The organism is uncultured Tissierella sp., from assembly GCF_902479755.1.
In the GTDB taxonomy this organism is placed as follows: domain Bacteria; phylum Bacillota; class Clostridia; order Tissierellales; family Tissierellaceae; genus Tissierella; species Tissierella carlieri.
In genome coordinates, this window is record NZ_CABSQO010000008.1 from 1 (window position 1) to 57,671 (window position 57,671).

Here is a 57,671-nt window from a genome sequence, read left to right on the forward strand (position 1 = left end):
TTCGTGAAGGTGGAAGAACAGTAGGATCTGGAGTTGTAACTAAAGTTCTTGAATAATTTTTTAAGTTTAAAATATAAGCAGGGACCCAAGATTTTATGGGCCCCTGCTAAATATCTAAAGATGTATAAAAAAACTTAAAAAAACTTAAGTTTATTTTAAAAAAAAGCTTGAGTTTTTATTGAGTTTATTATAAAATGTAGTAGTGTTCAATTTTAGACATTGCGATGATGCAAAAGGTGGCTGTTGAAAACAGGGAATTTTTGCTGAGAATGTCCGATTTGAAATCGGGCGACTGGAGTTGCAGTTATTTGTTTAAAAAAAATAACAACACACCCGGAGGTGTGTATCGGCAACGCCAAGTCGCATGTAAAAAACAGCATGCGATAAAAGGAGGGAATTAAATGTCAAACAATGGTAAACAAAAAATAAGAATTAGGTTAAAGGCTTATGATCATGAACTTCTAGATGCATCAGCTCAAAGAATAGTTGAAACTGCTAAGAGAACAGGTGCTACTGTGTCAGGTCCAGTACCACTACCAACAGAAAAAGAAATAATCACAATATTAAGAGCAGTTCATAAGTATAAAGATTCTAGAGAGCAGTTCGAACAAAGAACTCATAAGAGACTAATCGATATCTTAAATCCAAATCAAAAGACTGTGGATTCACTTATGAAGTTGAATTTACCTGCTGGAGTAGATATTGAGATTAGATCATAAGATATTTATATGATTACCTATGGTAATCCGCTGTAATATAATAGGAGGTGTAGTGATGAAAAACATGATAGGAAGAAAAATTGGGATGACTCAAATTTTCAAAGAAGATGGATCTGTAGTTCCTGTAACAGTTATTGAAGCTGGTCCATTAGTTGTAGTTCAAAAGAAAACTGTTGAAACAGATGGATATAATGCAATCCAAGTTGGATTCCAAGATATAAAGGAACAAAAAATTAATAAACCTAAAAAAGGTCACTTTAATAAAGGTAATGTAACATATAAGAAATATTTAAAAGAATTTAAAGTAGAGAATCCAGATGCATATGAAATAGGCCAAGAAATAAAGGCAGATGTATTTGCAGAAGGTGACTTAATTGATGTTATTGGTATTTCAAAAGGTAAAGGAACGCAAGGCGTTATAAAGAGACATGGATTTGGTAGAGGTAGAGAATCACATGGTTCTAAGTTCCATAGGGCACCAGGTGGTATGTCTGCAGGTACTTACCCAGGAAGAGTGTTTAAGGGTCACAGAATGATGGGTAGAATGGGAAATGAAAGAGTAACTGTACAAAACCTTGAAGTAGTTAGAATAGATGCTGATAAGAATCTAATCCTTATAAAAGGCTCAGTTCCTGGACCTAAGAAAGGGATAGTAACTATAAAAGAAACGGTTAAAAAGTAATAATTAAGGCGGAAAGGAGGATGCAAAATGCCTAAGGTAAATGTTTACAACATGTTAGGAGAACAAGTAGGAGAAATTGAATTAGATGAGAATATATTTGGTATTGAAGTAAACCAACATGTAGTTTATGAGGTTGTAAAAAATCAACTTGCTAATAAAAGACAAGGAACACAATCTGCTAAAACTAGAGCAGAAGTAAGAGGCGGTGGAAGAAAACCTTGGAGACAAAAGGGTACAGGTAGAGCTCGTCAAGGAAGCATTAGGGCGCCACATTTCTCAGGTGGTGGAGTTACATTTGCACCAAAACCAAGAGACTACAGCTATAGTGTACCTAAGAAAGTTAGAAGACTTGCAATGAAATCCGCATTGACTTCAAAGGTTTTAAGCAATGAAATAATTGTAATAGATGAAATAAACTTTGATGCTCCAAAAACTAAAGACATGGCTAATTTCTTAACGAAAATAAATGCAGATAAGAAAGCTTTAATAGTTATGGGAGAAAAAAATGAAAATGTTATAAAATCAGCAAATAACATTCCAAATGTGCAAACTGCTCTTGTTAATACATTAAATGTTTATGATATATTAAAATATAATTCATTTATTATAACTAAAGATGCAGTAAGAAAAGTGGAGGAGGTGTATGCATAATGCGTAATCCACACGATATTATCATCAGACCAATAATAACTGAGAGAAGTATGGAGGATATGGCAGACGGCAAATATACTTTTGTTGTTGATAAAAAAACAAACAAGTCAGAAGTTAAAAAGGCTGTAGAGACTATATTTGGCGTGAAAGTTGAAAAGGTTAGCACAATGAATATGCTTGGTAAAATTAAGAGACAAGGGATTCATTCAGGTAAAAGACCGGATTGGAAAAAAGCCATAGTAAAATTAACGGAAGATTCTAAGAGAATAGAATTCTTCGAAGGAATGGAATAGAAATTTCATAGAAGGAGGGAAAACGATGAGCGTTAGAAAATTTAAAGCAACTTCCCCTGCACTTAGACAAATGACAGTTTCTACATTTGAAGAAATAACTAAAAAAGAGCCTGAAAAGTCACTATTAGTTAATTTAAATAGAAGTGGTGGAAGAAACTCTCAAGGTAGAATCACTATTCGCCATAGGGGTGGTGGAGCTAAGAGAAAATATAGAATAATAGATTTTAAAAGAGATAAAGACGGTATACCAGGTCGTGTCGCTGCTATTGAATATGATCCAAATAGAACAGCTAATATAGCACTTATAAACTATGTTGATGGTGAGAAAAGATATATTCTTGCGCCTCATAACTTAAAAGTTGGAGATATAATAGAATCTGGTGAAAATGCAGATATTAAAATTGGCAACGCATTGGAATTAAAAGATATTCCAGTAGGTACAAATGTTCATAATGTTGAATTAAAGCCTGGAAAAGGTGGTCAGCTTGTTAGATCAGCTGGTGCATCAGCGCAACTAATGGCAAAAGAAGGAGATTTTGCACAACTTAGACTTCCTTCAGGAGAATTTAGATTAGTTAGAATTAATTGCCGTGCAACAATTGGTCAAGTAGGAAACATATCTCATGAACTTATTACAATAGGTAAGGCTGGTAGATCTAGACATATGGGTATCAGACCAACTGTTAGGGGTAGTGCAATGAACCCTGTAGACCATCCACATGGCGGTGGAGAAGGTAGAGCACCTATAGGTATGCCTGCACCATTGACTCCATGGGGTAAACCTGCAATGGGATTAAAGACTAGAAAGAAAAATAAGAAATCAGACAAATATATTGTGAGAAGAAGAACTAAGTAGGTAAATATCTGAAAGGAGGAGTAATCATGGGTAGATCTCTTAAAAAAGGACCCTTTTGTGATGACCATCTTCTTAAAAAAATAGAAGATTTAAATAAAAGCAATGAAAAGAAAGTTATTAAAACATGGTCACGCCGTTCAACTATATTTCCAGAAATGGTTGGTCATACAATAGCTGTGCATGATGGAAGAAAACACGTTCCTATATATATTACAGAAGACATGGTAGGTCACAAACTAGGTGAGTTTGTTCCAACAAGAACATTTAGATCTCATGTTGATAAAAACGAAAGGTCATCTGGTGTAAGATAAAGAAGAAGGAGGGAAATATAGTGGAAGCTAGAGCTATAGCCAAATATGTACGAATTTCGCCACTAAAGGTAAATTTCATATGTAAAGAAATTAGAGGCAAACAAGTAGATGAAGCTTTATCAATCTTAAGATTTACACCTAAAAAAGGTGCAAAAGTTCTTGAAAAGGTTTTAACATCTGCAATTGCTAATGCTGAAAATAACTTCAATATGGATAGAGATAATCTTTTTGTAGCTGATGCCTATGCAAATGATGGTCCACATATGAAAAGATTTAGACCTAAAGCAAGAGGTAGCGCTTATCCAATATTAAAAAGAAGTAGTCATATAGGAGTAACTGTAAAAGAAAGAGACTAGAAAAGGAGGGATAGTTAATGGGTCAAAAAGTTAACCCACATGGTTTAAGGGTCGGAATAATTAAAGATTGGGATTCAAAATGGTACGCTGATAAAAAGACTTTTAATGAATATTTAGTGGAAGACAATAAGATACGTGAATTTGTTAAGAAAAAACTATTCATCTCTGGCGTTTCTAAAATTGAAATTGAAAGAGCTGCTAATAGAATCAAACTTACAGTATTCACAGCTAAACCAGGGATGGTTATAGGTAAAGGTGGTTCTGGAGTAGAGGAACTAAGATTAGATATTGAGAAGATGACTAAAAAGTCTGTAGTTGTAAATGTTGAAGAAATTAAAATTCCAGAGTTAGATGCTCAATTAGTTGCCGAGAATATTGCTTCTCAGCTTGAAAGAAGAGTTTCATTCAGAAGAGCAATGAAACAAGCAATCCAAAGAACTATGAGATCTGGTGGAAAAGGAATTAAAACTTCAGTATCAGGAAGACTTGGTGGAGCAGATATGGCCAGAACTGAAGGGTATAGTGAAGGAACAATACCTCTACAAACACTAAGAGCTGACATAGATTATGGATTTGCTGAAGCAGATACTACTTATGGTAAGCTTGGAGTAAAAGTATGGTTATATAAAGGTGAAGTTCTTCCTACTAAAAAGGTAGAAAAATTAGAGAAAACTGTAGAAGAATAGAATAAATCCGTAGGAAGGAGGAAAATAAGATGTTAATGCCTAAAAGAGTAAAGTATCGTAGAGTTCATAGAGGAAGAATGAAAGGTAAGGCTACTCGTGGAAACACAGTTACTTATGGAGAATTTGGTTTACAAGCGTTAGAGCCAACTTGGATTACTTCCAATCAAATAGAGGCTGCAAGAAGAGCTATGACAAGATATGTTAAAAGAGGCGGTAATGTTTGGATTAAAGTATTCCCAGACAAACCAGTAACAGAAAAACCTGCTGAAACACGTATGGGTTCTGGAAAAGGTTCACCAGAGTATTGGGTAGCAGTAGTTAAACCAGGTAGAATCTTATTTGAAATGGGTGGAGTATCCGAAGAAGATGCTAGAGAAGCGATGAGACTAGCTGCACATAAATTGTCAATAAAGACAAAATTCGTTACTCGTGAGGAAACGCAAGAAAAGGGTGGTGAAGCTAATGAAGATTAAGGAAGTACGCCAATTATCAGAAGTAGAATTAAATACTAAGCTATCAGAACTAAAAGCTGAACTATTCAACTTAAGATTTCAATTGGCTACTGGTCAATTAGATAATCCATTACGAATAAAAGCAGTTAGAAAAGATATAGCTCGTGTTAAAACAATAGTTAGAGAACGAGAATTAGGTATAGGAAAGGAGGTTTAATCTTAGATGGAAAGAGGAAATCGTAAGGTTAGAATAGGCAATGTTGTAAGTGACAAGATGGATAAAACCGTAGTTGTTGCTGTTGAAACTTTCGTAACACATCCTTTATACAAGAAACAAGTAAAACAAACCACTAAGTTTAAAGCTCATGATGAGAATAATGAGTGTGGAGTTGGCGATATCGTTAAAATAATGGAAACCAGACCACTTAGTAAGGATAAAAGATGGAGAGTAGTAAATATAGTAGAAAAGGCTAAATAGTCCTTTTAACTTAGAAGGGAGGTATTCGAATGATTCAAACGGAAAGCCGTATGAGAATAGCTGATAATTCAGGTGCTAAAGAAGTATTAGTTATTAGAGTATTAGGTGGAACAAATAAGAAATATGCTAGAGTTGGAGACATAGTAATTTGTACTGTTAAAACAGCAACACCTGGTGGAGTTGTTAAAAAAGGTGAAGTAGTAAAAGCAGTTGTTGTAAGAACAAAACATGGTGTTAGAAGAAACGATGGATCTTACATTAAATTTGACGACAATGCTGCTGTTATTATAAAAGATGACAAGAACCCAATAGGTACTCGTATATTCGGACCTGTTACTAGGGAGCTTAGAAGAGGAAATTTTATGAAAATAATATCCTTGGCACCGGAAGTACTATAGGAGGAGGTGTAAAGCATGCATGTAAAGAGTGGAGATACAGTAGTTGTTATTGCTGGAAAAGATAAAGGGAAAAAAGGAAAAGTATTAAGAGTACTCCCTAAAGAAAACAAAGTAATAGTTGAAGGCATAAACATGCTTACAAAACATAAAAAAGCACAAGGACCTACATCCCCAGGCGGAATAGTTAAAATGGAAGGCACAATAAATGCATCAAATGTTATGTATTATTGTGAAAAAGATAAAACTGGAGTAAGAGTTGGTCATAATTTACAAGCGGACGGTAGTAAAGCAAGAGTATGTAAAAAATGTGGAGAAGTTCTAGATAAATAGTCTAATGTAGAGAGGAGGTAATAGGAATGGCTTCCAGATTAAAAGAAAAGTATGCAAATGAAGTAATAAATGCACTAATGGAAAAGTTTCAATATGCAAATATAATGGAAGTACCAAAACTTGAAAAAGTAGTAATCAACATGGGTATTGGAGAAGCAAGAGATAACCCAAAACTACTTGAATCAGCAGTAAAAGAGTTAGAAATTATTGCTGGGCAAAAACCTGTTATAACAAAAGCTAAAAAATCAATAGCGAATTTTAAGCTACGTGAAGGAATGAATGTAGGTACTAAGGTTACTCTAAGAGGAGACAGAATGTACCACTTTTTAGATAAATTAATGAATATTGCATTACCAAGAGTTAGAGACTTTAGAGGAGTAAGTGATACTTCTTTTGATGGTAGAGGAAACTATGCATTAGGAATTAAAGAACAGTTGATATTCCCTGAAATTGAATATGATAAAGTTGAAGCTATTAGAGGATTAGATATTATAATCGTAACTACAGCAAAAACTGATGAAGAGGCAAAAGAGTTCTTAGCACTAATGGGTATGCCCTTTAAAAAGTAAAGAAGGAGGGAATTTTTTTTGGCAAAGAAATCTATGGTTGTTAAACAACAAAGAAAGCAAAAGTTCAGCACTAGAGAATATAACAGATGTAAAATATGTGGAAGACCTCATGCTTATTTAAGAAAATATGGAGTATGCCGTATTTGTTTTAGAGAATTAGCGTATAAAGGTCAAATACCTGGAGTTAGAAAAGCAAGCTGGTAACAACAAGCTTATGAAAGGAGGTAGCTAAATTATGATGACAGACCCAATCGCAGATATGTTAACGAGAATAAGAAATGGGAACAATGCGAAGCATGATTCTGTTGATATTCCTGCTTCAAACATAAAAAAACAATTAGCTCAAATCCTATTAGATGAAGGATTTATAAAAGGCTATGATGTAATAGATGATGGGAAACAAGGGATTATAAGAGTAGATTTAAAATATGGTAAACATAATGAAAAAGTTATATCTGGAATTAAGAGAATTTCAAAGCCAGGTCTTAGAGTATATGTAAAATCTGATGAAGTTCCAAGAGTATTAGGTGGTCTTGGGATAGCAATACTATCCACTTCTAGTGGTATTATGACAGATAAGGTTGCTAGAAAAGAAGGCGTAGGCGGAGAAGTTATTTGTTATGTATGGTAATAAATAGCTAAATTACATGAAGGAGGTGCACTCATGTCAAGAATAGGGTTAAAACCAATTAACATCCCAAGTGGCGTGGAGATTAAAATAAATGATGACAACTTAATTGAAGTAAAGGGTCCTAAAGGACAATTATCAGAGAAGATTAGTCCAGATATGGAAATAAAGATAGAAGATGGTGTGCTAACAGTAGCTAGACCAACTGAAAATAAAAAACATAGATCTTTACATGGTTTATCAAGAACTTTAATTTCAAACATGATAGTAGGAGTTACTGAAGGATACTCAAAAACTTTAGAAATTGAAGGTACTGGATATAGAGCTGCAAAACAAGGAAATAAACTAGTACTAACATTAGGATATTCACATCCAGTAGAACTAGAAGACCCTAAAGGAATTGAAGTAGAAGTACCTGCAGCAAATAAAATCGTTGTTAAAGGTATCGATAAACAACAAGTAGGTAACTATGCAGCAAATATAAGAGCATTCAGAAAGCCAGAGCCTTATAAAGGTAAAGGAATTAAATATGCAGGTGAGATAATAAGACGTAAGGTTGGTAAGACTGGTAAGTAGAAGGGAGTGAAAAACATTGCTAAAAAAGATAAATAAAAATGAAAATAGAAAAGCAAGACATTTAAGAGTAAGAAAAAAAATCAATGGGACTCCTGCTAGACCAAGACTTAATATCTATAGGAGTGGAAACCATATATATGCTCAAATAATTGATGACTTAGCAGGCCATACATTAGTTTCAGCTTCCACATTAGATAAATCTGCAAACCTTACTTCTACAAGTAACAAAGAAGCTGCTAAATATGTTGGAGAAACTATTGCTAAAAAAGCAATAGAAAAAGGAATCGAGGAAGTAGTGTTTGATAGAGGTGGATATATTTATCACGGAAGAATAAAGGAACTTGCTGAATCAGCAAGAGAAGCTGGACTTAAGTTCTAATAGAAGGAGGGGAATTAATGGAACGCTCATATAAAGATGGAAGTGAATTAGAATTAAAAGAAAGAGTTGTTAGCATCAACCGTGTTACTAAAGTTGTAAAAGGTGGTAGAAACTTTAGATTCAGTGCTTTAGTTGTAGTAGGTGATGAGAACGGTAATGTTGGAGTAGGAATGGCTAAGGCATTAGAAGTACCAGAGGCTATTAGAAAAGCTATCCAAGATGCTAAAAAACATATAGTATCAGTTCCTCTTGTTGGAACTACAATACCACATGAAGTTATTGGAGAATTTGGTGCAGGAAGAGTATTATTAAAGCCATCTAAAGAAGGTACAGGAGTTATTGCTGGTGGAGCAGTTCGTGCTGTATGTGAATTAGCTGGTATAAGAGATATAAGAACAAAATGTTTAGGAACAAACAATCCGAGAAATGTTGTTAATGCTACAATAGAAGCTCTAAGAGGACTTAAGAGAGCAGAAGATGTTGCAAAATTAAGAGGAAAAACTGTAGAAGAAATATTAGGCTAGGGGGGATTTTAGAATGGCTATGATCAAAATTAAGTTAGTTAAAAGCCCTATTGGCAAACCAGAGACTCATAAGAAAACAATAGAGGCTCTTGGATTTAAAAAGATTGGTCAAGTAGTGGAAAAGAATGATACCCCTCAAATTAGAGGTATGATACATCAAGTAAACTACATGGTTGAAGTACTAGATTAGATTTAAGGAGGTGTAACTATGAAACTAAATGATTTAAGACCAAATGCTGGCGGAGGAAGCAAACCTAAGAAGAGACTAGGTAGAGGTATCGGTTCTGGTCTTGGTAAAACATCTGGTAAGGGTCATAAAGGTCAAAATGCAAGATCAGGTGGTGGAGTTAGACCAGGATTTGAAGGTGGCCAAATGCCATTATTTAGAAGAATTCCAAAGCGTGGCTTTACTAATATATTTGCTAAAGAATATGCCACAGTAAATATTGAAGAACTAAATAGATTTCCAGAAAACACAGTTGTTACCCCAGAGCTTTTATTTAACGAAGGAATAGTTAAAAGAGGAAAAGCTAAGGATGGAGTTAAGATACTTGGAGACGGAGAGATTAGCATCAAGCTTACTGTTCAGGCACAAAAATTTAGTAAAACTGCCGCTGAGAAGATTGAGGCTGCAGGAGGAAAGGTAGAGGTGATATAAATGCTTTCAACCTTAAGGAATGCCTGGAGAATACCTGAGATTAGAAAGAAAATTATATTCACATTATTAATGCTATTAGTTTTTAGATTAGGTTCTAGTATACCAGTGCCATATATGAATAAGGACATAATCGGAAGTATATTCCAACAATCTCAAGGTGGAATATTACAATTTCTTGATTTAATGGGTGGTGGAACCTTAAGTAATTTTAGCATATTTGCTACGAATATTTATCCATATATTACAGCGTCAATTGTAATTCAACTTCTTACTATAGCAATCCCTAGATTAGAGGAATTAGCTAAAGAAGGAGAAGAAGGTAAAAAGAAAATAACAAAGTATACTAGATATACAGCTATAGGATTAGCATTAATTCAAGCAATAGGATATACTTTCGGATTATTTAGCACGGCATTACAAACTACTAATTCTTTACAAAATATAATAGTTATAATTACTATGGTAGCCGGTACTGCATTTTTAATGTGGATAGGAGATATGATAACTGAAAAGGGTATTGGAAATGGAATATCCCTTATAATATTTATAGGTATTATATCTAGATTACCTAAAGATTTAATAAATACATTTAACCTAGTAAGAATAGGGGAATTAAGTATAATTAAAACACTTATTTTTGGTGTAGTATTTTTAGTTATTATTGCTTTTGTAGTTGCATTGCAAGAGGGAGAAAGAAGAATTCCAGTTCAATATGCTAAAAGAGTAGTTGGAAGAAAGATGTATGGTGGTCAATCCACACATATACCTGTAAAGGTGTCAATGGCTGGAGTAATGCCAGTAATATTTGCATCATCTTTACTAGCTTTTCCACAAACCATAGCATTATTTACTAAAGGTGCTCCTTCAACATGGATAACTAAATGGTTAACACCACAAGGAAATATTGGTATTTGGATATATTCAATATTAAATATTGCGTTGATTATGTTCTTTACGTATTTTTATACAGCTATTCAATTTAATACTGTGGAATACGCAAAGAATTTACAACAAAATGGAGGTTTTATTCCAGGAATAAGACCAGGAAGACCAACATCAGAGCATTTAAATAAAGTTGTAACTAGAATTACTTTTGTTGGTGGATTAGCTTTAGCAGTTTTAGCATCTTTACCAATTATTCTATCTAAGATATTTGGTATGAATGTTAATTTTGGTGGAACGAGTATAATAATAGTAGTAGGTGTTGCATTAGAGACTGTTAAACAAATAGAAGCACAAATGCTAATGAGACACTATAAAGGATTTTTAAACTAAACTATAGGAGATGATTATTGTGAGACTAATCTTATTAGGACCACCTGGTGTAGGTAAAGGTACTCAAGCATCAGCTATAGTTAAAAAATATAATATACCACATATTTCAACAGGAGATATATTCAGGTCAAACATTAAAGAAGGAACTGAATTAGGTAAAAAGGCCAAAGAATATATGGATAAAGGCCTTTTAGTACCGGATGAACTTGTGGTTTCAATTGTACAAGATAGATTGACTAAGGAAGATTGCGTCCAAGGCTTTCTTTTAGATGGATTTCCAAGAACTATAAATCAAGCTGAAGCTTTAGACAAGGAACTTACAAAAATGGGTATAAAACTTGATAAAGTTGTTAATATTGATGCAGACAAGGAAATTTTAATTGAAAGAGCTATTGGTAGAAGAATTTGTAAAACATGCGGTTCCTCTTATCATATAAAATTTAACCCGCCTAAGGTTGAAAATCTATGTGATATAGATAACGGAGAATTATTTCAAAGAGATGATGATATTGAGGAAACAGTAGCTACTAGAATAGAAGTGTATCTTAATCAAACACAACCATTAATTGATTATTATAAAGAAAAAGGGATAATACTCAATGTAGATGGAACTAGACCAATAGACGAAGTCTTTGAAACTATAGTAAAAGCTTTAGGAGACAAATAATGAGAAAGGCATTGCCTTTCTCCAAAGGAACCAGCGGTTTAATAAGCTATTATAAAGAGGTGAATTTATAATGGATTTAAGTGACGACATAGCCGTCGGTCAGGTGGTTAAGTCGAGAGCTGGAAGGGATAAAGGAAAAGTTTTTTTAGTATTAGATATCATAGATGATCAGAGTGTACTGATTGTAGATGGATCTTTAAGAAAACTTGATAATCCAAAACAGAAAAAATTGAAACATTTGATTGTTTATAATACAGTTTTACCTGAACTAAGGTATAAGCTGGATAATAAGATTAAAATAAACAATGCGTATATTAGAAAATTATTAGAACCTTTCAATAAGAGTTTCTAAATTTGTTTGAACAGGAGGTTCGAAAACCTAATGTCTAAATCTGATGTTATTGAAGTTGAAGGTATGGTAGTAGATGCTTTACCTAATGCTATTTTTAAAGTAAAGCTAGAAAATGGTCATGAAATATTAGCCCATATTTCTGGAAAATTGAGAATGAATTATATAAGGATACTTCCTGGAGATAAGGTAACAGTTGAACTGTCACCCTATGATTTGACTAGAGGCAGAATAACCTGGCGAAACAAGTAGCATAGGAGGGATTTAAATGAAAGTAAGACCATCAGTTAAGAAGATATGTGAAAAATGCAAAATAATCAAAAGACACGGCAAAGTCATGGTTATTTGTGAAAATCCAAGACATAAACAAAAACAAGGTTAATTATATAACGCGGCTGCTTTTGTGAATGTATTTATTTTAGGAGGTGTAAACATTAATGGCAAGAATAGCAGGTGTTGACTTACCAAGAGATAAGAGAGTTGAAGTTGGTTTAACATATATATTTGGTATTGGTAGACCAAGAGCAAATGAAATATTAACAAAAGCTGGTGTTAATCCAAACACTAGAGTAAAGGACCTAACAGAATCTGAAGTAGCAAGCCTTAGAGCTGTTATAGATGGTTATCATGTAGAAGGTGATCTTCGAAGAGAGATAGCTTTAAACATAAAGAGACTTAGAGAAATCAACTGTTATAGAGGAATTAGACATAGAAGAGGTCTTCCAGTAAGAGGTCAAAGAACTAAGACTAATGCTAGAACAAGAAAAGGTCCAAAGAGATTGGTATCTAAGAAGAAGTAGGTAAAGGAGGGAAATTAAGTGGCAGCTAAAAAAGGCAAAGTAACTCGTGTTAGAAGAAGAGAACGTAAGAATATAGAGAGAGGTCAAGCACATATCTCATCAACATTCAACAATACTATGGTTACCCTAACAGACTTACAAGGTAATGTATTGTCATGGGCTAGTGCAGGACAATTAGGTTTTAGAGGTTCAAGAAAATCTACTCCTTTCGCAGCACAACAAGCAGCTGAAGAAGCAGCTAAAAAAGCTATGGAACATGGATTAAAAAGTGTAGAAGTATACGTTAAGGGACCTGGTTCAGGAAGAGAAGCTGCAATTAGGTCATTACAAGCAACAGGATTAGAAGTAAATATGATTAAGGATGTTACTCCTATTCCTCATAATGGATGTAGACCACCAAAACGTAGAAGAGTTTAATAGGAGGTGTAATAGATGGCAAGATATACAGGTCCAGTTTGCAGACTATGTCGTAGAGAAGGTATGAAACTATTTCTTAAAGGAGATAGATGCTATACAGATCAATGCGCGATAGTTAAAAGAAATTATGCACCAGGACAACACGGACAATCAAGAAAAAAGGTAACAGAGTATGGAATGCAGCTTAGAGAGAAACAGAAAGTTCGTAGATTCTATGGAATTTCTGAATCTCAAATGGTTAAATATTTCATTATGGCAGATAAAATGAGAGGAATAACAGGTGAAAACCTACTTAAAATACTTGAATTAAGATTAGACAATGTAGTATACAGAATGGGTTTTGCATCATCAAGGGCAGAAGCTAGACAATTAGTTACACATGGTCATTTCTTAGTCAATGGTTCAAAAGTAGATATACCATCTGTGATTCTTTCTGTTGGAGATATTGTTGAAATCAAAGAAAGAACTAGAGGTAGTGAAAAGATTAAAGATTTAGCAGCAAATCATAATGGCAACACTGTTAAATGGATAAGTGTGGATATTGATCAATTAAAGGGTAGCATAGTAGCTGAGCCAACTAGAGAAGATATAGATATACCAGTAGAAGAACACTTAATCGTTGAGTTATATTCTAAATAATAGCATTCATAACAAAATCAGTTGCCCTCGTACTTTAACAAACCAAATTTTAAGGAGGGTTAATGTTAATGATAGAAATTGAAAAGCCAAGAATTGAAATTCTAGAGTTGAGCGATGATGAGAGTTATGGAAAATTTATGGTAGAACCTCTTGAGAGGGGATACGGTACGACCTTGGGGAATTCATTAAGAAGAGTACTATTATCTTCATTACCAGGTGCAGCAGTCTCTTCAATAAAAATTCAGGGAGTGTTACATGAATTTTCAACTATACCAGGTGTACTAGAAGATGTACCAGAAATAATATTAAATATAAAAGGTCTTGCTGCAAGGATATATACTGATGAACCTGTGACCTTAAGAATTGAGGCACAAGGTTCTCAGATTGTAACAGCAGGAGATATTATTACAGGTCCAGATGTGGAAATTATTAATAGGGATCATCACATTGCTACCGTAAATGAAGATGGTAATCTATACATGGAACTTGAACTAGTAAAGGGTAGAGGTTATGTAGTAGCCGAGAGAAATAAGAAGGAAGGTCAGCCAGTGGGTGTTATACCTGTTGATTCAGCATTTACTCCGGTGAAAAAGGTCAACTTTGCAGTAGAGAATACAAGAGTAGGTCAGATTACTGACTATGATAGATTGATTCTAGAAGTATGGACAAATGGAACAATGAATCCTGATGAGGCTACCTCATTAGGAGCAAAAATACTTACAGAACACTTAAATCTTTTTATCGGGCTAACTGAACATGTTAGTGAAGTAGAAATAATGGTAGAAAAAGAAGAGGACAAGAAAGAGAAAGTCCTTGAGATGACTGTTGAAGAGTTGGATCTTTCAGTACGTAGCTATAACTGCTTGAAGAGAGCAGCTATCAATACCGTAGAAGAATTAACACAAAAGACTGAAGAAGATATGATGAAAGTAAGAAATCTTGGTAAGAAATCCCTTGAGGAAGTACAAAGAAAGCTTGCTGAATTAGGATTAGGTCTAAAGAAGTCTGATGAGTAACAAGGCATGAAGGAGGGATAAATGTGACAACGTTAAGAAAACTTGGTCGCCCTACAGATCAAAGAAAAGCAATGCTTAGAAACCTAGTAACATCCTTGTTGAGAACCGGAAAAATAGAAACAACAGTTACTAGAGCTAAGGAAACAAAAAGAATGGCAGATAAGATGATAACCTTAGCAAAAAGAGGAGATTTACATGCTAGACGTCAAGTTTTAGCTTATGTATACGACGAAGATGTAGTAAAAAAACTATTTGATGAAATAGGACCAAAGTATCAAGAGAGAAACGGTGGCTACACAAGAGTATTAAAAGTTGGACCTCGTCGTGGAGATGGGGCAGAAATGGCTATATTAGAATTAGTATAAAGGGTAGGGGATTAAGTTTAAGCTTAGTCCCTTTCGTTATATTTGCTTTAGCAAATATAACGATGCACAATTCACAGTTCACAATTCACAATTGAAAGATAAAGTTCGAAAACTGAATTTTTTAGGATAAGGGCTTTTATTGCTAGGAATAGAGTTTGCCATTAATCATTAAATTGTGAATTGTAGATTGAATAAAGGGTATCATTATGTTATATTATACTAGGATTAAATTAATCAAAGTAGTTATGAGTTATTTAAAATTGTGAACTGTGCATTGTGCATTGTGAATTGAATAGAGGGATGATACGATGATAAAGATAGAAGATGTTACCTATGAATATAAATCATTAATAGACGATAGTATTCAACAGGCTGTAAAAAACTTGAGCATAGAAGTCAAAAAGGGAGAATTTTTAGTAATTCTAGGTCACAATGGCTCTGGTAAATCTACTTTAGCTAAACTCATGAATGGGCTTATAATGCCTACACGAGGAGATATTTTTGTGATGGATATGAATACCAAGGATGCAGAAAAGATATGGGATATAAGAGCAAAAGCGGGTATGGTATTTCAAAATCCAGATAATCAAATAGTAGCTACAATAGTAGAAGAAGATGTTGCTTTTGGACCAGAGAATTTAGGAATACCTCCATTAGAAATAAGAGCTAGGGTAGATGAAGCTTTAGAAGTAGTAGAAATGACAGAATATAAAAAACATGCCCCACATCTTTTATCAGGAGGACAAAAACAAAGAGTAGCCATTGCAGGAATATTAGCTATGAAACCGGACTGCATTATATTAGATGAACCAACTGCAATGTTAGATCCCATAGGCAGAATAGAAGTAATGAATACAATAAAGAAATTAAATAAGGTTGAGAATAAAACAATAATATTAATTACTCACTACATGGATGAGGCTGTAGAAGCTGATAGGATACTTGTAATGGAACAAGGTGAAATCGTTATGGAAGGGACACCTAAGGAGATATTTAAGCAAGTAGACAAGGTTAAAGAGCTAGGATTAGATGTGCCGCAAGTAACTGAATTGGTATATGAATTAAGAAAAGAAGGATTAGATTTAAAAGAAGATATACTATCTATAGAAGAATTGGTGGAATTGCTATGATAATGAAAATAAATAATTTAAATTATATATATAATGCCAATACTCCCTTTGAAAAAAAAGCCCTTGATAACATAAATTTAGAGATAAATGAAGGAGAATTTATAGGACTAATAGGTCATACAGGTTCTGGAAAATCTACATTAGTGCAACACCTAAATGGATTAATGAAGCCAACTTCAGGAGATATAATAATAGATGGAGTGAATATAACAACAAAAGACGCAAATTTAAAAGAAATTAGGCAAAAAGTAGGTCTTGTATTTCAATATCCAGAACATCAATTATTTGAAGAAAGTATCTATAAAGATATTGCCTTTGGTCCTAGAAATTTAGGACTTAATGAAGAAGAAATCCATAATAGGGTAAAAGAATCCATGGAATTAGTAGGACTAGACTTTGATGAATTAAAAGACAGATCTCCATTTGAATTAAGCGGTGGACAAAAGAGAAGAGTGGCCATAGCCGGAGTAATAGCTATGAAGCCTAAAATACTAGTTTTAGACGAACCAACAGCAGGACTTGACCCAAGTGGTAGAGATGAAATATTGGGGGAAATCCAAAAACTTTATGAGCAAGAGGGCATTACTATAATACTGGTATCCCATAGTATGGAAGATGTGGCAAAGTTGGTAGATAGAATTCTTGTAATGCATAGAGGTAAATTAGAAATGGATGGCAAAACTAGAGAAATTTTTAGAAGAGCTGATGAATTAGAAAGTATAGGCCTAGGAGTTCCACAAATAACAAAGTTTATGAAAGTATTCAGAGAAAAGGGAAATGATGTTAAAGATGATGTATTAACAGTAAATGAAGCTAAAGAAGAAATACTAAAGTTTTTAAGGAGAAAGAAAGATGCTTAAGGATATAACCATAGGTCAATATTTTCCTGGGGATACTATAATTCATAGGCTAGACCCAAGAATAAAGATAATTATAATTTCATTGTTTATAGCATCATTATTTTTCATTAATAGTTTTATTCCATATGTATTTATACTAGGTTTTATCCTTATGATAGTTAGGATATCAAAAGTACCTCTAAAATTTATTTTAAAAGGGATTAAACCACTTTTATTCATTATACTAATAACTTTTACAATAAATATTTTTATGACTAAAGGAGAAGTATTATTTGAAATAGGGCCTTTGGCTGTAACTAAAGAAGGATTATATTTAGCTGTTTTTATGGCACTAAGACTAATCTTCTTAATTACAGGAACTTCACTTCTTACACTTACTACATCGCCTATAGCTCTGACCGATGGGATAGAAAAATTACTATCTCCATTCAAAAAAATTGGACTACCAGCCCATGAATTAGCTATGATGATGACTATAGCTCTTAGGTTTATTCCTACGCTGTTAGAAGAAACAGATAAGATAATGAAGGCTCAGATGGCTAGGGGAGCTGATTTTGAATCAGGAAATATACTAAGCAGAGCCAAAAACCTAGTACCTTTATTAGTACCATTGTTTATAAATGCATTTAGAAGGGCTGATGAATTGGCTACTGCAATGGAAGCGAGATGTTATAGAGGTGGAGATAATAGAACTAGATTGAATGAATTAAAGCTAAAGAGAATAGATATACTAGCGCTAATATCTATGACTATGTTTTTTGGGTTTATTATAAGTACTAGATATATATAGAGGTAGATATGAAAAATATTAAACTTACTATTGAATATGAAGGTACAAACTATTCAGGGTGGCAGAAACAAGAAAATGCAATAACAATACAAGAGAAAATAGAGGAAGCAATAGAAAAGGCGACTAAAGAAAAAGTAAAACTTATTGGTTCTGGAAGGACAGACGGAAAGGTCCATGCATTAGGACAAGTTGCAAATTTCTTAACTAGTTCAAATATTCCAGGAGAGAAATATAAATATGCTTTAAAGTTTTTGTTACCTGAAGATATTACTATTATAGAATCAGAAGAAGTAGATTTAAAATTTCATTCAAGATTTGATGCTATAAAAAAAAGATATAAATATATAGTCTATAATGGAGAACTGCCAAGGGCTATATATAGAAATTTTTCTTATCATGTGCCCTACGATATTGATATAGACGAAATGTTTCATGCTTCAAAATATTTGATAGGAACCCATGATTTTGCTACATTTATGGCTGCAAATTCAGATGTAAATAGTACCATCAGAACAATCTATAATATATCAATAGAAAAAAACAAAGATTTAATAGAATTTAATATAGAGGGAAATAGTTTTTTACGAAACATGGTAAGGATAATAGTAGGTACATTGCTTTACGTTGGATATGGAAAGATAAAAAAACAGGATCTACCAAAGATAATCTTAGATAGAAGGAGAGAAGGGGCAGGACCAACAGCCCCGCCACAAGGATTATTTTTAGAAAAAGTTTTTTATAATCCATAGGAAAGTTCTCACTTGTTCTTTTTAAAAAAAGAACTTGACCTATATGGATTTTAAGAAAAGCTACTTTTTAACGCGTCGATAGACGCTTTTCTTATAACGAATGGGAAGGTTTTAATTTATTCTTATTTTCAGAAAGAACTTAGCCTATATGGATTTCAAAAAAATTATCTATAATATTTTGATAAAAACTTTTTATACTATTAAAAAACGTCTTGACATAGATAATTACTTGTATTAGAATATATTAGAGTGTTTTAAAAAAGCCCCGGAACTTTTTTAACCTTGACTACTCAACGTTGGTATAAGGAGGGAAAATGATGAAAAGCTTTATGGCTAAAACAAACGAAGTTGATAGAAAATGGTATGTAATAGATGCAGAAGGCAAAGTGTTAGGAAGATTAGCTACAGAAGTAGCTACAATATTGAGCGGGAAAAACAAGCCAATATATACTCCTCATGTAGACACTGGTGATTTTGTTATTATCATAAATGCAGAGAAAATCAAATTAACTGGTAAAAAGTTAGAACAAAAAAGTCATTTCTACCACACTGGATATCCAGGAGGAGGAAGAGAAATATCATATAAGAGAATGATGGCAGAAAAACCAGAAATGGCTATCGAATTAGCAGTAAAAGGAATGCTTCCTAAAAATAGTTTAGGAAGAAAGATGATTAAGAAGTTAAAAGTTTATAGTGGAACTGAGCATAATCACGAAGCTCAACAACCTGAAATATACGAATTTTAATGCTCACGAGAAAGGAGGACTGTAAGTGGCTAATATACAATTTTTTGGAACAGGAAGAAGAAAGACTTCTGTAGCAAGAGTTAGATTAGTACCAGGGAACGGTAATATTACTATAAATAAAAGAGATATCGGAGAATATTTCGATTATGAAACTTTAAGAGTAATTGCAAGAGAACCACTTGTTATTACTGAAACTATGGATAAATATGATGTTTTAGTAAATGTTGAAGGTGGTGGATTCACAGGTCAAGCTGGTGCAATTAGACATGGTATAGCAAGAGCACTAATAGAATCAGACCAAGAGTTAAGACCTATACTTAAAAAAGCAGGACATTTAACAAGAGACTCAAGAATGAAAGAAAGAAAGAAATACGGTCTTAAGAAAGCAAGAAGATCACCACAATTTAGTAAGAGATAATTGGTGTCGACTTACAAAAGAGTCGGTTCAAAATTACAAAGTTTGTTCACGAAAGATACAGAGCGTCAGACTGGGAAACCAATCTGGCGCCTTTTATTTGTGCAAAAGAATATCCCCCCCGCCACAAACATCCCAGATAACCAAACAACTTTTTCCCCCGCAGCCCAGTAAAATCAATATATATAAAAATATAAGTAAATACCTCCCCTATGCATATCGCACTTACATCTCATATAATTGTTCCTATTTTTCCACGAGCAAACTTTGTCATTCTTCACTGCTCACGAGCAAACTCGCTTGTCATTTTCTCATTTTTTATCTCTTTTTTTCTATTTTTTAAGTAAATGCAACCCACGAACAATCTTTGTCACTCAATGTTACGTATGGGCGAGATGCATTGCAACCACTCGCTTACCAGACGAGCAAACTTTGTCACTACGTGAGCAAACTCGTGTGTAACTGGACATAGTAGAAAAAATAAAAAGTATAAAAAATAGAGTGAATTTCTAAAAAAACTTCTAATATCTATCCCTTTGTTTTTAGATAAAATAATATAATAAGAAATATTTAATAGACAATATATATTGAAATCTTTTATATTCTACGTTAACATCACATCCAAGAAGTATGAAAGAAAGGAAGATTTATATGGCGAAAAGAGATACTACTTGGACTGTGGCTAAGTATAAAAGGTTTTTATCTGAAAATCGTGGTAGTGGTGAGTTAGCCTCTTACAAGCCTTGGCTTTCAATACAAGACTTTCCGTCAAAGGGCAGGGTATCACGTGTGAAAGGCTGGAAAACTAATAGAATACATCATTTCTTTTCAGATATACAAACGAAATGTTTCTATATGTTCGAATGGGACAATGAGGTGGTAGATATTAGAGAACATTATCCACTTTTAGATTTAGTAGAGGTAGTGAAAGAGAATAAAGACATTAAACAAGAATTCTTTACTAATGAAGAGCCTCCATATATTCTTACTACTACATTCCTGCTTACTTTAAAGAATCATAAAAATGTTGCAAGGTCAGTAAAATCATCAAGCGAGTTAGAGAAAAAGTCTGTATTAGAAAGACTAGAAATAGAAAGACGATATTGGGCAGCAAAACAAGTTGATTTTGGAATAATTACTCAAAAAGAAATCCCTATTAAAATGGTAAAAAATATAGAGTGGATACATCAGAGTCTATATACCTATGAAGAAAGGGGTTTAACTAAAAATTTATTGGAGAATTATTGTAACATTCTAATTGATAAATTTAGAGACAGTAATTATTCAATAAGGAAAATAACTTCAGATTTTGATAAAGAAAATAATGTATCTGATGGCACAGGGCTATACATATTTAAATATCTTTTAGCATCAAAATTTATAACTATTGAAATGAATGAATCAATAGATATAACAAAAAGTAATCCGAAAATAATCATTGATTGGAGTGCAAGATATGCTTCCAATCAATAGTGTGATTCTATTTGAAACAAACCAATGTAAAAGATATGAACGAATTCTATACTATTATAAAGATGTAATCTATCTAATAGATATTTACGGTAATTCAATGCCTACTACAGTTTCAGAAACCTTTATTCAGAATGGATTAAATGATGGCACTATATTTGTTTTGGAAAATGAACCATATATAATAATTAAAGAAGAAGAGGATATCCTGCCTAAACATAAAGCCATAAGAGATAAGGCTTATAATGCCATTAAAGACATTGTTACTATTGAACCTGACATATACATCCCTGATAAGCGAGTGAAACTTGTTAGAGAATATGTTGATAGTATTCACGAAGCAACTGTTATGAGATATTTAAAGCGGTTTTGGCAGAGAGGTATGCATAAAAACTCCTTACTACCTGACTATTATAAATGTGGGAAGACACAAGGTGATAAAGTAATCAAGAATACTTTTATTATTACCCCAGAGACGGTAAAAATTTTCAATGCTGCTCTTAATAGATTTTATTATAATTCATCCCAGAAGACATTGACATTAACCTATGAACTTATGATTAAGGAATACTTTAGTGAAAATGGAATAGTAAATGATGATATTCCAACCCTAAGACAATTCAGATATTGGTTTAATAAGGAAAGAAATATCAAAAAGGAAGTATCAACTAGACAAAGTGCAAAGCGATATGAGTTACAACATAGGGGACTTACAGGGTCTTCTACTGAAGAAGCATTTGGTCCAGGAGCAATATTCCAAATAGATGCAACTGTGGGGGATGTATATTTAGTGTCCCAATATAATCGCAATTGGATTATAGGAAGGCCAGTTATCTATACTGTTATGGATGTATTTTCACGTTGTGTCGTAGGAATTAATATATCTTTGGAAGGACCCAGTTGGATTGGAGCAAGTATCGCCTTAATCAATGCTGCTACTGACAAAGTGTCATTTTGCAGGAAGTACGATATAGAGATTAATAATGATGAGTGGAATTATTGTAGTACTCTTCCAGAAGCAATTATAGCAGATCGAGGTGAATTAGAAGGACAAAATATAGAATCTTTAATAACAGCCTTTGGAATAAAAATTCTTAATACTAGTCCTTATAGAGGTGATATGAAAGGAATTATCGAGAGGTATTTTGATACACTAAATCAACATACAAAACCGCTTCTGCCCGGAGTAATCAAAAGCCAGTATCGTGAAAGAGGAGAGCAAGATTATAGGCTCTCAGCAACTCTTGATTTAAAACAATTTACTCAAATTATAATTAAATGTGTATTATATCACAACAATCACCACTATTTAAATAATTATACCAGAAGTGAAGATATGATTGCAGACGGAGTAGAGCCCATACCCAAGTTAATTTGGGAGTGGGGCATTGCTAATCGAACAGGACGGTTAAGAACAGTCAATGAAGATTTATTGAAACTAAATCTATTACCAAATGACAAAGCAACTGTAACACAGCACGGGATAAAATTTAAAGGTATGCTTTTTGGTTCTAAAATTTCAGTAAAGGAACGATGGTTTGAGAAGGCAAGAAACAATGGGGCTTGGAAAGTTGACATATCATATGATCCAAGAGATATGAGTTATATTTATATTAAGCACGAAGATGGTAGAAAGTTTGATAAGTGTTTTTTACTAGAACATCAGTCAAGATACAGGGAAAAAGCAATTGAAGAAATAACCTATCTACTAGAATATGAGAAGATGCAGGCTAAAGTCTCAAAGAAGGTAGAATTGCAAAATAAGATAAATTTATTAGAAGACATAGAGAATATTATAGAGCAGGCAAAAGATGATACTAAAAATGAAGTTGAAGAAGGTATAAGTAAAAAGAGGCGTATTCAGAATATCAGAGATAATCGTAATTTTGAGAAGCAACAGGAGAGAAAGCAAAATATTATCGAAATAAGACCAGAAGAGCCTAAGATAGTAGTTGAAGAAAAATCCTATGGCGATACAGAACAGGATATGGTTGAATTACTATTAAAAGCACAAAAGGAGGGAAAAGACCGTGCGGGATTTGATACATAATGCAGAGTACAAGGAGCAGATTATTTCAGAATACAAAGGAAATCCATTTATAGAAGCATTACCTGAAATTACATCTTCAAATGAAATAGTATCAAAGATAGCATATTTTCCTCCCTATGATAAAGAGGAAAGACAGTTAGATAGTCAATACAGAGCCCATCTTGTTGGGCGTTTATATGATGTCTTTCAGCCTCTAATGATACATTTAGATTTAGAAAGCAGAATAGGTAGGGTTATACGGCAAGGATATATAGGGAGAAATATATTGGATAAAGCCTATGTTTCAAACCATTATCGTAGCACCGCAGGCTCTTTCACACTTTTAGGAGTCTCAGGTATGGGGAAAACCACTGTTGTAAATAGGATATTAACAATGTATCCACAAGTTATTGTCCATAGCAAATATAAAGATAGAGAACTTTCAAGATATCAGGTAGTTTTCCTAAGACTAGAATGCTCTTACGATGGAAGCATTAAAGGATTATGCTTATCATTCTTTAATAAGATTGATGAAATACTAGAAACTGACTACTATTCAAGATTTGGCAGCGGTAAACTTTCGGTTGATAATATGCTTGTCGCTATGTCTAATATAGCCAAAAATATTTCATTAGGTCTTTTAGTAATTGATGAGATACAAAACCTTAGTAAATCCAAATCTGGAGGAGCCGATAGAATGTTGAACTTCTTCGTTACCCTAGTTAATACTATAGGATTGCCAGTATTGTTAATCGGGACTCCTGAGGCTATGGGGGTATTACAAGGAAAGTTTAGACAGGCTAGGAGGGGCTCAGGACAAGGAGATTTGGTATTTGAAAGGTTAGATAATGATATCAACTTTAAATTACTTATAAACGCAATATGGGGCTATCAATGGACTAAAAAACCTACTGCATTGACTGACGAACTGATAGATACTCTATATGACCAATCCCAAGGAATAATTGATATAACAGTAAAACTTTATGTCCTTGCTCAAACAAAAGCAATTTCAAGTGGAAAAGAGACTATAACCCCTGAATTAATCAAACAAGTGGCTGACGAAAGTTTAAGGTTAGTAAAACCAATGTTAAATGCTCTTCGTACAGGGAATGTAAGGGAGATGGCAAAATATCCTGACATATACACTGGAAATATTGATTTGAATTATGAGGAGTCGCCTAAAGATAAATTTGTAATACCCACTACTCCTAAACCATCTGAAGTAGAAAGTGATGAAAAGCCAGTAAAAATTAAAACAAAGAAGATACCTCCAAGTGCAGAAAATGATATTAGAGTTATAGTACAAAATGATGTAGGAAAAGGATTAACTACCTATGAGATATTAAAAAATTACGGATTAATTAAAGGATTTGAAGTTGTATGATGACATTTTTTCCTACACCGTACCGAGATGAGATACTATATAGTGTTTTTGCTAGATATCACGATAAAAGTCCAAACTTTAATGGTAGTGAAACTGCAAGAGATCTATTTAATGTAAATCGTATAGTGTGTAGTCTGGAGTTCCCAACACTATTGGCTAATTTGCTCCAAAATATGCCCTTAAATAGTCCTTATGATGCAGACAGGCTAATAGTCGAACATACACTATTTCCGTTTTATACAGCCTTTTTAAGGCTCGAGGATAGGAGTATAATAAGACAGTATATGTTATATGGAGATGTTGAGATATATAATAAAATTACAAGTATTATAAACCCATTGGCTGAAAATAAATTCTTAAGATTTTGCCCAAAATGTAATGAAGAAGATTTAGAGAGATATGGCGAATTATATTGGCATAGGATTCACCAGATGAGAGGTATCTATATTTGTCCCATTCATAAAACACCTATTTATTCTAGTGGTGTATCATTTGAAGAGAATAAATATAGATACGTAGCAGCAACTGAGAAAAACTGCATTGTTGAAAGTGAGATTGTGTATGAACCTAAAATCTATGAGAAATTACTGCTCATTGCAGAGGATATGCAATGGATTTTGAATAATCCTGAAATTAAAACAAACATAAAGGAGCAGTATCTTGATCAGTTAAAGATATTAGAGTATGCTACAGTGAATGGAGGTATACGCCAGAAAAATCTTATTACTGATTTTGAAGCCTTTTGGAGTGATGATATACTTCAAATGACACAAAATACAATCACTAAAACTAATAATTGTAATTGGCTTTTTAAGATGGGATGGGACAAGGCAACTATAGAAGATCCATTAAAGCATATATTATTTATGAGGTTTTTAGGTCTAACTCCAGATGTACTATTTAACCATAATATAGAGTATCTTCCTTTTGGTAAAGGACCATATCCTTGTTTAAATCCTGTTTGTGTGCAATATGAAAATGAAGTAATTGGGAATGTAGAAATTAGGAATAGTTATAAAACTAAAAGTCCAATTGGATATTTTACTTGTCCAGAATGTGGTTTTTCTTATTTAAGACGTGGTCCAGATAAGAAAATAGAAGATAGATATAGGTATTCAAGGATTGTGGATTACGGGGATTATTGGAGAGAAGAATTAATTCGATTATTAAAATATAATAGCGTGCCAAAGGTTGCAAAGATAATGGGGACAACACATACTACAGTTTATGATTATATAAGGCGATTGGGAGTTAAAAAGTAATTGAAGCATTGATTTGACAAATATCTCAAAAAATATTGATATAAATATTTGACAAATGAAAAATGTTGAGTTAATATTTAAGCATAAAAAACTAGAGATTTCATAATTAATGATTTATTTGTCAATAGGTTGATAAATATCTTTATAAGATATGTAACTAAACTGTAATGTTACTTAGCAAGAAATTGTGGTAATATATATATATAATATACAAAGCAAAATATTTTTTTATCGATTAGGTACAGACAATTAAATAATTAATAAATAAAGAATTCTAACAGAGCAAAATTTATTCAGTGTTATTTGACACTGGTGTTTTGCTCTGTTTTTGTTTTCTTAAAAGGAGGTGTAACCTAGTATGAAAATAAAAATGTTGTGACTGTTTGGAAAGGAGGTTGAATAAATGGCAATTATTTATGCTAATGAAAAAACAGGGGTCATAGCAAGAGCATCAGATTTAACTGGTATTAAAGAATTAGCAGAAGATCTTGGTTTTAAGATACTGATTAATAATTATAGGTCTTTCTTCTATGGGATCTATAGAAGATTCAATTCTGAAACAAAAAAATATGAATTCAGAAAAGTATCTAAAATTAACGAGGAGAAAGAACAAGTGCTCTTAAAGGAAGGATTTGAAAAGATAAAAGATGCTTATAGTAATCAAATTCCAAAGGAATTCTTATGGAATACCCATATTAGAAAATAGAATCTAAGGAGGAGTTAAATGTCTAGCAAGGTTTATGAGTATGTAAAAAAAGAAATTAAGATGTTTAATTTTCAAAGTGGACAATCTTGGATGAATGAAGAAAAAATTATTAAAGTATTAGGAAAGAAGTTCACAAACCAAGATTTATATGAAGTATTAATGTGGAGATTTGTAGTTGAGGAAAATAAAATAATTGCATATGATTTGGAAAACAGAAAGAGAATCATTTGTAATATAACAGATTATGACACATTAGAGGGTGTAAGAGAAGACTTTATTTCAATCGCAGGATGCTACTTATGGGGTGTTTTTTATGATGAACAAAATCGCCCAAGGCTAGAACTATATTTAGATGAGATACACAAGGAATCAGGATTACTGGATTTTATATTTGCTTTGCTGCAGACAAGTGTAGAGTCTTATTTAAGAAGTAGAATTTAAAGGAGGTAAATAAATGGAGGAAAACAGATTCATTTTAAAAGATATTGATTACGATGAAGAGATAGCAAAAATGAATTTACAGAAAATAAGAAATTTAAGTGACTCTCCATATGAATACACTACATCCGAAGATTTTTGCTATGAATATGGCTACTTCTTTGATTTTTATGAATGAAAATATTAATTAATATGTATTAGTTTGTGTTGTTTTTCGAAAGGAGTGTTTTTAATGAGAAAAATAATTAATAAGAAAGTGTATGACACTGAAACTGCTGAATTTGTGGCTGAATACCATAATGGTTATTTCAGAAGCAATTTTCGTTATGAATATGAAGGGCTATATAAATCAAAAAAGGGGCAATTTTTCATTCACGGTATTGGGGGAGCATTGTCAAAGTACAGTGAGTCATATGGGAATGGTAGAACAGGGATAGAAACAATAGTTTTGTTAACTAAAGGAGAAGCCCTTGAATGGTTATCAAAACATAATAAATTAGCAGAAATTGAGAAATATTTTTCTGATATTATTCAAGAAGGATAAGTACTAATCACAAATATTAAAGATTATAAATCATTATAACAGGGCAAAAAATGAAATATCAATAGTATGTAACATAATACCAAGAAAGCATTCTAATAAAGCATAAAGAAAAAAATAATTATAGTATTCTAACATAGCAAGCCCTTTGTTTTTAAACAAAGGAGGGCGTGCAATGAAAGTTAGGATATCATTAGATACACAAACTTTTAATAAGAAACCAACAAAATTAGAAACGGCTAATATATCAAATCGAATAGCCAAATGTATTGAAGAGTTAGAGATTAGCAAATTTGCAGACTATGTTGTTCAACCATTTGGAAGAAGTTTTTCAGGTGCTATATTCAATAATGGTATAAGAAGCAACACTTCTTGGACCTGTCAACAAGTATTTGCTTTAGATATAGATAATGGAATTTCTGTGGAAGAGTTATTAGAAAGGTGTAACCAGTATAATCTATTTCCTAGTTTTATATATACAACATTTAGTTCTAAAAATAACGATAAATTCAGGGTAGTATTCGTACTAAATGAAATCATTTATGATATAAGAGTGAGGAATTTTATACAAAAAGCATTGATGAAAATATTTCCTGAGACTGATCCTATGACAAGAGATGCAGCAAGAATGATGTTTGGAGGTAAGAAGATTGTTTACAGGGGTTATGATAATGTAATAACAGTACCAAATTTGTACCTCGCAGTGTGTACTGCCATTAGAAATAGTTCAAATCCTAGTAGAGATATGAATTTATTCTGTAAGTCTGTGGGAATAAACATTCTAAACGGTTATCCAAGGATTTCAATATTTAATGATGAAAAAGATATGACTAAGTATGAAGAGGGAGAAAATGTTTATAATTCTATGACTAAAAAAAAGGCGGATCCCTTTAATAATAGTAGTAAATGTGTGAAAAATAGTCATTGGAATTATATTATTTACTTTAGCAAAGGTAATACGGAAGATTACTATTTTACAATAGAAAATGAATTTGATTTTAAATTTGACATAGATAAAACTAAAGAGAAGAGATCTATAATAAGGGATTACTCTTTTGAAGATTTATATGATAATTGTAGATTATATCGGGAAGCAATTGTAGGAAAGTATTGGTTGTATCATAATGAGATGTTTGGATTAATGACTAATCTTCTACAAATTGATGGAGGTTCTGCTAAAGTAAAGGAGATTATAAATAGTAGGACAGAGTATTCAAGCAAAATAGATAGTTGGAATGCGATGAAAAATCAAATTATAAAGGCAGATTATGCACCTTGTCATTGTGATAACTTTTGTCCTTTTAAAGACGAGTGTATTCATAGTTATAATTTAATTTTTCAAGGGAAATTGTTTCGTGGTATGATTATGGTTATGGGAGAAAGAAAAACAAAATCTCTTCAACAGGCAAAAGAAGAGTTAGAAGATACTTTTAATCATATAATAGATAGTGATGAAAAAGGTATTTTTATAATTAAGGCTCCGACAGGAATTGGAAAAACTGAATTATATATTAATGCCTGTAACGATAGAAATCTAACAATTGCGGTACCTACTCACAAACTAAAAGATGAAGTTAGTCAAAGATTATATGAAAAAGGCGTACAACACTATGTGACTCCAGAATTACCAGAACTAAGTAGAGATGACAAAATAAAAATTGAGAGACTCTATAATACAGGATCATATAAAGCAGCGAATATATATCTTAAAAATTTGGCTAGAGATAATGAAGAAATTAAAGAATACTTAAGAAAATTAAAGAAATCTCAAGATATTAAGAATCAGACTATAATAACCACACATCAGAAATTATTATCGTACAAGGATTTTAATGATACAGTTATAATAGATGAAGATATTATTCTTAATGCTATGTTTCCTATGGATAAAATGTTAATAGGAGAATTTGCACTGATTTATGCTAAAATAGCAGGAGTATCTAAGATTGATGCTGCCAAAAAGACAGTGTTAAACATATTGAACGAAATTAATAATGCTCCAGAGGGAATTATTCAAGAAACACCCTCATATTTTATGTGGTTTGCCAAAGAAATTGAAGATATTATTGTTAATGATAGTGGCATAAAAACAAATGTTTTAGGCTTTTTAAATTCCAGTTGTTATGTGAAAACTAGAAGTTATAAAAATACAGAATATATATTTTTTATTAATAAACGTAATTTGCCATTAAATAAAAAAATAATTATCCTAAGTGCTACTATAAATGAAAATATAGCAAAGCAAGTATTTGGAACTAATATAAACTTTTATGATATTGGGGAAGTGAAACAAGAAGGTCAAATATTACAAATAACCAATAAAAGTTTTAGCAGATACTCAATCAATAGAGACTATGATGCAATGCAAAATCTTGCTGTGGAGTTAATAAATCAGCATAATCCTAATAGTTATGTTATAACCTATAAGGGAATATTTGATGATATAAGTGATCCGGATTGGAATTTTTTTAATACTGCTGGACGAGATGAACTTTCTGGTAAAAATATATCAATTATAGGTACTCCACATATAAACCCCTTACGATACTTTCTATTTAGCAGTGCATTAGGATATAAAGTAAGAATTGATGACTGTATTATGTCTTACCAGCCTGTAAGTAGGAGAAATTATAGATTTTATTTTCAAACCTACAGTAACAATGATATGTTGAGGGAAATCCAATTCTATATGATAGAATCAGAGTTAGTACAAACCGTGGGAAGGGCTAGAACATTAAGAAATAACTGTAAGGTTTTAGTGTTAAGTAATTATCCTGTTCCGGGGGCTGAGTTTATTCATATACCTAATAACGAGTTAAAGACATATAAAGAAGGTAATAAATAATTTTAATATGTAATAAATAGACAGGCTGCCACCTGTCTGTTTTATTGCATAGCATTAACAGGGTGAAATTCCAAGACAAGTTCTTCTAGGAAATCTAATGCTCTAAACCACATATCAAGCAATTTTTTATGAGTATTCTCATTTAACTGTGTCTCATTAGTTAATTTTTGCTCTGTAATCTCTTTGTGTAATTGGTCTATTGTTAAGCGTTCTTCTTCTATAATCTTTAAGGCACGGCGATTTTCAATATACGGTTGAACCAAATTGAACTTCTTTTCACAATATGCATCAATAGATTTTATATAATAGTGAAGACTGCAGTAGAACCATCCAGAGATGATTATATTGATATAGTTAACTCTTTTTCCGTCATCATCTAATATAACTTTTAGTAATTCTATCGCCCATTGAATTGATTCGTTTATGAAATCAAGATCATTTTTTTCTATTATTCCATCTTTTAATACCGACTTTAATATATTACGGCTATAGTTTAATTTTTGATAATGTAGTTGTAAAAATTCAACCCAAAGCATACGCTCTTCTGAAAATAACTTCTCATTTCTATCAAATTCTAAGACAATATCCTCCAGTGATGCTAGTAAACAGAAGCACATTTTACGTAAATGATATTCCTTAGATTTGAGCAAATCTAAAGTAAAATTTTCAACATTAATATAATCTTTTATATCGGTAATATCAATTGGAAATCCCATAGGATGAAAACCGCCTCCTTTGTTGTATTATGCGTTACATCATAACATTTTAGAATTAGGATATCAAGTTTAACATATGGCCCTGAAAATGTAACTAGAAGATGGTATACTAAAGTAAAAAATGGAGGGATTCTATTGAAAATAAAAATAATATTAATATTGTTAATGTTTGTGGCAGGGATAGTAGGTGGCGTAGCAGGAGTAATAGAACTATTTGAGATATTAGAAGGGAAGAAGGCGTTCTTTACATTAGGGCTAATCTTAGTATTATTCTTATTTCCAACATTAAAATGTTGGATGAACTTAGGAAAACATAATTGAGGGGCTGCGTATTCGTCTAGATCTTGATATAATTAATATAGTAGTTACTGACATTCCTTTCTTTTGTTTAATATAGATTTGGAGAACCACTGTGAACTTTGTAGTGATGCCTTGTGCAGATATTCCGAAAGTTACATAGTGGTTTTTATATTTAATAACAGATAATAACTGTTACTAATAAATAATAATGGTTGTTAATGATTATTAAAATATATAATCAATAATAACTAGTAATAACAGTTATTAATAGATTATCAAAGAGTTAAACAATAAAGGCTTAACTTCTTCACAAGACATTTATCAAGATTTAATATCTATTATTAACTATTAGGAACAGTTAGCAATAATTAATAATAGATAATAAATATTATTATTGGTTATTAAGACAAAGATATTATTAAAGTGCTATATTGAAAAAAGAGAAATGCTGTATTTTTTTCGTTAGTAAAGAATAATCAATGAAAGAAATAGAAATAAAATGAATTAATTAGATATGATAGCGAAAAGAAGCAAATATAGTATTTATTCATTAAAAATAGCATTAATCAGTTTAATTTCACAAATAATCAGTTTCATATTATTATTAAATTTTCGATAAAAAGTAAAAAAGCATTCAGTATTTAATGGAATATGTATAAATTTTTCGTGATAATATAGAAGATTTTACTAAAATCATTTTTTTCATTTATTTCGTCACGAAAAAAATACCTACTAAAGGACTCATAATAGCAAAAAAAATAAAAAAAAAGAATTAAATAGGAAAATATATGGATATGCATAACATTTAATCATAATGAGTGTATATCGCAATATTTGAAGTTATTTCAGGTATTTTGGGATAAATGCATAAAAAATAAATATGATATTAGAATTCTGAAAAAGCAGGAGTTTAAGTTGATTTGTTTAAGAGATAAGTATGGATTATACACTTATGATAGAGGGTTTATGGAGTTATTTAAGGTTATAAATATCCATAATCTCTTTTCCATACAGATAGCATAATCTAGAGACAAATTAACTAGGGGGTGTTACTATAGTATAAATTATAGCATTATTTATTGCAGTGGTTTGAGTGGTGCAAATCATTTGCAGAATTAAGTCTGTCGGTAGTTATAATCAAAGTAGTGTCATATGTGAAGTCCCTTTAATATTAGTATTAAGCCGGCTTTTTAGCCGGCTACATACTTTTTTAGGGAAATAATCTATAGTAATAGTGTCATTCAATAACCTAAAATACTGAAGGAAGATTATTTTAAATAAACAAGGAGTATAAGTAGTTTTGTTGAATAAGTAAATGTAAATAAATTACTCAAGAAAGATAGAGGAACATAAAGGATATTAATCCATATTATGATTCCTCTTTTTATTTTCAAAATAGAAAGAAGGGATGATAACTTATTTAGGTTCTAAAATGTTCTATCAAAAATTAATCAGGTTCCATTAGGAACTAAAAACAAATGAAAGGGGATTTTACAAATGGAAGAAAGCAATAACATTATTATTGGTATTGATCACGGAAACAAAGCAATTAAAAATATTATTACCCAATACAATAGCGGATTTGTTGAATCAAATACTGCTCCAATTGTTAAACAACAGTTAACAGAATATGATGGAAAGTTTTATTCTATTGCTTCTGATAGATTTCCATTGATGATCAACAAGACTGTTAATGATAAATTCTTTATTCTATCATTGCCATCTATAGCACAAGTTTTAGAAGGGGTTTATAAAGGTAGTAATACGGCAGATATTATACTTGCTGTAGGTTTGCCAATTATACATTACTCTTCTAATAAAGAGCAGTTCAAGAATTACTTTATAAGGAATAATATTGAGTTTACTTATAATGGAAGTCCTTATAAAGTAAATATTAAAGATGCTTATGTATGGGCTCAAGGGTATGCTGGTTTAATGCCCTATTTCAATCAGTATAAAGGTATTTCAAGAATAAACCTCATTGACATCGGCGGTTATTCTGTGGATGCTTTTGTTGTTGAAAAAGGTATCTTAAATATTAAGTCTTGCATAAGTCTTACCTCTGGAGTAGTATATCTGTTCAATGATATAAAGCAAGAGGTGTTAACTTTGGGGATGGAGATACAGGAGGCACAGATTGAGGAGATTTTGATGGGAAGCAATACTTGTTTTATCGATAAAGATTTGAAGGACTTGGTTTGTAGGAAGGCTAAGATATTTACAGAAGAGTTGATAGATAAGTTAAAGGAGCACGGATTTGAAATGAAGATTAATCCAAATATCTTTATGGGAGGAGGTTCATTATTATTAAAGGAATTTATAGAAGATAGAGATAAGTTAATGTATATTGAGTTTTTGGATCAATTTTCTAATGTCCGTGGATATGAGGCACTTACAAGGCAAAGTGTAGAAAAAGGAAGGTGAAGTTGTGAGTTATAAACGTATAAACCTTTCTTTCGATTTAAGAAGAGATCGAGATATGCAAGCATATGCAATACTATCTTCAAAAAAACACAAGACAGATTATGTAGTAGATTTACTGCTTAACAATGAAGGAATAGTTAATCAGAATATTAGTAAAGAAGTAATTAAGCAGGCATTGAGGGAAGTTCTAGGAGAAATGAATATAACTATAGATGAAAATAAGAAAGATAGGGATGAAGACATACCAGAGGAGGTTTTTGATATATTTAAGCAAATCTGATAACTAAAAGGTAAAATGCTATCACTGATAGTGTTTTGCCTTTTAGTTTTTTAGTAGCAGATTACCAAAGATATAATTAGGTATTTACAAAACCTAAATTAATATGATATTATTATTATGCTAAATTGAATATATTTTTTTAAAGTTTTTAAAATAGGTATTACAAATACCTAAAGAAGGGAGTATCTAAAGACTTAATGAACAATTTAGATGAAAACCTATATAGACTTACATTGCAATTGAATGATGATTTTAAAGGTATCATTAACTCTGAAGATGGACTGCTACTTGATTTAGGTTTATTTACTATAGTTTGGTTAGATAAAACTAAAAAAAATTACGGCTGGATTATACCTGATATTCGTAAATTTAAAAATAAAGATAGGGTATCTATTGATTTTTCCCAAGAGTTGATGATGGTAGGACAGGATATAGAAAAAATGAATCCTAAATTTAATGGTATCTTTTCTGAACTCTGCTTTAGTAAAATATATAAAGTTTCTGAAAAGACTTGTTGGAGTCATTTCCAAAAATATTTTAGAGAAGTTTCAGCGATAGATTGTGTCCAAGATACTATAGGAGCCTTCATACAAAGGGTTATGGAGATTTTATTAAGAAAAGATGGAGAACAATTTACCCCTAATAGTATAAGAAGCATTATGGCTAAACTTCTTAATATAGAAGATAATGCTAAAATAGCAGATCCTTTTTTAGGCATTGGAAGTAACTTAATAGAAGTACATAAAAGTGCCACAGAATTAGATTTTAATATAAATAGCATACAGTTCTATGGTCAGGAGAAAAATAGTAAGATTTATTTATTAGCCAAGTTAAATTTTCTATTAAGTGGTGTAAGAAATTTTGATATTAGATTAGGTGACTCTATAAGAAAGCCAGAGTTCATACAAGGAAACACAATGTTGAAAGTAGATTATATACTTTCTGATATACCATTTGGGTTACGCTCTTGGGGATATGAGGAGGCAATGCACGATTCGTATAGCAGATTTAAATATGGCGTGCCAAGCAAGAGTTTAGTAGAGTGGGTTATAATACAGCATATAGTAGCCTCTTTAAAGGATGATGGCAAGGCGGTTGTAACCATTCCTAAAGGACCACTATTTAGAGCAAATGAATACAAAATAAGACAGGGATTTGTGGAAGATGATTTGATTGAATGTATAATTGAACTTCCGGATAATCTTTATGCAACTACTAATATCCCTGTCAATATAGTTGTTTTTAATAAAGATAAACCGTTAAGTAGAAAAGAGAAAATATTACTAATTGATGCAAGTCGAATTGAAGTAAAAAAAGAAAAAGGTCAAAAAGTATTTAGTGAGGAGCAATTAGAATATATTGCCGATATATACCACAGGGGTTTATGTATGGAAGATATTAGTCGGTTCATTATTTGTGATACTGTAAGAAAACACGGATACAACCTGAATTTAATTGAGAATCTCAGATTAGAGGATTTAAAAGATAGATTAACTAATATGATTGAACTGAGAGATGTAGCAGAAAAAATTTTTAGGGGAGTACAGATACCTAAAACTACTTTTGAGCGTGCTAAGAATGGAAAAGATAAGAGTCATTATGTTTTAAACCTGAGTGATATTAACGAGGTTGGGATTACTTTAGACAATAATTCATTGGTAGAACCTCAGCAGCGATGGATAAAAAACTATGAACTTAAACAAGGAGATGTTATCCTATCAGCAAGGGGAACTGTTATAAAGTCTGCAGTAGTTGAAGGAGATTTACCGCCAATTATTGCATCAGGTAATCTTGTAGTTATAAGGTTAAAAAAGAATAAATATAATTCCTATCTACTTAAATTTTACTTAGATAGTCCTTTAGGAAAGACGTTTTTGGAAGGATTACAAACTGGAACATCTGTAAATGTAATAAATTCAAGGAATTTAGAAGGATTAATGATTCCGAAAGTTGATATTCAGGAGCAGGCAAGTTTGGCCCAACGCATTATTGAAAATGAAGAAACCTATAAGGAAGCAATAAGAAAAGCAGAACAACAAAGGGAAACTGCTATACAAAACTTATATCAAGAATTAGGAATAATAAACCAGCAGGTTCAAAATGACACGAAAATATGGAGGAGTTAGTGTATATGGGACAAAGATTAACCTTAGCAAAATTAGAAAGGCTTTTGTTAGAAGCCTGTGATATATTAAGAGGAAAAATGGACGCCAGTGAGTACAAAGAATTTATATTTGGTATGATTTTCCTCAAGAGACTTTCAGACCAGTTTGAAGCAGAAAGAGAAGAATTACGTGAAGATTATGAACAAAAAGGCTTACCAGAGTCATTAATTGATAAGCAACTTAAAATTAAGAATAAATATAAGTTTTTTGTACCTGAGGAAGCAAGATGGGAAAGTATACGTCACTTAAAGTCTAATGTTGGTGATGGTCTTAATAAGGCACTTTCGGCTATTGAAGATGAAAATCCAAATACCCTTGAAGATGTTTTAAAGGGAATAAACTTCAATCGCAAGATTGGTAAAAGGACATTAGACGATACTGTGCTAGTTGATTTTATTCAGCACTTTGATACTATCCCTATGAGAAATGAGGACTTTGAGTTTCCAGACCTTTTAGGATCAGCCTATGAATATCTAATAAAATATTTTGCTGATAGTTCTGGTAAAAAGGGAGGAGAATTTTATACTCCTTCTGAGGTTGTTAGGTTGCTTGTAAATATTATTGAACCTCAGCAACATATGACCGTATATGATCCAACTGTAGGCAGTGGAGGTATGTTAATCCAATCTAAGCAGTATGTTGAAGAGATGGGTGGAGACTCAAGGGATTTGGGATTGTACGGTCAAGAAGACAATGGTGGAACTTGGGCTATTTGTAAGATGAATATGATACTTCACGGGGTTGTTACAGCAGATATTCGTAATGGTGACACTTTAAAAAATCCAATGCACCTTGATGCAGGTGGAGAATTAAAAAAATTTAGCAGAGTCATTGCAAACCCACCCTTTTCTCAAAACTATAGCAAGAGGGATATGAAATTTAAGGAGAGGTTCAGGTTTGGATTCTGTCCGGAAAACGGAAAGAAAGCAGATTTGATGTTTGTTCAACATATGATTGCAAGTTTAAGGGAAGATGGAAAGATGGCCACTATAATGCCTCACGGGGTATTATTCCGTGGTGGAGAAGAGAAGAAAATCCGTGAGGGGATTATTAAAGAGGGGATTTTAGAAGCAGTTATAGGATTACCGCCTAATCTTTTCTATGGTACAGGTATCCCGGCTTGTGTTCTTGTTATCAATAAAGTGGGAGCCAAAGAGAGAAAAGAAGTTCTTTTCATGAATGCTGATAGGGAATATAGAGAAGGAAAAAATCAAAACTCCTTGCGTCCTGAAGACTTGCAGAAGATTATCCACGTATATAGAAATAAAATGCAAGTTCCAAAGTATTCAAGGCTTGTTCCTATAGCAGATTTAGCGAAGGAAGGATATAATTTAAATATACGTAGGTATGTAGATAATTCACCAGAACCTGAACCCCACGATGTAAGGGCTCATTTGTTCGGTGGAATACCTAAAAAAGAAGTACATATTAAGGAAGAAGTATTTACTGCCCACGGATTGGATATATCCCTAATATTTTATGAAAAGGATAAGGGTTATTATTTGTTTAAGGATGAAATAGAAGATAAAGAACAGATAAAGGAAATTATTCAAAAGTCTGATGGTGTAGTGTATAAAGAGAAAGAAATGATATACAAACTTGAAAAATGGTGGGATAAGAGTAAAGAAAGACTTATTAACCTGCCTATTACAAAGGATGTTTTTGCATTAAGGCAGGAGTTTATTGAAACCTTTGTAATAGAGTTGTCTGAAGTTAAAATGTTAGATATGCATAAAATTGAAGGTGTGTTTGTAAGTTTTTGGCACATTGTTGCAACAGATTTGAAATCTATATCTGCTTCTGGTTGGAGTGCAGAATTAATTCCTGACGAAGAAATATTGCAAGCACAATTTCCAGAAGTTCTTGAAAAATTGAGAAATAATAAAAAGAAACTCCAAGAGTTGGAAGTATTGCTTGCTATTAATGAGGAGCCTATTGAGGAAAAAGAAGAAAGTGAAGATTTTGACCAAGATGAAGAAGTAGAAGATGATGTATTTTCAAAAGAGATGGTTTCTGAACTAAAAGAGAGAAAAAAAGAATTAAATGGACAAATAAAGGCTCTAAAGAAGAACGAATTAAAACCTTTGAAAGATACATTGAAGAAAATGAAGAAATTAACTAAGGAAGAATTAGACAATTTAGGCTACAGCATTAATGAAATAGAAGTAAGAGTTGATATAGTAGAAGGAGAGATAATTCTTTTAAATGAGGAAGTTAATAAAATAGATAAACGACTAGAAAAACATACTGCTTTAGAAAATGAAATGAAAACCCTGAGATCAGAAATTAGGGCTATTGAGAAGTCAAGGGATGAATTAGTACAACAGGCAAGAGAACGGATTATGGAAAGTGAAGCAAGAGAACTTATTATAGAGCGTTTTTACTCAATATTAGTAGAGGTATTAAAGCAATATATGAAAGAACATTTGCTAATTATAATTGATGTCGTGGATAATTTATGGGATAAATATAAGATTACCGCAAATAGTATTTTAACGGAACGAGATAAAGAGACTAATAAGTTAAATGAGTTTCTGAAAGAATTGGGGTATATTGTATGAGAGATAGTAATGTAGGAAATATAACTCACTTAGATACGAACATCCTTCCTATAGGGTGGGAATATAAGCCATTATATGAATTATGTGATATAGTCAGTGGGGGAACACCCGATAGATCGAATACTCAGTATTGGGAAGGTGGTGTTATTCCTTGGGCAACTCCTACTGATATAACCAGTGATAACAAGAGGACAATAAAGGATACCAAGGAGTATATTACAGAAGATGGGCTAAAGAATTCATCTGCTAATTTGGTACCAGCAGGTAGTTTATTAATGACTTCAAGGGCTACCATAGGAGAAATTAAGATAAATGAAGTTGAGATGTGCACGAATCAAGGGTTCAAAAATCTTGTGCCAAACGAATTAGTAGATAATTGGTTTCTATTTTATAAAATGAAATTCTATAAAAAAAAGTATGAAGCATTAGGAAGTGGTAGTACATTCTTAGAAGTAAATAAAAAGGATACTGAAAAATTTAGTATATCTATGCCAGTTGAACTTGATGAACAAAATAAAATAAGTAATGTATTATTGACTGTTGATAAGTCTATAGATAATACAGAAGAATTAATTGATAAATATAAAAGTATAAAGCAAGGATTAATGCAAGATTTGTTTAGTAGAGGGATACAACCTAATGGGGAATTGAGACCGAGTTTTGAAGAAGCATCAGAATTATACAAGGAGACAAAGTATGGTTATATCCCTAAAGAATGGGTTCTTGATACTTTTAAAGATATTAGTAGTTTGAGACAAGGCTTGCAAATACCAATATCAAGCAGATATAAGAGTGAAGGACCTAATAGATATATTTATATTACAATTCAATACTTAAACAATATTGGAAATTCCAGTTATTTAGAGTACATTGAATCACCAAATCCAAGTGTTATTTGTAAAAAAGATGATATATTGATGACAAGGACAGGAAATACAGGTCAGGTTATTTCAGGTGTAGAGGGTGTGTTTCACAATAACTTTTTCCTAGTTGATTATAATAGAGAATTAGTTAGTAAAGATTATATAATTTATTATTTAAATAGAGATAAAGTGCAAAATTATATTGCATCAAGGGCTGGAGTAACTACGATACCTGATTTGAAACACAAAGATTTTTATGATCTATTTATACCTATACCAAGTAAACAAGAGCAAGATTTAATTACTAGCAAACTTTGTGAGATAGATAATTTAATTGTTACTGAACAAGTGTATTTAAAAAAATTAGATGAAATAAAACAAGGTCTTATGCAAGATCTCCTTACTGGGAAGGTAAGAGTAAAGGTTTAGGGGGATTGAAATGAGTGAGTATACTTTTGTTGAAAAGCCATTTTTAACTCAACTTCATAATTTAGGTTGGGATATTATTGAACATCCTAATGGAGTTATTCCTACCGACCCAACCGTAAGTTTACGAAATGATTTTAAAGAAGTTATGCTTAAAGATACATTTAAGACTAGTCTTAAAAAGATAAATGCTACAGATTCTGGAATTGAATGGCTTAATGATTCACAATTAGAAGAGTTATATACAGTCCTTTCAGAACATTCACATAAGGAATTACTTGAGGCTAATAAAGAAGTTTTTGAACTGCTGATAGGTAAAGAACGGACAACTGTTGATCGTAATGAAATCACTGGGGAAGAGTATCCATCAATAAAATTTATTGACTTTAAAGAGCCAGAGAATAATGATTTTCTTGCTATTAACCAATTTCGCATTGATACAACAGGAACTGCTAAAAACTTCATTATCCCTGACATAGTTTTGTTTGTAAACGGAATTCCTTTAGGAGTAGTTGAATGCAAATATACTAATGAACATACTTCTAATCCTATGGAAGAGGGAATAAGGCAGTTATTAAGATATAGTAACCAAAGGCTTGAGAGTGAAGGCATCGTTGAAAAGGAAGGAGAAGAAAAATTATTCCATTTTAATCAATTGATGATATCTACCTATGGAGATGAGGCTAGATTTGGAACTATTAGTGCGTCTTATGAACATTATTTGGAATGGAAAGATATTTACCCTTTGAAATACAAGGAGTTTGAACCTCCTTTAGGAGAAGTTCGTTCACAGGAAAAACTCATTCAGGGAATGTTGGCACCAGAGACTTTCTTAGATATAATAAAACATTTTACAGTATTTATGCAGACCAATGACACGACAATCAAAGTCACCTGTCGTTATCAACAGTACAGGGCTGTGTACAAAGCAATTGAGAGATTGCTAAGGGGAGATGATCCGTTCCAGCGTTCAGGAGTTATTTGGCATACACAGGGTTCGGGGAAATCTTTAACTATGGTGTTTTTGGTAAGGAAAATTCGCTCTATTGATGAACTAAAAGAGTATAAGGTGGTTGTAATTAATGATCGCACAGACCTTGAAGAGCAATTAGGTGGGACTATGACTTTAACGGGTGAGACGGTGGATTATGCAGAAAACACTGATGAATTAAAGTCTAAAGGGGCAACACAAACTTCAAATCTTTTAATGGTTATGGTCCATAAATTTCTTGGAAGAGATAATTATATAAAACCTGATGTCCTAGTAAATGCTTTGAAAGTAGCAGAAGAAAGTATGCTACCACAATACACTACATTTGAAGAGATTAATACTTCAGAGAAAATACTTATTCTTGTTGATGAGGCTCATAGAACCCAATCAAGCACACTAGGAATGAATGTATTTAGAGCCTTCCCAAATGCATCAAGAATTGCTTTTACAGGTACCCCACTCATAACTGAAAGACATAAGAAGAAAACTCACGAGACTTTTGGTTCTTACATAGATACTTATAAATTGCAGGATGCCGTAAACGATGGCGCTACAGTACAGATTCTGTATGAAGGTAAGACTGTAGATACTGCTATAAATGAAAGAGCAGAGTTTGACAACAAGTTTGAAGATTTATTTAGAGAAAGAACTGAACAGGAAATACTTTTGATCAAGAAAAAGTATGGTACATTAGGAGATATTTTAGAGGCAGAAAAAAGAATTGAAGCAATTGCAAAAGATATTGTAAAACATTATATAGACAATATCCTGCCTAATGGATTTAAGGCTCAAGTTGTTACAAGTTCAAAACTGGCTGCGGTTCGCTATCAGAAGGCTATCGAAAAAGCATTGCAAGAACGAGTCGCTGAGGAAGAAGCAAAAAGTTCTGTTGACTTAGAACTTTTAAAGCAACTGAAGTTCATTAAAACTGCTGTTGTCGTTTCTTCAGACGGCACTAATGAAGACCCACAAATTACAAGGGTTAGAAAAAATGCTAGAGAAGTGAATGCCATAGATAACTTCAAAAAAAAGTTTGATTATGATGATCCAGATAAGAAGAATACCGGCATTGCTTTTATAATTGTATGCGATATGTTGTTAACAGGATTTGATGCTCCTATCGAACAAGTAATGTATATAGATAAAAAGATGGTAGAGCACAACCTATTACAGGCTATCGCAAGGGTTAATAGGAATGCATCAGGAAAAAGTAGGGGTTATATTGTTGATTATATAGGAATTGGGAATCATCTCCACGAGGCTTTGAAGATTTATGGCGGTGGAGATTATGAAGATACTATTGGTTCAATGCAAGATATAAATACAGAAATTCCAATATTAAGGGACAGATATTACAGGTTATTAGATTTATTTAAATCAAGAGGAATAGATAGAATACAAGAATATGTAGAATATGAGATTACTGACCCAGCAGAGCAATACCAAATATTAGAAGTCTGTATAGATTTACTTGCCGATATCCATATAAGGGCTAGTTTTGATGTTCATTACAAGAAGTTTCTACAAAGTATGGATATTATACTTCCAAATCCTGCTGCCAACAATTATGTTGGGCCTATGAAGGCATTTGGACATATACATAATAAGACACGACATAGATATAAAGATAATTCCTTTAATATTGCAGGTGTTGGTAAGAAAGTCAAAAAATTGATCAATGAACATTTAATATCCTTAGGAGTTGATCCAAAAGTTCCTCCGGTTGAGTTACTTTCAAAGGATTTTAAAGATGCTTTAAATAAGAGTCACTCTACTAAGGCAAAGGCAAGTGAAATGGAACACGCCATAAGAAAGCATTGTAAAGTCAACTTTGAATCTGACCCAATATTATACGAGAGATTTAGCGAGAAGTTGCAAAAGATTATCAATGCTTATAAGGATGATTTAGAAGAAAGATATAACCAATTAATGATTCTATTTGAAGAAATAAGAGAAGGAAGGGGAACAGATAAGGAAACAGAAGGTCTTGACCCTCAATTGGAAGCACCTTTTTATGACCTGCTACTTATTAAGGCGTTCAAAGAAAAGGATAAAGTTACAGAAGAAATTAAAGAGCAATTAAAAATTGTAGTTAAAGATATTGTTGCGCTTATAAGACGAACCATTAAAATTATTGATTTTTGGCATAAAGGGTATGAGCAGGATATGTTAAAGGCAGAAATAGACGATATGCTATTATTTTCTAATATAGATGAAGTAATAGAAGTAAAAGAGCAAATCACTTGTGATTTTATGGAGTTAGCAAAGAGAAAACATAGTGAGTTGGTGAAGTAATGGCACAGTGTGAAGACATACACTATGAATTAAGGCAAAGCAAACGCAAGACTTTAAGTATTTATATTGAACGGGATGGGAGTGTTACGGTTCTTGCACCAGAACATTTGAATATGGAGGAGATTGAAAAAGTATTAGAAGAAAAAAGGTATTGGATTTACTCAAAACAAGAGGAATGGAAATATCTTAATTCCGCAAAGGTTAAAAGGCAGTTTGTTAATGGTGAAGGATTCTTATATCTCGGCAGGTCATACAGGCTAAAGTTAGTTGATGAGCAGGATGAACCTCTAAAACTATATCAAGGATACTTTTGTTTGAGGAAGAAAGATATCCCCTTTGCTGCTGAACATTTTAAAGAATTTTACAGAACAAAGGGAACAATGAAACTAAAGGATAGAGTTGATCACTATAAAGATATGATTGGTGTGAAACCACAGGGGATAAGGGTAATGGAATTAAAATACAGGTGGGCATCCTACTCAAATAATGACATTCTTAATTTCCATTGGAAGTTAATGATGGCCCCAATGACGATTATAGATTATGTGGTGGTACACGAACTGGTCCATTTCCTATATCCAAATCATACCGAGAGTTTTTGGAACGTAGTGGATAAGGTACTCCCAGATTATCTTGAACGTAAGAATTGGTTAAGAGAAGAGGGTGCTGCATTGGATATATAATATAATAAGTAGAAGGAACTGCTGCTATAAATTTAAGTTAAATGTAGTTTATGAATAAACTAGAAATACCAATAGGAAATGTGAATCAAATAAGGGGGAGTCGGGCAGATGAAAAAATACTTATAAAAAGAATTTCTAGGGCATCTATTATTAGTATTAGGAATTATTTTCATAATTAGCCCAGTTTTATTATATTGGTTTATACATAGTAATTATGGTAGATATATTTGGATTATAAATGGTCCATATCCATTTTGTTATTTTGGTGGGGGTCCATTTCAATTATTTATGTATGTAGGATTATTTACAGTTGGTTTAAGTATCATTGTAGTTACAATAGCAATAAAAATAAAAAATAATACAGATAAAGTAATACTCATAAAAATGGATTTAACTCTAGTAGTAAGCCATTTTTATGAGTATTTGTCGTTTATGTAGTATTAATTTAGCCTAATTTATTAGTTAAAGAATAAATAATTAGTTTGCTATAACGTAAGATTACTTAAATTATGATTAAAAATTAATCATTTTGGACTAAAAATAAAACCTTCTTTAATTATCTTTATTATCTAGATATTAAGGTTTTGATTCAAAACAACATTTATATATCCTTGTATATTTCGCTTTGCTTCCTTATCTAAAGTTCTGTAAGCCGTTATTAGATTTTTTTCTTCATCACTTAATTCCAACGGTTTCTGAGATTCCTTAATAACTTCATTAGAATTTGGTGCCATAGGTGACTCTCCAGTTAGAAGCCAATCAATAGACACATTAAATAATTGTTTAAAGGCTATAAGGGAACTAGCAGAGGGTGCAAATTTGTCATTTTCAAGTTCGCTTAAATTTCCTGTAGATATTCCTGTTTTTTCTTTTACATCTGATAAAGATAATTTCTTAGTTTTTCTTGCATACCGGATTCTTTTTCCAATGGTATCCAAAATATTCACCTCCAAAATCTCTGATATCCGAAGATATCAATTAAATAGTATTGACAATCTCTGATATCCGATATATTATAATAATTAAAAGATTAATTATTAATCATTAATACTGATATTGTACCAAAGTTTCGGATAAAAGAGAATAAATATTTATTGAAGGGTGGTGGATTGGGATGAAGAAAAGAAAACTAACCCCTTTTGGATTAAAAGTTAAGAATAGACTTGCAGATTTGAATATGACCCAGAAAGAGTTGGCTAATAAAATAGGTACTTCTGATGTTTATCTTAGTATGATTTTATATGGTGAGCGATCAGGGAATATGTATATTGAAGATATCAAAAATATTTTAAAACTTGATGATAGTTAAATGAAGTAATTATCTAGATAAATGGAATTTATAAAAATGATTTTATATTACCTAACAAAAATCAAACATACAATTCAGGAGGTGACCTTAAAAATCATAGTTAGACTTGGTAGTATATCATTACAGTATGAGTTCTATACCTGTATAAATAACTTCATTAAAAAATAATAAATTATTAATCTGGAGGTGTATTTTAATGTTCTTTTATCAAATCTTTATGGTTATCTTCATAATTGGAATTGTAAAAGGCATTTCATTATGGTCATATTTTTTTAAGGTTAAATCAATGGTACGTGAGTTAGGAACTGGTGTTACTGAGGAGCAAGTTCAGAACTTTATTAAATTGGTAAGAAAAATGAAAATGCTAAATTTTCCAGACCTATGGAATACGCTTAGAGCAGGTTTCACATTAGTGAATAATGCTGAAAATATTAGTTATGAAAATAAAAAAGAATTAATGAATGCTCTATTAAGCAAGGGTGTAAATCTTGGCAATGTAAAAATACATAAAAGTAATGAGACAACCAATATTAAATAAGTTTCAACAAATTTTACAATTTTAGGAGGTATTAATATGGAGTATAAAGTGATGAAATTAAAAGCGAAGACTACAATATTTGTGGTAGTAGTTATTGGAATGCTATTAGTTCTAGGGGTAGGATGTTCTAATAGTGATGTCTCTACTAACCTTGAAGGTGAGTGGGAAATTACAAAGGCAGAGGAAATATCTAATGACATTTATTCTACAGGTTATAGTATTCTTTTTAGTGAAGGCGACAAGATCAAATTTGTAGATAATAAAACAGTGAATATGGGAGCATTTCCTTTTGAATATGAAGTCACAGAAGATAATGTAATTAAATTAGTAAGAGAGGGGACAACCTCTATTATATTTGAATTTGAAATAGTAGATGAAGATACATTAGTTTTTGAAAATAAAAATTTTAAAATTCAATCTATTAAAATAAATTAATTATATTAAGTGGGTACATCAAGGCATTGATGTTATAATGGTATAAATCTAGTTATTTTGCATTTATAAGAGTAAAGCAGTTGTATTACCTTACTCTAATGATTTTAAATACATTATATTAGTTTTTATTGGACAGCCACAGTTTAAGGTTTTGCGGACGATTCTTTCTGAGTAAGGTTATTTTTAAAAAATGTTTTAAACCTTCTAATTTAAACTCTAGAGCCTGCAATATCCAATCCTATAAATCTTATATTAATTCCAGAACATACCATCCTTTGTTCTAATTTAGGACAAGTAGAAGATTTGGAGGCTAATTATTATGTGTAAACATAAAGAGGTAATTCGTATTGTATTAGATAATGAAAAAAATATTAAATATACTAACCTAGACGATCAAAAGGTAAGAGCATATCTTCAAAAACTGAAGATTTTAGAAAAACTATCTGATGTTTTGCCTGTTCAATATAATTTGAGAGAGTATTTTGTAACCATTGATGAGGTTAATATCGCTGATAATAAGTATTATTTAATAACGGCTGTAGCAGAATATAATAAGTGTGAAGACTGTAGTAAGGTTGTTATAGATAAAGTTACGGGACTATACAATCGTAACTACTGGGAGCAAATTATCAATGGCGAAACCCTTAATTCTGCAACTAAAAACTATACATTGATAATTATTGATGTAGATAATTTAAAAGAAATAAATGATATATACGGACATACAGTAGGGGACAAAGTTATCGAGATTGTAGGCCAAGGGATTAAAAATTGTATAAGGAAAGATGATGTAGGATTAAGGTACGGAGGAGATGAATTTACAATCTTACTTTTTAATCAAGATAAAAAGGCAGCCTATAAAGTAATAGAAAGAATTAGAAGCGAAATCAGTAAATTAGCAGCAAAGCATTGCCTGAGTATTGAAATCAGTGCAGGAGTTGCCCATCATACTTCTTTAAAAAATATTAAAGACCTCTTTAATATGGCAGACAAAGATTTATATATAGAAAAAAAGGCAAAAAACCAAAAAGAAATTGCAAATAATAATTTAAGAAAAGAAATTGAAAATATTAGAAATGAATTAAATAGGATCGTGGTTAGTAAAAATCAGAAAATTATCAATGAAGAAGTATTGGAAATAAGCAAAAAATTAGATGAATTAATTATAAAGTATCTAAAAAATAATAATATATAATACACAACATATGAAAAATAATTTATTTATAGTTTACTATATATCAGTGAACTGGTAGTTTGAAATTTACTGAACTTTATATACACTGCAGTGTTTTTATGAGGTTCATAGATATCGGATTATCAGTTTTTTATATTCTTTATATATTGATAATAAAGTTAGAATAATATTTAGTTTTATTAAAATAGAATAATATCGATTGTAGATATTTAATACTTTACGGAACATAAAACCTTCCGATATAATTATATAAGCACTAGGAGTTAAAGAGTGAGGGGGGGTGTTAAGCAAATGATGGAATTTACATTTGATTTTTTAGCAAGACTAAAGGATAATGCCTATTTGACTATGCTAGATGGGGCACAGTTGGTTAATTTATGGGAAGATGGAATTATAGCCTACAATCCTGAGATACAAAGAGGTAGTCGTATAAAAGTAAAGAATAATGAAGAAATAGAAGAGGCTGTATATAGTAAGACAAATGTAAAAAAGATATATGCAGCAATGGTTGCAGGAAACTACTTCGAGGATTTAATTACTTTAAATCTATTAGACGATGGTAATAGTAGTTTTTCGGATGTATTTTATGACGAAACCAATGAATTTAACGCATTTACTACTTATGGCAAAATAGATATAGCGGATGGTCAACATAGGATAAGGGCATTGAAAATGTTAAATGATTCAAACGAAGAAGGAATTACTAGTATACCTTTAACGGAATTTAATTTTCCTGTAAAGATCACACATTATGATACCAAAACAGCACAACAACAGTTTCATCAGTTTTCACAGGGTTTAAAAATAAGTTCAAGTAGAACAGAATATTTTAATACATCTGATCATTCTAATGAAATAGTAAGAAAACTTATGAGAAATAGTGATTTGGCTGGAAGAGTAGAAATTGTTAGGAATTCTATTATAAAAAGTGAGAAAAGGAATGTAGTAACATTTGCAACTTTGGTAAACGCAATAAAGATGGTTTACAAGGATATGACCAGCGCTCAAGCAGAATCATTAGGACAATATTTGTGTCAATTCTTTAATGAGTTGTTTAATGAAGTGCCAGAACTTATTGATTATGAAAGACGTCAACAAAGTAAGGAAACTTCTATAAAGACAGAAAATATTATGTTTTATGGATATATTGCCATAAGTAAGGCAATTAGAGGAAGAGATAATTGGGAGCAATATATATCATTGATTAATCAATTGGACTTAAACAAGGATTCAGAATTATGGTTTGGTAAGGTTACAAAAAGGGGCAGAAATGGTCTTGCAATGGTGAATAGTCTTGATTCAAGGAAATATCTTGTGGAGAAGATTATTGAACAATTTGAAGGACTGTTAAATAATCAATAACAAATATGGGTTGATAGTTATATTAAAATTAAAGGAGTTACGCAATACAATAGCCGGGTATACCGGCTTTTATTATGCTATATAATAATTTAATCTTGATAATAAATATTTCAACATAATATAAATTATGCTGCCGTTGTCCGCTTTTACCCGAGGATCAAGAGATGATTAATACAAAATATCAACATAGTTTAAGAGGAAATTGCAGTATTATTTGAAGACATAATTTATGGAGTGTTATTTAGTAATAAAACATCTGTTAATGATAGAAGTTTCAATGTAGTTAACACAGTTTTATCGCTATTGATTAGCAGCAGTTGTTAGCCATAGAATTGCTAAAACAGATTACACCATAATATGGTATTATAAAGAAAATATCATTTATAAGGGGGGAGAAAGGATGTCGATTCCAAATTTGCAAATTGTGCTCAAAACAATCAGAGAAAATTATAATTGCTCGCTAACAACTATTAAAGGGAAACGAATTATGTTTGAAGGAGTGAGCAATAACAAGAAATTAGTTCTTTGTACTCCATCTTCAAAGTTACATCCTCAAGGTAAAGGCTGGTTTGATCTCACAACTAAACAAGTCGAACTTCTAGATGATTCAGACATTTCGATACTTGCAGTTCGGTTAGAAGGGGGAAAAGTATATTATATTAACTTTAAAGATCTTAGAAGGTTAATGGAACCAGAGATGATACTTGAGAACCCAAGAGAAGGTAAACACTGGAAGTTTTATGTTTGGCCAAGTTATTTAAAAGTTCAAGGTAATGAAAAAGAATTTCATATTCAACCTGAAGTTGTTTACTAAGAAGTAGATACCCTTCCATTTGATAAAATTTATAAGAGTCAGGTGATAATCCTGACTTTTGTATTTAAATAATTTTCTATTCGAGTGTAACACAATTAAAAAAGAGTTAATCTCACAAAATGGCTGAAAGCCTTGGAAAATAAACATTCCTTTAATAATGCCATAATTTATGTCTTATTAGTGTAACATATTGGGCTGCTATATAACAGTAAGCGTGATATAATGAGACTAGAAAAAATTTCCGGAGGGAGTGTTTACCATAGAATTAGTTCAACCAATAAAAGATATGGATAAGATTATTGAACTCAAAAGAGAACTGCTGAAGCGCAATTATAAGTATTATATGCTTTGTATTATGGCATTTAACACAGGAATGCGTATCGGAGACATAATTTCTCTAAAAGTTTCAGATGTAAAAAATAAAACTCATATTGTTATTAGGGAAGAAAAGACAAATAAAACAAAGTTGTTCCCAATCAATGAACAGTTAAGACAGGAAATTAATAGTTACATTGTTGGAATGCAAGAAGAAAATTACTTATTTCCCAGCAGGCAAAAAAATGCGAATGGGGTAAAATCACATATTACTAGAGTACAGGCCTATAGGTATATTAAAAATGTAGCAGAGAAATTAGGAATAGAGAACTTTGGAATGCATTCGTTTAGAAAATCATTTGGCTATTTTTACTATCAACAAACAAAAGATATTGCAAAATTAATGCAGATTTTCAACCATGGTTCTCAGGAGGTAACTAAAAGGTATATTGGATTATCACAAGAGGAAATCGATGAAAGTTTGCAGAATTTCTTTTTATAATAATTATAGATGTAATATTTCTAGGGCTAGAAGTTTAGATTTTATAATGGAGGTAGATATATGCCAAATACTGATTGGTCTTTATTAAACACATTGCAATTAGGGCGATATGCTGAATATTATGCAAAAATGGAATTTGCTTCTTATGGTCTAGAGATATATTCATCTGAGGTAGATGATCACGGAGTAGATTTTATTGTAAAAGATAAAAATGGTCGTTTTTGTGAAATACAAGTAAAATCTTTAAGAAATAAAGGGTATGTTTTTGTTCAAAAGAGCAAGTTTGATATAAGTAATAACAATTTGTACCTTACATTATTGTTATTTGAAAATGGAAAAAGTCCTGATATGTTTATAATTCCATCAGGGGTATGGGAAAAACCTAATGAAGTATTTGTTGATAGAAACTATGATAAACCCGGGCAAAAAAGTGCTCCAGAGTATGGAATTAATATAACACTGAAAAACTATGATATTTTGGATATATTTAGGTTTCAAGAAGTCATTAGAGAATTTACCGAGAAAAAATAATGTTAAGAGAAATTAGAGAGTAAGATTAATAAAACAAAGCGTCAGACTTGGAAATAATCTAGTGCATTTTATTTTTGTAAATGAACACTCACCCACTAGAAAGAAATACAATATTATTTTAGATCAAATAGAAGACGATGATTAATATTAGTCAGTCTTCTATTTTTTGTGGCAAGAATTTACAATATCATATATAATTATAGTAATAGATTTGTCGATACCAAGTATAAAAGTATAACTATGATATCACTATGTTGTATTGGTCGGTATTAATTCTTCATTTTATTAGAACAAGATGTATGAATGAATGCAAAAAAGAAGTAAGGAGGGGTTGGGTAGGATGGTACTAAGCAAATATGAAGTTGTAAGAATATTAAAGCCAGGAAATAACAGTTATTCAGAGGTATCTGAGATTAAAGATATATCCACAGAGAAACATTATGCTATGAAAATAATTAAGGGAATTAATACTCCTTTACATAATGTTATTTTTGAAAGAGAAGTAGGGGCATTAACTAAATTAAGAACGTGTAGTAATATCGTCAGATTAGAACATTATGATATTCATAATGATGATAATTATGGAAAATGCGGACGAGTATTTCTAGAGTATATTGAAGGGGAACAACTGCAAAAAATTGATGTTCTAGAATTAAATACTATTGAAAAAGTCAAAATTATAGAGCAATTGATAAGTGCTATTCAGACAGCACACGAAAATAATATAATACATAGAGATATAAATCCTAAGAACATAATGATTACTCCAGATAAACAAGTTAAATTAATTGATTTTGGAATTAGTAAAATAAAAGATATGGTAAACTCTGATACCTTATTTCAGTTTGCCACCAATAAATATGCTGCCCCAGAAGTTCATACTCATAGTGAGAATGCTACAGAAAAGAGTGATATATATTCATTAGGAGCAGTATTATATTTTATATTTACGGGAGAAGAGCCACCAATAGCAAATGAGTTTGAAACAAAATTAGAAAAGACTGGTGGAATTGATATTGAATTTAAAGAAATAATCAAAAAAATGGTAAAGTTATCGCCTGAGGATAGATACGATAATATTTTTGAAGTTAGAAAGGAATTAAAAAAGTTATTTAATAGATTTACTAAGCAAAATAGAACTTATATCTTTTCAATTGATTCAGGTAAAATAGTACATATGAGAAATCTTTCTTTAGTTCCTAATAGTGATAATTTTGCTGATATTATAGAAAATTACATTAATGAAGATTTTTTGGAAGCCTATATATTTATTGAAAATGATGATGAAGAAGATAAAATAGAGGAGTTATATACGCTTTATGGTATTCACTATTATTTTGAGTGTTATTATGATGATAAGAACCAGATATTCCGTATTACTAAAGTAGATAAGTTACAACCTTATAAAAGAGAGCAAATTAAGAGAAAAGCAATGTATGTTAATGGGGATGTTAAGTTTATTTTGGGTGGAAAAAGAATACCTTCTAATAATAATTTTGAATTAACAATTAGTACTAAAGATAGCAAAAAGGACTTCTTATCTTCTTCTAATGTAAATAACGAATACACGAAGAAGTTTTTCGCGTGGCATAAATTACTAGATATAATGGAAATAGAATATAAGAAGAATGTTATTAGAGTAAACTATGATTCATTTAAAATAGAAGATAATGTTTGTGTTTTTTCTATTAATGAACAGGATTATTATTTACTTGATGAAAATAAGGATGAAATTACATTTATATATGAAAATACGAAGGGCAAAAGAAATAAGGTTGTTGAGATAGGAAATCTAAAGAGTATTTATATTGATAATGAAAAATTCTATTTAAAACTAAATAATATAAATACGGGGTTGAAGTCAAAGTTACCTAAAAGTGGAGTTATATGTGAAGATTATAGAAGAAATCTTTCTTTGATTAATAGAGAAAAAAAGGCCTTAAATTCTTTTAATAATGAAGACTATGTAAGTCCCTCAAATTTAAAAAGCATCTTTTCTGGCATACAATCAGCAGGTTTTTTTAATGCACCTACAGGAAGAGTTTATTTTAACGAATTACTAGATGGAACGCAGAAAAAAGCAGTTACTAAAGCGTTAAATTCTCAAGATATATCACTAATACAAGGGCCACCGGGTACAGGAAAAACTAATGTAATAATTGAGATTTTAAGACAAATATTTGAAATGAACAACCAAGGGCAAATATTTAAACAGAAAATTTTGCTAGTATCTCAAGCACACGCTGCTGTGGACAAGATGCTTGAAGATTTAGATCAAACTTCTAGTGATAATATAAAAGTTATTAGAATAGGAAGAGATGAAAATTTATCAGATACTGTTAGGGAGAAATATGCCGTAGATTATGCACAATCAAGATGGGTTAATAGAATTATTGACGGTAGTAATAACTTTGCGAAAAATTTGTTATCATCTTTAGAAATTGATAAGGAAGAGTTCGATAAGTATTGTGAAGCGATTATGGAAACTAAGTTTTCTAAGGGAGAAGATGAAAAATTATATGAAAGTGCTATGTCTTTTATAACATATTTCGAAGAAAAGTATAAAGAACTATTAGAGACAAAGGACTTTAAATCTCTTCAAATACAAAAAGATTGGGTAAATAGAATTGTTGGTAGAATGGATATTCAGCAGCACTTTATAAAAAATGCTGAGATTGTTTCAGGAACTTGTACAGGTGTTATATCCAATTATGTAATAAATGATATGGTATTTGACTATGTAATAATCGATGAAGCAGCAAAAGCAACATTTCCAGAATTATTAATATCCATCATTAGAGCAAAAAAAATTATAATGGTTGGCGATCATAGGCAACTTCCACCAGTATTGGACGAAGAACTAATAAAGAATAGTAAGCAAACATTTATTGAGAGTAACTTAGATTTTAATACATTATATAATAGTATATTTATGAAACTATTTGAACATCTTCCTAGTGAAAATAAGCAAGTGTTAAATACACAATATAGAATGCACCCCACTATTGGAACAATGATAAGTCAACTTTTTTATGATAATCAAATTTTAAATGGAGTTTCCATAAAAGATAGAAAGCATAATATCAAGAAGTATATGGACTTAGCCATTGTTTGGCTAGATACCTCAAAGTCACCAGATAGATTTGAGGAGAATATTTCAACTACGTATAGGAATATGCTAGAGGCAAATATTGTAAAAGAACAATTAAAACTTATAAATAACAGTATAGATAGTTCTGAGTATGATGTAGGGGTTATCACACCATACAGTGGGCAAAAGAATTTAATTCGTAATGAAATACAACAAAATACCTATGATAACATAAATAGTAATGTAGTAGTGAATTCAGTTGATGCTTTTCAGGGCGGTCAAAAGGATATAATAATTTATTCTACTGTCAGAAGCAGTGATAAACACAAAAATATTGGATTTCTAAAATCCGAAGAAAGATTAAATGTTGCATTTTCACGAGCGAAAAGACTTTTAATAATAATTGGAGATGCTGAGTTTTTAAGTGATACAAGCATTAATGACAACAAGTTTCCATTAATAATAAAATATATAAAGGAAAATCCGGAACATTGCAGGATCATTGATTATCTTTCTTTAAATGCAGACGGAAAGAGGGAGGTTTAAATATGTGGAATATTGCTTATGATTTAAATAGATTAATTCCTCCTATAAAAAGTGGCTATAACTTTATTAAATCGATAAAGTTATATATACCGTATAAAGAAATAGGACTTAAGACATTGGTTAGAAAAGAACAACCATTACCATTTTTTTATGAAATAATATTGAAGTTAGTTGACTGTAAATATAATGAAATACATAATATTTCAGAATTGATTGGTGTAGAAGAAGAAATTTTAAATGATGTAGTAGGTGAGATGTCAGGGAGCAACTTATTATACATCAAGAGTAACATAATTACTTTAACACCTAAAGGAAAGGAATCATTGAATAAATTAAAAAGGACTGTTATTGAAAAAGAGGAATTAAATAGAATTTATATAAATGCTATTACTGGTGAAATTAAGGATTTAGATCGCACATATAAAAAACCTGATTATATGTGTCCTTGTTTAGACGAAAAAATAAAAATTACTGATGAATTTATTACTAGTCATTTTAGTGATTTTGATGAATATTACCAAAAGAGGCAGGAAGACTACGAAGTTAAAGAACAACATAATAGTATCAGAAATGAAATTTACCAGATAATTGGGAAAGAATATGAAAAATTATGTTATATTGAAGAAAGAGCATTTATATATAAGAATATTAGAGATAATGATTTATTATTTGAATGTGAAAATGACCCAGAGAATATATATGGAAATACTCTTGCAAGACAAATTTATGACTGCACTGGTGCAAGAAGTTTTTTAGTTCCTCCTTTTAATTGTGGCAAATATTTAGACATACAAGTTAGTATAGATGGTGAAAAAAAGGAAAACACTGAAAAGTTAGTGCAGGTTTTATCGAATAATACTACTTTAGATAATAAAAGTAAGGAAGAGATAGAAGAATACTATTTTACGGATAGATATTTATTAGAGAATGAGTATTTCGATATTCTAACTTCATTAAAAAATATTAAACCATCTGAAGTTGTAATATCATCAGGAGAATTATCGAAGATGTTAAATGATGAAGTTATTTCAGCATTACAATCAATTATTAATAAAACTAGAATTTATATTATATATGATAAGAATGAATATAAAATTAGTCAACTAAAGAGTAAATTAATGAATTATATGAAGAAAAATCGAAATAGGATACAATGGATTGAACAAGAGAACATTACTCAAACTGATATAGTATTATATCCTCAATGTTTAATTAACATTAAATATAACCCCATTCCAGTTGGAAAAGACTATTTGATAGAAGAGGTTCCAGAGATAATTTTTAATAGAGAAAAGATAAAGATTCAGAAAGATAGTCTATTAACCAAGAATAAATGATTTTTTCTGTTAATACTTAACAAGTAAAATACTGGTTGAGGAGTGAAAGATGATGTCTCAGATAAACAATAAACCTTTATTGATGACGTCTGATAAATATGTAATGTTGAGAGAGAAGTACGACTATAATTCGCCAGACTGTAAATTAGAAATTGTGAAAACAGGTAACATATATAATGTAGGAAAGTTTATTGGAATATTTGCAAGAGAAGTACCAAATGGAAATCCTAATGGTATAAATATTAGAAGATTTGAAAGTATTGTACAAGAAGTATTTCAAGATTGCTATGCTGCATTTATCTCCAATAATCTTACAGATAATCATATAATAAATTTGAAGCAAATATCTTCAGCAATTGTATACTGGAAAATGACAAGTCAAGGTGGGCGTGCTAAATTAAAGGTGGACAATGTCTTGGCTAAGTGGAATGCTGACACGGTAAATCAGTTAATGAATGCATATGAGAAAAAGGATATGTCACTTTTCCGAATTGGAGGAGTTAGAATACCTACAGCAACAACATTTATGCGGTTCCTGTTTCCAAATGATTTTGGAGTGATGGACTCCCGTGTAGTAGGCAATCATACACAACCTAATGGTATAACGACTCTTAGTTTAAGAAAAGATGGTTATATAAATGATACCAAGCAGAATGTTGAGAAATATACCAGCGAATACATTGTATTTCTTAGTGATGAGGCAAAAAAGTTAAACGATTTGTGTATTAACTTTAAAGATTATGATGCTAACGGAAGGCTCATATCTGCAGGATTTCGTGCTTGTGATATTGAAATGGCTCTTTTTTAAGAGTAACTAATGAAAGACTGATTGAAGTTATTATAGAACACTTTTAGTTCGTTAAAATTGTATTTTATCGTTTGTATTTGTAAACTTGAAAATATAATAATGATACAATACGGTACGGTTGAGGTAGAAAGTAATATGAGTATAATTAAAAAAATATTGATAAATATAACATTTTTATTTAAAAGATTTTTCTTTCTTACAAGTAAACTTATTTTATGGGGAATGGAACAGTTTAAAATTTTTGAATTTAGAAAAGTATTTATACTAATAGTACCTATTAATTTAATCATTTCGATTATTTTAGTGGATAAGAATTCATTGGTTATAAGTAGCATAAGAGTATTCTTAGCAATAATATTGTTGTTATTATCCTTTACTGCATTCTACAGTATCCAATCCAAAAAAAAGATTTTGGATAGAGAAAAGTACCTAAGTTATATGTTAGATTGGAGTATTACTTGGATATTTATTTCTAATGCAACTTTTATGTATTTTGTGAATATATCAAATGAGTTGGCAGTATTGGTGCAATACTTAACATACATTGGTTTGTTTTTAATGATGCATTATTGGCTTAGAAGATTTGTTAGTAGACATATAAAACATTGGATATCATATAGTGTTTATTTTTCAACATTACCTTTAATTGCTGGGATTATATGGATAATATTTGGAGATATATTGGCAGTGTCTTTTAATATGCCAGAATCGATATCAGATAAAGTAATAGGATATATGACAA

Annotated in this window: 68 protein-coding genes (1 of these 68 running past the window's edge); 66 read left to right on the plus strand and 2 right to left on the minus strand. The window is 31.3% G+C overall.

What is annotated here, in order from left to right:
* The first annotated feature begins 401 nt into the window (after positions 1-401).
* The 46 genes from rpsJ to RDK80_RS06100 all read left to right on the plus strand — a co-directional run bounded on the left by rpsJ (position 402) and on the right by RDK80_RS06100 (position 30,442).
* The gene (gene rpsJ, locus RDK80_RS05875; RefSeq protein WP_072976851.1) at positions 402-719 is read left to right on the plus strand and encodes a 30S ribosomal protein S10; all 318 of its coding nucleotides are present in this window, start codon (positions 402-404) and stop codon (positions 717-719) included.
* A 55-nt stretch (positions 720-774) separates the two neighbouring features.
* On the plus strand, positions 775-1,401 hold the full coding sequence (gene rplC, locus RDK80_RS05880) for a 50S ribosomal protein L3 (protein WP_094901911.1): 627 nt from the start codon (positions 775-777) through the stop codon (positions 1,399-1,401).
* Positions 1,402-1,428: 27 nt separating this feature from the next.
* Positions 1,429-2,052: a 50S ribosomal protein L4 gene (gene rplD, locus RDK80_RS05885; RefSeq protein WP_094901913.1), complete on the plus strand. Its 624-nt coding sequence runs from the start codon at positions 1,429-1,431 to the stop codon at positions 2,050-2,052.
* Positions 2,052-2,345, plus strand: coding sequence for a 50S ribosomal protein L23 (gene rplW / locus RDK80_RS05890; RefSeq protein ID WP_094901915.1), 294 nt, complete (start codon positions 2,052-2,054; stop codon positions 2,343-2,345). The genes rplD and rplW overlap by 1 nt, the downstream gene beginning before the upstream one ends.
* Positions 2,346-2,370: 25 nt before the next feature.
* Positions 2,371-3,201 carry a 50S ribosomal protein L2 gene (gene rplB / locus RDK80_RS05895; RefSeq protein ID WP_094901917.1) on the plus strand — a complete coding sequence of 277 codons (831 nt, stop codon included), beginning with the start codon at positions 2,371-2,373 and terminating at the stop codon, positions 3,199-3,201.
* A gap of 26 nt (positions 3,202-3,227) precedes the next feature.
* A complete protein-coding gene (gene rpsS / locus RDK80_RS05900) occupies positions 3,228-3,512 on the plus strand; it encodes a 30S ribosomal protein S19 (protein ID WP_094901919.1) in 285 nt (94 codons plus the stop codon).
* Between the two features lie 20 nt (positions 3,513-3,532).
* Positions 3,533-3,868 carry a 50S ribosomal protein L22 gene (rplV, locus tag RDK80_RS05905; RefSeq protein WP_094901921.1) on the plus strand — a complete coding sequence of 112 codons (336 nt, stop codon included), beginning with the start codon at positions 3,533-3,535 and terminating at the stop codon, positions 3,866-3,868.
* Positions 3,869-3,885: 17 nt separating this feature from the next.
* Positions 3,886-4,554, plus strand: a complete 669-nt coding sequence (gene rpsC / locus RDK80_RS05910; protein ID WP_094901923.1) for a 30S ribosomal protein S3 — start codon at positions 3,886-3,888, stop codon at positions 4,552-4,554.
* Between the two features lie 29 nt (positions 4,555-4,583).
* A complete protein-coding gene (gene rplP / locus RDK80_RS05915; protein ID WP_094901925.1) occupies positions 4,584-5,027 on the plus strand; it encodes a 50S ribosomal protein L16 in 444 nt (147 codons plus the stop codon).
* On the plus strand, positions 5,017-5,223 hold the full coding sequence (gene rpmC, locus RDK80_RS05920; RefSeq protein ID WP_094901927.1) for a 50S ribosomal protein L29: 207 nt from the start codon (positions 5,017-5,019) through the stop codon (positions 5,221-5,223). The genes rplP and rpmC overlap by 11 nt, the downstream gene beginning before the upstream one ends.
* Before the next feature lie 6 nt (positions 5,224-5,229).
* On the plus strand, positions 5,230-5,484 hold the full coding sequence (gene rpsQ / locus RDK80_RS05925) for a 30S ribosomal protein S17 (RefSeq protein ID WP_094901929.1): 255 nt from the start codon (positions 5,230-5,232) through the stop codon (positions 5,482-5,484).
* 29 nt (positions 5,485-5,513) lie between these two features.
* Positions 5,514-5,882 carry a 50S ribosomal protein L14 gene (gene rplN, locus RDK80_RS05930; RefSeq protein ID WP_094901931.1) on the plus strand — a complete coding sequence of 123 codons (369 nt, stop codon included), beginning with the start codon at positions 5,514-5,516 and terminating at the stop codon, positions 5,880-5,882.
* A gap of 15 nt (positions 5,883-5,897) precedes the next feature.
* Entirely contained in the window at positions 5,898-6,212 is a 315-nt protein-coding gene (rplX, locus tag RDK80_RS05935; RefSeq protein ID WP_094901933.1) for a 50S ribosomal protein L24, read from the plus strand.
* A gap of 26 nt (positions 6,213-6,238) precedes the next feature.
* Positions 6,239-6,781, plus strand: a complete 543-nt coding sequence (rplE, locus tag RDK80_RS05940; protein ID WP_216557416.1) for a 50S ribosomal protein L5 — start codon at positions 6,239-6,241, stop codon at positions 6,779-6,781.
* 18 nt (positions 6,782-6,799) lie between these two features.
* Positions 6,800-6,985, plus strand: a complete 186-nt coding sequence (locus tag RDK80_RS05945; protein ID WP_094901937.1) for a type Z 30S ribosomal protein S14 — start codon at positions 6,800-6,802, stop codon at positions 6,983-6,985.
* Positions 6,986-7,016: 31 nt separating this feature from the next.
* A complete protein-coding gene (gene rpsH, locus RDK80_RS05950) occupies positions 7,017-7,412 on the plus strand; it encodes a 30S ribosomal protein S8 (RefSeq protein WP_094901939.1) in 396 nt (131 codons plus the stop codon).
* Between the two features lie 33 nt (positions 7,413-7,445).
* Positions 7,446-7,985, plus strand: coding sequence for a 50S ribosomal protein L6 (gene rplF / locus RDK80_RS05955; RefSeq protein ID WP_094901941.1), 540 nt, complete (start codon positions 7,446-7,448; stop codon positions 7,983-7,985).
* A gap of 16 nt (positions 7,986-8,001) precedes the next feature.
* The gene (gene rplR, locus RDK80_RS05960) at positions 8,002-8,364 is read left to right on the plus strand and encodes a 50S ribosomal protein L18 (protein ID WP_308523749.1); all 363 of its coding nucleotides are present in this window, start codon (positions 8,002-8,004) and stop codon (positions 8,362-8,364) included.
* A 17-nt stretch (positions 8,365-8,381) separates the two neighbouring features.
* Positions 8,382-8,888, plus strand: a complete 507-nt coding sequence (rpsE, locus tag RDK80_RS05965) for a 30S ribosomal protein S5 (RefSeq protein WP_094901943.1) — start codon at positions 8,382-8,384, stop codon at positions 8,886-8,888.
* A gap of 13 nt (positions 8,889-8,901) precedes the next feature.
* Complete coding sequence (gene rpmD / locus RDK80_RS05970) at positions 8,902-9,078, plus strand: 50S ribosomal protein L30 (protein ID WP_094901945.1); 177 nt, start codon at positions 8,902-8,904, stop codon at positions 9,076-9,078.
* Between the two features lie 18 nt (positions 9,079-9,096).
* Entirely contained in the window at positions 9,097-9,546 is a 450-nt protein-coding gene (gene rplO, locus RDK80_RS05975) for a 50S ribosomal protein L15 (protein ID WP_094901947.1), read from the plus strand.
* Positions 9,547-10,821 (plus strand): preprotein translocase subunit SecY, encoded by a 1,275-nt coding sequence (gene secY / locus RDK80_RS05980; protein WP_216557425.1) that lies wholly within the window; start codon positions 9,547-9,549, stop codon positions 10,819-10,821.
* 19 nt (positions 10,822-10,840) lie between these two features.
* A complete protein-coding gene (locus tag RDK80_RS05985) occupies positions 10,841-11,488 on the plus strand; it encodes an adenylate kinase (protein WP_216557428.1) in 648 nt (215 codons plus the stop codon).
* Positions 11,489-11,558: 70 nt separating this feature from the next.
* Positions 11,559-11,840, plus strand: a complete 282-nt coding sequence (locus RDK80_RS05990; RefSeq protein WP_216557431.1) for a KOW domain-containing RNA-binding protein — start codon at positions 11,559-11,561, stop codon at positions 11,838-11,840.
* 30 nt (positions 11,841-11,870) lie between these two features.
* The gene (gene infA, locus RDK80_RS05995; RefSeq protein WP_094901953.1) at positions 11,871-12,089 is read left to right on the plus strand and encodes a translation initiation factor IF-1; all 219 of its coding nucleotides are present in this window, start codon (positions 11,871-11,873) and stop codon (positions 12,087-12,089) included.
* 16 nt (positions 12,090-12,105) lie between these two features.
* Positions 12,106-12,219: a 50S ribosomal protein L36 gene (gene rpmJ / locus RDK80_RS06000; protein WP_072976919.1), complete on the plus strand. Its 114-nt coding sequence runs from the start codon at positions 12,106-12,108 to the stop codon at positions 12,217-12,219.
* Between the two features lie 55 nt (positions 12,220-12,274).
* On the plus strand, positions 12,275-12,637 hold the full coding sequence (gene rpsM, locus RDK80_RS06005) for a 30S ribosomal protein S13 (RefSeq protein WP_094901955.1): 363 nt from the start codon (positions 12,275-12,277) through the stop codon (positions 12,635-12,637).
* Between the two features lie 18 nt (positions 12,638-12,655).
* Positions 12,656-13,054, plus strand: a complete 399-nt coding sequence (rpsK, locus tag RDK80_RS06010; protein WP_094901957.1) for a 30S ribosomal protein S11 — start codon at positions 12,656-12,658, stop codon at positions 13,052-13,054.
* A gap of 15 nt (positions 13,055-13,069) precedes the next feature.
* Positions 13,070-13,693, plus strand: coding sequence for a 30S ribosomal protein S4 (gene rpsD, locus RDK80_RS06015; protein WP_216557435.1), 624 nt, complete (start codon positions 13,070-13,072; stop codon positions 13,691-13,693).
* 68 nt (positions 13,694-13,761) lie between these two features.
* Complete coding sequence (locus tag RDK80_RS06020; protein ID WP_216557438.1) at positions 13,762-14,709, plus strand: DNA-directed RNA polymerase subunit alpha; 948 nt, start codon at positions 13,762-13,764, stop codon at positions 14,707-14,709.
* A 23-nt stretch (positions 14,710-14,732) separates the two neighbouring features.
* The gene (gene rplQ / locus RDK80_RS06025) at positions 14,733-15,074 is read left to right on the plus strand and encodes a 50S ribosomal protein L17 (RefSeq protein ID WP_216557440.1); all 342 of its coding nucleotides are present in this window, start codon (positions 14,733-14,735) and stop codon (positions 15,072-15,074) included.
* A 308-nt stretch (positions 15,075-15,382) separates the two neighbouring features.
* Entirely contained in the window at positions 15,383-16,204 is an 822-nt protein-coding gene (locus RDK80_RS06030; protein WP_308523750.1) for an energy-coupling factor transporter ATPase, read from the plus strand.
* Positions 16,201-17,064 (plus strand): energy-coupling factor transporter ATPase, encoded by an 864-nt coding sequence (locus RDK80_RS06035; protein ID WP_308523751.1) that lies wholly within the window; start codon positions 16,201-16,203, stop codon positions 17,062-17,064. Before RDK80_RS06030 ends, RDK80_RS06035 begins: the two co-directional genes overlap by 4 nt.
* Positions 17,057-17,854, plus strand: coding sequence for an energy-coupling factor transporter transmembrane protein EcfT (locus tag RDK80_RS06040; RefSeq protein ID WP_216557446.1), 798 nt, complete (start codon positions 17,057-17,059; stop codon positions 17,852-17,854). Before RDK80_RS06035 ends, RDK80_RS06040 begins: the two co-directional genes overlap by 8 nt.
* Before the next feature lie 8 nt (positions 17,855-17,862).
* Entirely contained in the window at positions 17,863-18,603 is a 741-nt protein-coding gene (gene truA / locus RDK80_RS06045; RefSeq protein ID WP_216557449.1) for a tRNA pseudouridine(38-40) synthase TruA, read from the plus strand.
* Between the two features lie 317 nt (positions 18,604-18,920).
* Positions 18,921-19,349 (plus strand): 50S ribosomal protein L13, encoded by a 429-nt coding sequence (gene rplM, locus RDK80_RS06050; RefSeq protein WP_216557452.1) that lies wholly within the window; start codon positions 18,921-18,923, stop codon positions 19,347-19,349.
* A gap of 25 nt (positions 19,350-19,374) precedes the next feature.
* Positions 19,375-19,767, plus strand: coding sequence for a 30S ribosomal protein S9 (gene rpsI, locus RDK80_RS06055; protein ID WP_094901971.1), 393 nt, complete (start codon positions 19,375-19,377; stop codon positions 19,765-19,767).
* A 648-nt stretch (positions 19,768-20,415) separates the two neighbouring features.
* On the plus strand, positions 20,416-21,237 hold the full coding sequence (locus RDK80_RS06060; RefSeq protein WP_308523752.1) for a TnsA endonuclease C-terminal domain-containing protein: 822 nt from the start codon (positions 20,416-20,418) through the stop codon (positions 21,235-21,237).
* Positions 21,221-23,284, plus strand: a complete 2,064-nt coding sequence (locus RDK80_RS06065) for a Mu transposase C-terminal domain-containing protein (RefSeq protein ID WP_308523753.1) — start codon at positions 21,221-21,223, stop codon at positions 23,282-23,284. Before RDK80_RS06060 ends, RDK80_RS06065 begins: the two co-directional genes overlap by 17 nt.
* The gene (locus RDK80_RS06070; RefSeq protein ID WP_308523754.1) at positions 23,265-24,650 is read left to right on the plus strand and encodes an ATP-binding protein; all 1,386 of its coding nucleotides are present in this window, start codon (positions 23,265-23,267) and stop codon (positions 24,648-24,650) included. The genes RDK80_RS06065 and RDK80_RS06070 overlap by 20 nt, the downstream gene beginning before the upstream one ends.
* Positions 24,647-25,912 (plus strand): TnsD family Tn7-like transposition protein, encoded by a 1,266-nt coding sequence (locus RDK80_RS06075; protein WP_308523755.1) that lies wholly within the window; start codon positions 24,647-24,649, stop codon positions 25,910-25,912. Before RDK80_RS06070 ends, RDK80_RS06075 begins: the two co-directional genes overlap by 4 nt.
* 403 nt (positions 25,913-26,315) lie before the next feature.
* Positions 26,316-26,618: a hypothetical protein gene (locus tag RDK80_RS06080; RefSeq protein ID WP_308523756.1), complete on the plus strand. Its 303-nt coding sequence runs from the start codon at positions 26,316-26,318 to the stop codon at positions 26,616-26,618.
* 18 nt (positions 26,619-26,636) lie between these two features.
* Positions 26,637-27,059, plus strand: coding sequence for a hypothetical protein (locus RDK80_RS06085; protein ID WP_308523757.1), 423 nt, complete (start codon positions 26,637-26,639; stop codon positions 27,057-27,059).
* 13 nt (positions 27,060-27,072) lie between these two features.
* On the plus strand, positions 27,073-27,234 hold the full coding sequence (locus RDK80_RS06090) for a hypothetical protein (protein WP_154440309.1): 162 nt from the start codon (positions 27,073-27,075) through the stop codon (positions 27,232-27,234).
* A 54-nt stretch (positions 27,235-27,288) separates the two neighbouring features.
* A complete protein-coding gene (locus RDK80_RS06095; protein WP_308523758.1) occupies positions 27,289-27,600 on the plus strand; it encodes a hypothetical protein in 312 nt (103 codons plus the stop codon).
* Positions 27,601-27,772: 172 nt separating this feature from the next.
* Entirely contained in the window at positions 27,773-30,442 is a 2,670-nt protein-coding gene (locus RDK80_RS06100) for a hypothetical protein (RefSeq protein ID WP_308523759.1), read from the plus strand.
* Positions 30,443-30,483: 41 nt separating this feature from the next.
* Here RDK80_RS06100 and RDK80_RS06105 read toward each other — a convergent pair whose 3' ends face one another.
* Positions 30,484-31,158: a hypothetical protein gene (locus RDK80_RS06105; RefSeq protein ID WP_308523760.1), complete on the minus strand. Its 675-nt coding sequence runs from the start codon at positions 31,156-31,158 to the stop codon at positions 30,484-30,486.
* A gap of 135 nt (positions 31,159-31,293) precedes the next feature.
* Here RDK80_RS06105 and RDK80_RS06110 point away from each other — a divergent pair, with 135 nt between their 5' ends.
* The 8 genes from RDK80_RS06110 (at position 31,294) to RDK80_RS06145 (ending at position 44,146) form a co-directional block, all read left to right on the plus strand.
* Positions 31,294-31,479 (plus strand): hypothetical protein, encoded by a 186-nt coding sequence (locus RDK80_RS06110; RefSeq protein ID WP_308523761.1) that lies wholly within the window; start codon positions 31,294-31,296, stop codon positions 31,477-31,479.
* 1,476 nt (positions 31,480-32,955) lie between these two features.
* Positions 32,956-33,882 carry a ParM/StbA family protein gene (locus tag RDK80_RS06115; protein WP_308523762.1) on the plus strand — a complete coding sequence of 309 codons (927 nt, stop codon included), beginning with the start codon at positions 32,956-32,958 and terminating at the stop codon, positions 33,880-33,882.
* 4 nt (positions 33,883-33,886) lie between these two features.
* Positions 33,887-34,162 carry a hypothetical protein gene (locus RDK80_RS06120; protein WP_308523763.1) on the plus strand — a complete coding sequence of 92 codons (276 nt, stop codon included), beginning with the start codon at positions 33,887-33,889 and terminating at the stop codon, positions 34,160-34,162.
* Positions 34,163-34,359: 197 nt separating this feature from the next.
* Positions 34,360-36,288 carry an N-6 DNA methylase gene (locus RDK80_RS06125; RefSeq protein ID WP_308523764.1) on the plus strand — a complete coding sequence of 643 codons (1,929 nt, stop codon included), beginning with the start codon at positions 34,360-34,362 and terminating at the stop codon, positions 36,286-36,288.
* 5 nt (positions 36,289-36,293) lie between these two features.
* Positions 36,294-38,888, plus strand: a complete 2,595-nt coding sequence (locus RDK80_RS06130; protein ID WP_308523765.1) for an N-6 DNA methylase — start codon at positions 36,294-36,296, stop codon at positions 38,886-38,888.
* A complete protein-coding gene (locus RDK80_RS06135) occupies positions 38,885-40,180 on the plus strand; it encodes a restriction endonuclease subunit S (RefSeq protein ID WP_308523766.1) in 1,296 nt (431 codons plus the stop codon). Before RDK80_RS06130 ends, RDK80_RS06135 begins: the two co-directional genes overlap by 4 nt.
* A 10-nt stretch (positions 40,181-40,190) precedes the next feature.
* Positions 40,191-43,463, plus strand: coding sequence for an HsdR family type I site-specific deoxyribonuclease (locus RDK80_RS06140; RefSeq protein WP_308523767.1), 3,273 nt, complete (start codon positions 40,191-40,193; stop codon positions 43,461-43,463).
* Positions 43,463-44,146, plus strand: coding sequence for a SprT family zinc-dependent metalloprotease (locus RDK80_RS06145; protein ID WP_308523768.1), 684 nt, complete (start codon positions 43,463-43,465; stop codon positions 44,144-44,146). The genes RDK80_RS06140 and RDK80_RS06145 overlap by 1 nt, the downstream gene beginning before the upstream one ends.
* Before the next feature lie 569 nt (positions 44,147-44,715).
* Here RDK80_RS06145 and RDK80_RS06150 read toward each other — a convergent pair.
* Complete coding sequence (locus RDK80_RS06150) at positions 44,716-45,084, minus strand: helix-turn-helix transcriptional regulator (RefSeq protein ID WP_308523769.1); 369 nt, start codon at positions 45,082-45,084, stop codon at positions 44,716-44,718.
* Positions 45,085-45,260: 176 nt separating this feature from the next.
* Here RDK80_RS06150 and RDK80_RS06155 point away from each other — a divergent pair, with 176 nt between their 5' ends.
* The 12 genes from RDK80_RS06155 to RDK80_RS06210 all read left to right on the plus strand — a co-directional run.
* A complete protein-coding gene (locus RDK80_RS06155) occupies positions 45,261-45,455 on the plus strand; it encodes a helix-turn-helix transcriptional regulator (RefSeq protein WP_308523770.1) in 195 nt (64 codons plus the stop codon).
* Between the two features lie 196 nt (positions 45,456-45,651).
* The gene (locus RDK80_RS06160; RefSeq protein WP_308523771.1) at positions 45,652-45,993 is read left to right on the plus strand and encodes a hypothetical protein; all 342 of its coding nucleotides are present in this window, start codon (positions 45,652-45,654) and stop codon (positions 45,991-45,993) included.
* Positions 45,994-46,029: 36 nt separating this feature from the next.
* Positions 46,030-46,428: a hypothetical protein gene (locus RDK80_RS06165; RefSeq protein ID WP_308523772.1), complete on the plus strand. Its 399-nt coding sequence runs from the start codon at positions 46,030-46,032 to the stop codon at positions 46,426-46,428.
* A gap of 319 nt (positions 46,429-46,747) precedes the next feature.
* Positions 46,748-47,623 (plus strand): diguanylate cyclase, encoded by an 876-nt coding sequence (locus tag RDK80_RS06170; RefSeq protein WP_308523773.1) that lies wholly within the window; start codon positions 46,748-46,750, stop codon positions 47,621-47,623.
* Positions 47,624-47,914: 291 nt separating this feature from the next.
* Entirely contained in the window at positions 47,915-48,985 is a 1,071-nt protein-coding gene (locus RDK80_RS06175) for a DNA sulfur modification protein DndB (RefSeq protein WP_308523774.1), read from the plus strand.
* A gap of 400 nt (positions 48,986-49,385) precedes the next feature.
* Positions 49,386-49,799, plus strand: coding sequence for a hypothetical protein (locus RDK80_RS06180; protein WP_308523775.1), 414 nt, complete (start codon positions 49,386-49,388; stop codon positions 49,797-49,799).
* A 250-nt stretch (positions 49,800-50,049) separates the two neighbouring features.
* The gene (locus RDK80_RS06185; protein WP_308523776.1) at positions 50,050-50,616 is read left to right on the plus strand and encodes a site-specific integrase; all 567 of its coding nucleotides are present in this window, start codon (positions 50,050-50,052) and stop codon (positions 50,614-50,616) included.
* Between the two features lie 60 nt (positions 50,617-50,676).
* Complete coding sequence (locus tag RDK80_RS06190) at positions 50,677-51,147, plus strand: hypothetical protein (RefSeq protein WP_308523777.1); 471 nt, start codon at positions 50,677-50,679, stop codon at positions 51,145-51,147.
* Positions 51,148-51,487: 340 nt separating this feature from the next.
* Positions 51,488-54,784: an AAA domain-containing protein gene (locus RDK80_RS06195; RefSeq protein WP_308523778.1), complete on the plus strand. Its 3,297-nt coding sequence runs from the start codon at positions 51,488-51,490 to the stop codon at positions 54,782-54,784.
* A gap of 2 nt (positions 54,785-54,786) precedes the next feature.
* Entirely contained in the window at positions 54,787-56,121 is a 1,335-nt protein-coding gene (locus RDK80_RS06200) for a hypothetical protein (protein ID WP_308523779.1), read from the plus strand.
* Between the two features lie 52 nt (positions 56,122-56,173).
* Positions 56,174-56,929 (plus strand): hypothetical protein, encoded by a 756-nt coding sequence (locus RDK80_RS06205; RefSeq protein ID WP_308523780.1) that lies wholly within the window; start codon positions 56,174-56,176, stop codon positions 56,927-56,929.
* Positions 56,930-57,064: 135 nt separating this feature from the next.
* Positions 57,065-57,671: the 5' portion of a hypothetical protein gene (locus RDK80_RS06210; RefSeq protein ID WP_308523781.1), read on the plus strand. It continues 377 nt past the right edge of the window; 607 of the gene's 984 nt are visible here — the first part of the coding sequence; the start codon lies at positions 57,065-57,067; its stop codon lies off the right edge, out of view.

What these genes read in the sequence shown, in the direction of transcription:
- RDK80_RS06035 (WP_308523751.1), top strand. Translation starts at nt 16,201, where the DNA reads ATGATAATGAAAATAAATAATTTAAATTATATATATAATGCCAATACT.
- RDK80_RS06090 (WP_154440309.1), top strand. Translation starts at nt 27,073, where the DNA reads ATGGAGGAAAACAGATTCATTTTAAAAGATATTGATTACGATGAAGAG.
- RDK80_RS06065 (WP_308523753.1), top strand. Translation starts at nt 21,221, where the DNA reads ATGCTTCCAATCAATAGTGTGATTCTATTTGAAACAAACCAATGTAAA.
- RDK80_RS06125 (WP_308523764.1), top strand. Translation starts at nt 34,360, where the DNA reads ATGAACAATTTAGATGAAAACCTATATAGACTTACATTGCAATTGAAT.
- rpsJ (WP_072976851.1), top strand. Translation starts at nt 402, where the DNA reads ATGTCAAACAATGGTAAACAAAAAATAAGAATTAGGTTAAAGGCTTAT.
- rplM (WP_216557452.1), top strand. Translation starts at nt 18,921, where the DNA reads ATGAAAAGCTTTATGGCTAAAACAAACGAAGTTGATAGAAAATGGTAT.
- rpmD (WP_094901945.1), top strand. Translation starts at nt 8,902, where the DNA reads ATGGCTATGATCAAAATTAAGTTAGTTAAAAGCCCTATTGGCAAACCA.
- RDK80_RS06060 (WP_308523752.1), top strand. Translation starts at nt 20,416, where the DNA reads ATGGCGAAAAGAGATACTACTTGGACTGTGGCTAAGTATAAAAGGTTT.
- rpsM (WP_094901955.1), top strand. Translation starts at nt 12,275, where the DNA reads ATGGCAAGAATAGCAGGTGTTGACTTACCAAGAGATAAGAGAGTTGAA.
- RDK80_RS06075 (WP_308523755.1), top strand. Translation starts at nt 24,647, where the DNA reads ATGATGACATTTTTTCCTACACCGTACCGAGATGAGATACTATATAGT.
- rplX (WP_094901933.1), top strand. Translation starts at nt 5,898, where the DNA reads ATGCATGTAAAGAGTGGAGATACAGTAGTTGTTATTGCTGGAAAAGAT.
- RDK80_RS06145 (WP_308523768.1), top strand. Translation starts at nt 43,463, where the DNA reads ATGGCACAGTGTGAAGACATACACTATGAATTAAGGCAAAGCAAACGC.
- rplE (WP_216557416.1), top strand. Translation starts at nt 6,239, where the DNA reads ATGGCTTCCAGATTAAAAGAAAAGTATGCAAATGAAGTAATAAATGCA.
- RDK80_RS06030 (WP_308523750.1), top strand. Translation starts at nt 15,383, where the DNA reads ATGATAAAGATAGAAGATGTTACCTATGAATATAAATCATTAATAGAC.
- RDK80_RS06135 (WP_308523766.1), top strand. Translation starts at nt 38,885, where the DNA reads ATGAGAGATAGTAATGTAGGAAATATAACTCACTTAGATACGAACATC.
- RDK80_RS06165 (WP_308523772.1), top strand. Translation starts at nt 46,030, where the DNA reads ATGGAGTATAAAGTGATGAAATTAAAAGCGAAGACTACAATATTTGTG.
- RDK80_RS06155 (WP_308523770.1), top strand. Translation starts at nt 45,261, where the DNA reads ATGAAGAAAAGAAAACTAACCCCTTTTGGATTAAAAGTTAAGAATAGA.
- RDK80_RS06190 (WP_308523777.1), top strand. Translation starts at nt 50,677, where the DNA reads ATGCCAAATACTGATTGGTCTTTATTAAACACATTGCAATTAGGGCGA.
- rpmC (WP_094901927.1), top strand. Translation starts at nt 5,017, where the DNA reads ATGAAGATTAAGGAAGTACGCCAATTATCAGAAGTAGAATTAAATACT.
- rpsQ (WP_094901929.1), top strand. Translation starts at nt 5,230, where the DNA reads ATGGAAAGAGGAAATCGTAAGGTTAGAATAGGCAATGTTGTAAGTGAC.
- RDK80_RS06140 (WP_308523767.1), top strand. Translation starts at nt 40,191, where the DNA reads ATGAGTGAGTATACTTTTGTTGAAAAGCCATTTTTAACTCAACTTCAT.
- RDK80_RS06175 (WP_308523774.1), top strand. Translation starts at nt 47,915, where the DNA reads ATGATGGAATTTACATTTGATTTTTTAGCAAGACTAAAGGATAATGCC.
- RDK80_RS06085 (WP_308523757.1), top strand. Translation starts at nt 26,637, where the DNA reads ATGTCTAGCAAGGTTTATGAGTATGTAAAAAAAGAAATTAAGATGTTT.
- rplW (WP_094901915.1), top strand. Translation starts at nt 2,052, where the DNA reads ATGCGTAATCCACACGATATTATCATCAGACCAATAATAACTGAGAGA.
- RDK80_RS05990 (WP_216557431.1), top strand. Translation starts at nt 11,559, where the DNA reads ATGGATTTAAGTGACGACATAGCCGTCGGTCAGGTGGTTAAGTCGAGA.
- rpsH (WP_094901939.1), top strand. Translation starts at nt 7,017, where the DNA reads ATGATGACAGACCCAATCGCAGATATGTTAACGAGAATAAGAAATGGG.
- rplC (WP_094901911.1), top strand. Translation starts at nt 775, where the DNA reads ATGAAAAACATGATAGGAAGAAAAATTGGGATGACTCAAATTTTCAAA.
- rpsS (WP_094901919.1), top strand. Translation starts at nt 3,228, where the DNA reads ATGGGTAGATCTCTTAAAAAAGGACCCTTTTGTGATGACCATCTTCTT.
- rpsC (WP_094901923.1), top strand. Translation starts at nt 3,886, where the DNA reads ATGGGTCAAAAAGTTAACCCACATGGTTTAAGGGTCGGAATAATTAAA.
- RDK80_RS06205 (WP_308523780.1), top strand. Translation starts at nt 56,174, where the DNA reads ATGTCTCAGATAAACAATAAACCTTTATTGATGACGTCTGATAAATAT.
- RDK80_RS06115 (WP_308523762.1), top strand. Translation starts at nt 32,956, where the DNA reads ATGGAAGAAAGCAATAACATTATTATTGGTATTGATCACGGAAACAAA.
- rplB (WP_094901917.1), top strand. Translation starts at nt 2,371, where the DNA reads ATGAGCGTTAGAAAATTTAAAGCAACTTCCCCTGCACTTAGACAAATG.
- RDK80_RS06130 (WP_308523765.1), top strand. Translation starts at nt 36,294, where the DNA reads ATGGGACAAAGATTAACCTTAGCAAAATTAGAAAGGCTTTTGTTAGAA.
- RDK80_RS06040 (WP_216557446.1), top strand. Translation starts at nt 17,057, where the DNA reads ATGCTTAAGGATATAACCATAGGTCAATATTTTCCTGGGGATACTATA.
- RDK80_RS06195 (WP_308523778.1), top strand. Translation starts at nt 51,488, where the DNA reads ATGGTACTAAGCAAATATGAAGTTGTAAGAATATTAAAGCCAGGAAAT.
- secY (WP_216557425.1), top strand. Translation starts at nt 9,547, where the DNA reads ATGCTTTCAACCTTAAGGAATGCCTGGAGAATACCTGAGATTAGAAAG.
- rpsE (WP_094901943.1), top strand. Translation starts at nt 8,382, where the DNA reads ATGGAACGCTCATATAAAGATGGAAGTGAATTAGAATTAAAAGAAAGA.
- RDK80_RS06200 (WP_308523779.1), top strand. Translation starts at nt 54,787, where the DNA reads ATGTGGAATATTGCTTATGATTTAAATAGATTAATTCCTCCTATAAAA.
- truA (WP_216557449.1), top strand. Translation starts at nt 17,863, where the DNA reads ATGAAAAATATTAAACTTACTATTGAATATGAAGGTACAAACTATTCA.
- RDK80_RS06160 (WP_308523771.1), top strand. Translation starts at nt 45,652, where the DNA reads ATGTTCTTTTATCAAATCTTTATGGTTATCTTCATAATTGGAATTGTA.
- rplF (WP_094901941.1), top strand. Translation starts at nt 7,446, where the DNA reads ATGTCAAGAATAGGGTTAAAACCAATTAACATCCCAAGTGGCGTGGAG.
- rplN (WP_094901931.1), top strand. Translation starts at nt 5,514, where the DNA reads ATGATTCAAACGGAAAGCCGTATGAGAATAGCTGATAATTCAGGTGCT.
- RDK80_RS06095 (WP_308523758.1), top strand. Translation starts at nt 27,289, where the DNA reads ATGAGAAAAATAATTAATAAGAAAGTGTATGACACTGAAACTGCTGAA.
- rplO (WP_094901947.1), top strand. Translation starts at nt 9,097, where the DNA reads ATGAAACTAAATGATTTAAGACCAAATGCTGGCGGAGGAAGCAAACCT.
- rpsD (WP_216557435.1), top strand. Translation starts at nt 13,070, where the DNA reads ATGGCAAGATATACAGGTCCAGTTTGCAGACTATGTCGTAGAGAAGGT.
- RDK80_RS06105 (WP_308523760.1), bottom strand. Translation starts at nt 31,158, where the DNA reads ATGGGATTTCCAATTGATATTACCGATATAAAAGATTATATTAATGTT.
- rpmJ (WP_072976919.1), top strand. Translation starts at nt 12,106, where the DNA reads ATGAAAGTAAGACCATCAGTTAAGAAGATATGTGAAAAATGCAAAATA.
- infA (WP_094901953.1), top strand. Translation starts at nt 11,871, where the DNA reads ATGTCTAAATCTGATGTTATTGAAGTTGAAGGTATGGTAGTAGATGCT.
- RDK80_RS06170 (WP_308523773.1), top strand. Translation starts at nt 46,748, where the DNA reads ATGTGTAAACATAAAGAGGTAATTCGTATTGTATTAGATAATGAAAAA.
- RDK80_RS06100 (WP_308523759.1), top strand. Translation starts at nt 27,773, where the DNA reads ATGAAAGTTAGGATATCATTAGATACACAAACTTTTAATAAGAAACCA.
- rplD (WP_094901913.1), top strand. Translation starts at nt 1,429, where the DNA reads ATGCCTAAGGTAAATGTTTACAACATGTTAGGAGAACAAGTAGGAGAA.
- RDK80_RS06180 (WP_308523775.1), top strand. Translation starts at nt 49,386, where the DNA reads ATGTCGATTCCAAATTTGCAAATTGTGCTCAAAACAATCAGAGAAAAT.
- RDK80_RS06080 (WP_308523756.1), top strand. Translation starts at nt 26,316, where the DNA reads ATGGCAATTATTTATGCTAATGAAAAAACAGGGGTCATAGCAAGAGCA.
- rplP (WP_094901925.1), top strand. Translation starts at nt 4,584, where the DNA reads ATGTTAATGCCTAAAAGAGTAAAGTATCGTAGAGTTCATAGAGGAAGA.
- RDK80_RS06020 (WP_216557438.1), top strand. Translation starts at nt 13,762, where the DNA reads ATGATAGAAATTGAAAAGCCAAGAATTGAAATTCTAGAGTTGAGCGAT.